Genomic DNA, 56,363 nt, shown 5'->3' with positions numbered 1-56,363 from the left:
GTAGCTTGTCCGCCTCTTCCTGCGTCAGGCCCCAGCCGGACAGGTCGGCCAGGCGGGCGGCGGGGGAGAGGTCCTGCGCGGGCGCGCCGAGCAGGCGGGGGGCGGGCACCGGGTGGGTGACGCCGCCGACCTGGACGAAGGAGCCGCGGGCGACGTTGTGCGGGTGCTCGGCGGCCTCGGCCATGGACAGCACCGGCGAGACGCAGGCGTCGGAGCCGTCGAAGAGCGCCTCCCACTCGGCGCGGGTCCTGGTCCTGAACTCCTGGGCCAGGCGGGCCTTCAGCGCGGGCCACTGCGCCCTGTCGTTCCTGTCGGGCAGGTCGGTCAGGCCCATGAGCGTCACCATGGCCTGCCAGAACTGCGGCTCCAGGGAGCCCACGGCGACGTACAGGCCGTCGGCGGTCTCGTACGTGTCGTACTGCGGCGCCCCGGTGTCCAGCAGGTTCGTGCCCCGAGGCCCCCAGTGGCCGCTCTGCGCCGCCTGGTAGAACATCGAGAACAGGATCGCCGCCCCGTCCACCATGGCCGCGTCGACCACCCGGCCCACGCCGGTGCGCTCCCGCTCGAACAGGGCCAGCAGCACCCCGTACGCGAGCATGAGCCCGCCTCCGGCGAAGTCGCCCAGGATGTTGATCGGCGGGGTCGGCTTGTCCCCTTCGCGTCCCAGCATCGACAGGATGCCCGAGACGGCGATGTAGTCGATGTCGTGCCCGGCCGTCGGGGCCAGTGGGCCGTCCTGGCCCCATCCGGTCATGCGGCCGTACACGAGCCGCTCGTTGACCGCGTGCAGATCCTCGGGCCCGATGCCGAGCCGCTCGGCCACCCCCGGCCGGAACACCTCGATCACCACGTCGGCGCGCCGCGCCAGCCCCTTGAACGCCGCCACGCCCTCGGGGCTCTTCAGATCCAGCCCGATCGTGTGCTTGCCGCGGTCCATGACGTCGGTGCGCGGACGGTCGGAAACCGCCTTCACCCGGTCCACTCGCAGGACTTCCGCGCCGTGATCGGCTAGCATCATCCCCGCGAACGGTCCTGGAGCGAGCCCGGCGAGCTCCAGCACGCGAACCCCGGACAGCGGACCTCGGCGAACGTCAGGCATCGACCTCTCCTTGCTGTGGACCCTGCCTCAGTAGAACAACATTCGGTGATCTGGTGCAAGCAGCCTTCGCGACCTTCCGGCGAACTTCTGGGAGGTATGGGAAACTTGCCCACTGTTCGGGTGGTCTACAGGGGTAGGACATGGTTTTGGATAGCAACCGGCTCATCGCAGGGCGCTACCAGTTAACGCGCGAACTGGGCCGCGGGGGCATGGGCGTGGTCTGGGAAGGCCGCGACACACTGCTGAACCGGCAGGTGGCCATCAAGGAGGTGCTGCTGCCGGACGGCTTGTCGCCGGGCGACCAGGAACGCCAGCTCCTGAGGACCGCCCGCGAGGCACGCACCGCGGCCAAGCTGAATCACCCCTCGGTCGTCGCCATCTACGACGTCGTCGAAGAGGGCGGCCGGCCCTGGATCGTGATGGAGCTGGTCAGCCATCCGTCGGTCGAGCAGGTCGTGCTCACCACGGGCGCGCTTCCCGTACGCGAGGCGGCGGATCTGGGCCGGCAGGTGCTGTCGGCGCTGCGCTCCGCCCACGAGGCGGGCATCCTGCACCGCGACGTCAAGCCCAGCAACATCCTGCTGGCCGACGACGGACGCGCCGTGCTGATGGACTTCGGCATCGCCACGGTCGAGGGTGACGCGTCGCTGACGAGCACCGGCATGGTCACGGGCTCGCCGAGCTTCCTGGCCCCCGAACGCGTCCGCGCCGACGACGCCGGGCCCGCCTCCGACCTGTGGTCACTGGGCGCCACCCTCTACGCGTGCATGGTCGGCCGCTCGCCCTTCGAGCGGGGCGACCCCATGGCCACGCTCAACGCGCTGCTCACCGAGGAGCCCGACTACCGCAGGATCCCGCCGGCCATGCATCCGGTCCTGCGCGGGCTGCTCCAGAAGGAGCCCGAGAACCGCGTGAGCGCCGAGGAGGCCGACCGGCTGCTGGCGGCCATCACCGCCTCCAGGCCGCAGAACGCCGACCTCGACGTGACCGAGCGGCGCAGCCGCAGGAAGAAGCGGGAAGGACCCGGCAGGGCCCTGCTCGCCGCCGCCGCGACGGTGGTGCTGGTGGTCACGGGCGGCACGGTCGCGTACTTCAGGACCGCCTCCCCGGCCGAGGGCGCGCCGCGCGCCAGCACCATGCCCGCCGCCGCGACCAACCCGCTCACGCCGACGGCCACCGCGACCCCGGAGCCGAGCCCGACGCCGACCGCCACGCCCAGCGTGACCAGGGCCGCGCTCGTCGTGCGGCCGTGGAAGTCGCCGGACGGCTGGTCGATCATGCGGCCCGTGGGCTGGCGGGGCGCGCGCGCCGAGGCGTACACGGAGTGGACGCGCCGCGACAAGAACGCCCACGTCGGCGTCGAGGCCGTCTACGCCAACCTCGACCCGGCCCAGATCATCCGCGACTCGGAGGAGGCGCTCCGGCTGAACGCCCAGAGCGTCGTCAACCGCGGCCGCAGGACGGTCACGCACCAGGGCGTCAAGGCCGTGCAGTGGGAGTTCTCCTGGACCGCGGGAGAGGCGGGCGACGCGCGCTGGGCCACGCCCGGCACGCGCTACCACGAGATCCGCCGGGCCCTGGCGATCGGCGACACCGCGTACCTGCTGTCGTGGACGGTCACCGAGGACCAGTGGCAGCGCAGCAGAGGTCTTATGCGGCAGGTGATCAACAGCTTTACTGTGGGGGCATGAGCCCCTGGAATCTGCTCGCGCTGCCCCCGCTCCCCGAAGAGCTCCTGCGCCGCCTGCTCGCCCCGCTGGGCGAGCAGGTGACCGTGGCCGTGCCCGCCACCCGCGACAGGGACGCGCTGCTGGCGGCGCTGCCCGAGGCGGAGATCGTGCTCGGTGACTGGACCGGCGCGCTGGCCCTCGACGCCGAGGCGGTCAAGGCGGCGCCCCTGCTGGCGTTCGTGCAGCAGCCGTCCGTGGGGGTGGACGGCCACGACCTCGCCGCCCTGGCCGCGGCCGGGGTGCCGCTGGCCAACACGCCCGGTGTCAGCGCGGTCGCGGTCTCGGAGTGGTGCCTGGCCGCCACGCTGTCGCTGTCGCGCAAGCTGGCCGCCGCCGACGCCGCCGTACGCGCGGGCGAATGGCCCCAGCAGGGCCTGCAGCCCCACGAGCTGCGCGGTCGCCGCGTCGGTGTGGTCGGCTACGGCCCCATCGGCGCGACCTGCGCGGAGATGTTCCGCGCGCTCGGCTGCCAGGTGTCCTACTGGACCCGCACCCCGCGCGAGGACCCCGCCTTCGAGGACCTGGAGACGCTCGTGTCCGCCAGTGACGTCGTGGTCGTCGTGATCGCGCTGTCGGACGAGACCCACGGCCTGATCGATCCCGGCCGCATGAAGCAGGGCGCCCTGCTCGTCAACGCGGCCAGGGGCGGGGTCGTCGACCAGCCCGCCCTCGTCGCCGCACTGCGCGCGGGCCACCTGGGCGGCGCGGCCCTCGACGTGTTCGACGTGGAGCCCCTGCCCGACGGCGATCCGCTGCGCGAGCTGCCGAACGTCCTGCTGTCCCCGCACGTCGCGGGGGTCACGCCGGAGTCCACCGGGCGCCTGCTCGCCGCCACGCTCGACAACCTCACCGCGGCCGTCGAAGGTCGCGAGGTCGGCGGCGTGGTGAACGGAGTAAATCCCTTGATCAGCAGGAAATTTACGCAATAGCCTGCCATGTGGTGGGTTCACCTGGGACGCTGAACAGTTTTCGTGTCTTTAACGACCCCGGTCTGTTCCGTCCCGCCCGTGAGAGATACCGTCTTACGGACGATCTCTACCAGCTCAAGGGGGTGCTTTCGTGACGACGACGATGTCGGCACACGAACGGGCAGTAGAGCAGATCCTGCGGTCGTACGCCGAGATCCCCGGCGGTGCCGCTCCCCGGCTGGCCAAGTCCACCTCCAACCTCTTCAGGTTCCGCGACGGCGCCAGGACGGCCAAGCTCTCGGCCCGTGACCTCGACGAGGTCATCAGCGTCGACCCCGAGAGCATGACGGCCGAGGTCCAGGGCATGACGACGTACGAGCACCTGGTGGACGCCACGCTGGCGCACGGGCTCATGCCGTACGTGGTGCCGCAGCTCAAGACCATCACGCTGGGCGGCGCCGTGACCGGGCTCGGCATCGAGTCCACCAGCTTCAGGGACGGGCTGCCGCACGAGTCGGTCGAGGAGCTCGAGATCCTCACCGGTGACGGGCGCGTCGTCGTGGCCCGCGAGGACAACGAGCACCGCGACCTCTTCCGCGCCTTCCCCAACTCCTACGGGACGCTGGGCTACGCGCTGCGGATCAGGATCAAGCTGCGCAAGGTCCAGCCGTACGTGCACCTCACGCACGTCAGGTTCACCGACGCGGGCAAGTGCATGCTGGCCATGCAGGAGATCTGCGACAGCATGGTCCACGACGGGGAGAGCGTCGACTTCGTCGACGGCGTCTTCTTCGGTCCCGGTGAGATGTACCTCACGCTGGGCCGCTTCTCCGACCGGGCGCCCTACATCTCCGACTACACGGGCATGCGGATCTACTACCAGTCGATCCAGCAGCGCAGCCGCGACTGGCTCACGGTCCGCGACTACCTGTGGCGCTGGGACACCGACTGGTTCTGGTGCTCGCGCGCCTTCGGCGTGCAGCAGCCCATGGTCCGCTCGCTCATGCCGCGCCGCTGGATGCGCTCCGACGTCTACCGCCGCCTGGTGGCGCTCGACCGCAAATACGGCCTGACCGCGCGCGTCGACAGGTGGCGCGACCAGCCCGTCCAGGAGTCGGTGATTCAGGACGTCGAGGTCCCGGTCGAGCGCGGGGCCGAATTCCTGGAGTTCTTCCACGACAAGGTGGGCATGACTCCGGTGTGGATGTGCCCGCTGCGCGCCTCTTCGCGCTGGCCGATCTACCCGCTGGAGCCGGGCAAGCTCTACGTCAACTTCGGGTTCTGGGGAATGGTGCCGCTGCCGCGGGGGCAGTTCGACGGTTACTACAACCGGCTCATCGAGCGATCGGTGCATGAGCTCGACGGCCACAAGTCGCTCTACTCGACCTCCTTCTATGCCCGTGAGCAGTTCTGGCGGCTGTACAACGGCGACGCCTATTGGCCGGTCAAGCGGGAATACGACCCGAACGGTCGCCTGCTGGACCTGTACGAAAAGTGTGTACGGGGAAGGTGAGCAGATGGCTCTGGCAACCATCTTTGAGAAGATCGTGGGCTCGGACGCGAACATCGCGTTCATGGCGTACGACGGAAGCAAGGCAGGGCCGGACGGGTCAGACCTCGCGCTAGAGGTCAAATCCCCGATCGCCGTGGCCTACCTCGCCCAGGCTCCGGGGGAGCTGGGCCTGGCCAGGGCGTACATATCCGGTCATATCGATGTCCACGGTGACTTGTACACCCTGCTCGACCGCATGTGGAACATCACCACCAACGACCTGACCACCTCCGAGAAGATCTCCGCGGTACGCTCCCTGGGCCTCAAGCCGCTGCTCATGCGCGTGCCGCCGCCTCCGCAGGAGATGCGCCAGAGCGCCCTGGCCAAGCTGGGCTCCCGCCACGCCAAACAGCGCGACGCCGAGGCCATCCACCACCACTACGACGTCTCCAACCGCTTCTACGAGTGGGTGCTGGGCCCGTCCATGGCCTACACCTGCGCCTGCTACCCGGAGGACGGCTCGACGCTCGAGGAGGCCCAGTTCGCCAAGTTCGACCTGGTCGCCCGCAAGCTCGACCTCAAGCCCGGCATGCGCCTGCTCGACGTGGGCTGCGGCTGGGGCGGCATGGTCATGCACGCCGCCAAGCACTACGGCGTCAAGGCCCTCGGGGTGACGCTGAGCCGGCAGCAGGCCGAATACGCGCAGAAGGCCATCGCCGACGCGGGCCTGCAGGACCTGGCCGAGGTCCGCTTCATGGACTACCGCGACGTCAAGGAGACGGACTTCGACGCGGTCAGCTCGATCGGCCTGACCGAGCACATCGGCAAGGCGAACGTGCCGGCCTACTTCACGTTCCTGTACGGCAAGCTCAAGCCCGGCGGCCGCATCCTCAACCACTGCATCACGAGGCCGACCGGCAAGGAGAAGACGTTCAACAAGGGCGGCTTCATCGACAGATACGTCTTCCCCGACGGCGAGCTCGAGTCGGTGGGCTGGCTGATCAGGCAGATGGAGGACCTGGGCTTCGAGATCCGCCACGAGGAGAACCTCAGGGAGCACTACGCGAAGACGCTGCGCCACTGGTGCGACAACCTCGACGCCAACTGGGACGACGCGGTCCAAGAGGTCGGGCTGGGCACGGCCCGGGTGTGGGCGCTCTACATGGCGGGCTGCATCGTCGGCTTCGAACGCAACAAGGTCCAGCTCCACCAGGTGCTGGGCGTCAAACTCGACCAGGCCGGCCACTCAGGAGTCCCCCTCCGCCCATCCCTCGACTGGCCCTGAAGAGGCCAGGTCCTCGCTGCGCTCGCGCGAGAGGGCTTCCCAGCCCTCTCGCGCTCTCCCGGCCGGGGCCTGGTGAGCCGCAGTGGCGGATGCGGTCGATGATGTGACCGGCTGATTCGAGGGACACCGGCCGCCGAGACGCCCGGCCATGCAAGGTCGGGCGTCAGCACCAGCGGCCTGTCGTTCCCACACCCGCACCCGAGCCCGAGAGAGCACCACACGCGGTGACCGCGAGGCTCACTGGAACGGCTGCATCTCGTCGAGCACCGTGGCGGCGATCTCCATGATCGCCTCCACCTTGGGCAGGTCGGCGCGAATGTCCTCGGCGCCGAATCGGGCCGAGCCCAGCCGTGGATATTCGGCCTCGTTCCGGCGTCGGCGCATGCGGTCGAAGGGGCGAAGGCTCCTGCCCAAGGGTGGGTCGAGTTGTGCGACGACCGCCTCGTACACCGCGATGTGCCCACCCCGGCTGCTCGCCCTGAGGCCCTGGTTCTCCAGGATGGCGCCCAGCGACTTGCGCGCCGCGTCGTACAGGAGCTGGTACGCGCCGATCGGATCGGAGTCCATCGCGAGGCGGGCCGTCGCGACGTGCCGCCCGGCCTGGTCGAGCATCGCCTCGGCTTGGGCGCGACTCGCCGCGACCCTCTCGAGTTCGCCCCGCCCCAGCATGCCTTCCACCGTGGCGCGACCCTGCTCCCACCTCATCGCCCATCACCTTCGCCGACCTCGAGCCGCACGAGCGGCCGTGCCTTCACCGTCTCCAGGAACGGGTCCCCGTCGGGGGACTCCCATTCCGCACGGCTCACGCGCCGGATGCTCACCTCTCTGCCGAGCACCCCTTCGGCGGCCCTGGCGGCTTCGTAAAGATCGTCGTCGTCCGCGGGGCCGACGACGATGACGTCCACGTCGTTCGGCACCCTGCCCGGTTCGCCGGAGTAGCGGGCGGCCCACGAGCCATAGACGAAAGCCTCTTCGACACCGGTGATGCCGGCGAGCCGCTCGCCGAGCACGGCCACCGGCCCGTAGGTCAGCGCCAGCAACTCCGTCAGAGGGCGGGCCACGACCACGTCGGTGTCCGCGCGGACCATGCGCATGTTGCCGTGTCTCCGTGTGGCGAGCAGCCCTGCGGCGGCGAGGCGGTCGACTTCGCGGGTCACCGCCGCCGGTGAGACCTCGAACCTCCGCGCCAGGTCGATCTGCGCGTACTCCTGTCCCGGATGCAGGAACAGCCAGGCCAGAAGCTCACCCTGGAAGGGGGAGCGCAGCAGCGGAAGCAAGACGGACGGCGGTTGTTTCATGAACTGAAACATAGCTTGCAGTTTACGCAAGTTCCAGGATAAGGGTGCTGGAGGGCCCCGACGGATGCTCAGGAGGCCGACAGGGACTCGGGCTGCTCGTTCGGTGCGGCCGTCGCGCAGCGCTGCCTGTCCTTGGCATGCCGGCCCCGGCTCGGCGGATGCTCCTCCGCGCCGGAAGCCTCCTGGGGCTCCTGTGCCCGCTCCCTGGTGCTGTGGGGCCTCGCGTGCCTGCCCACGTGCTCTCCTTCGCTTTTCCCAACTCCTTAACGTGACCGTATGGCTACGGACAGCGCGGAGGCAAGCGCGCGAAAAATCAAAGGTGAAGCCGTTTCCAAAGCGCAACCTTCGGGCGGCGGATGGTGCCGGCCCACTGGATCCCGGATGCCCAGTGGGCCGGTGAACTGGGGAAACTCGGCGTCAGGCCGAGGTGCAGGCGGTGCCGTTCAGGGAGAACGCGGGTGGTTTGGCGGTGTTGCCGCCGTGGTTGGCCTGGAAGCCGAACGAGGCCGACGCGCCCGGCGCGATGGAGCCGTTGTAGCCGGCGTTCCTGGCCGTGACCTGGCCGCTGGTCGGGGAGACCGTGGCGTTCCAGGCCGAGGTGATCGTCTGGCCGGCCGGCAGGGTGAAGGTCAGGTTCCAGGCCGAGATCTGCGCGGTGCTGGTGTTCGCGATGGTGACGGCGGCCGTCAGGCCGGTGTTCCAGGCGTTCACGTCGTACGTGATCCGGCAGGCCCCCGTCCCCGGTGTGGGCGTGACGGTCGGGGTGGTGGTGGGGTCGACGCCGGTGGCCAGGCCGAAGAAGTCGATGACCCTGGCCGCCATCCCGCCCTGCGGCAGGCTGTGGCCGACGCCCTGGAGACTGATCGCCTCGACCGGGGCCATGGTGCCCGTGCCTCCGTACCGGGTTCTGGTCCAGCCGGACTGGGGCTGGTCGGTGAGGCTGGGGGTCTGGCTGACGCCGTGGACGTTGGTCCACTGCTTGATCTGCTCCTGGAAGTTCGGATAGCGCAGCGTGGCGTCCTCCGTGCCGTGCCAGATCTGCATGCGCGGACGCGCGCCGCTGTAGCCGGGGTACGCCGCGCGTACCAGGTCACCCCACTGCGCCGGCGTCCTGACGATCTGGCCGTTGGCGCAGGCGCTGTTCCAGCTCGAGCCGTCGGTGGTGGCGAAGCAGGCGAACGGCACGCCCATGAACGACGCCCCGGCCTTGAACACGTCCGGGTACGCGCCGATCAGGACGTTGGTCATCATGCCGCCGGAGGAGGCGCCGGTCACGTACGTACGGGCGGGGTCGGCGTTGTGGCGCTGCTGGACGTACCTGACCATGGACACGATGCCCACCGGATCGCTGCCGCCGTCGTGCCGGAGCGCCTGCGGCGAGGAGACGTCGAAGCAGGAGCCGCTCCTGGTGGCGGAGGGATAGATGACGACGAACTTGTAGCGGTCGGCGAGCGAGGCGAATTCGGTGCCCGAGTAGAAGGCCGGGCCCGACCCGGTGCAGTAGTGCACGGCCACCAGGACCGCGGGGCGGGCGGCGACACCGTCGGGGACGTACAGGTGCATGCGCAGGTTGCTGGGGTTCGTGCCGAAACCGGTCACTTCCGTCAACTGCGCCGACGAGGCCGGGGGCGCGGTGATGAGGCCGGCGACGATGAGCGCCGCCGCGGCGGCCACGGCTCCTGCCATTCGAGCTCTCAGCTTCATCGAGTTCCTCTCGCTGCTGCTGCCGAAACATTGCGAGTCTCTACAGAAAATTTCGGCATGACAACTGGCGAGGCGTGAGAGGGTGCTGAGGACGCCGCTGAGCTGCCAAGAGGCGCTGTCCGGGCGGCCTCGGGCGTGAAAGTTTCGAAGCCGGGAGTAGCTGTCAGCTCAGCCCGGCGAGCGTCCCGGTGAGCGCTTCCCATGACTGCTCGGCGTCCGGCGTGCGCCCGTGCGGCGACCGGAACCACTCCACGAACTCCGCCACGTCGTTCAGGGCCCACCGCAGCCGATAGAGCGCCATCGCTCCAGGATCGGGGACGCGGCCGGTGGCCTCCGCATACCGCGCCAGATCCTCCTCGGACCCGGCCACCAGCCACAGGTCCCGCTCCGGTGCGGCCATCCCCACCGTGTCCCAGTCCACCAGCAGCCGCCGCTCCCCATCCCGCAGCAGGTTGCCGGGGTGCGGCTCCCCATGCGTCACCACCGGCTCCCCGGGCTGGCCGGCCAGCCGATCGAACTCCTCCAGCCGCCGCCGCAGCATCGTGCCGTGCACGCCCAGCAGCTCCCGCGCGGGCTCGGAGTACGGGCCCCCGAGCCAGGGCTCACGTGAGGGTCGGAGGGCCTGTTCGAGGCCCGCCCGTCCCGCAAGCGCCGGCGGACGGTCGGGGGTGGAGAGCGGGGGCGGGGTGGTGTGCAGCTCGGCGAGCAGGTCGATGATCAGCTCGCGTTCCGGCGCCGGCCGAGGGTCGCCGAAGTCGCCGCCGGTGCCGCCCTCGTACGGGAACACGCTCATCGCGTACCGGTGCCGGTCGAGGCGGCGCAGGGTGGTGCCGTCGGCCGCGCGCAGGGGAGCGACGACGAAGGGCAGGCCAGCCTCCTCGCGCAGCGCCGCGGCCGTGTCCATGGCCAGCCGGAGCCCCTCGTAGGTCTGCCGCCGCACGTCCGCCACCGTCACGAACCACCGCCGCCCGCCCCGCCCGCTCGCCACCCAGTGGAAGTCGCCGAACCCCACCGGCGCGTAGTCCAGCGTGGCGGCCTCGATCCCCCACGCGGTCAGCGCGGGGCGCAGCAGGTCTTCGTCGAAGTCGTCCGGCCGATCTCGCATGCCGATCACGGTATCGGGCCACGCGGGACCGCTTCATCCTGAATCAGGTCGATCGCGGCGACGACGTCGGTCACGACGTGGCCGGCCGCCGACGGGGTGACCCCGCGGTCGATCCAGATCGTCCGCAGCCCGGCGGCGCGCCACGCCGATGAGGGCGGCCGGAAGGCGCGGGCCGGGGCCCGCGCCTTGAAGGGGCGGAGCCGGCCGGTTACCGGAGTTCGCGCTTGAGGATCTTGCCCGTGGCCGTCATCGGCAGGGAGTCGCGGAACTCGACGATCCGGGGATACTTGTACGCCGCCATGTTCTCCTTGGTCCAGGCGATCAGCTCGTCCTCGGTGATCGTGGCCCCGGGGGTGCGGATGACGTACGCCTTGATCTCCTCGCCGTGCGACTCGTGCGTGACGCCGACGACGGCGGCCAGCGACACGGCCTCATGGGTCATCAGGACCTCTTCGAGCTCGCGGGGGTAGACGTTGAACCCGCCACGGATGATCATGTCCTTGGCCCGGTCGATGATGGAGTAGTAGCCGTCGGTGTCACGTGTCGCGATGTCACCCGTACGGAACCAGCCGTCGTTCATGACCTCGGCCGTCGCCTCCGCCCGGCCGTAGTAGCCCTTCATCACGTTGTGGCCGCGGATGGCGATCTCGCCGGGCCCCTCGCCCTCGACGGTCTTCCAGTCGCCGTCGACCAGCTTCATCTCCACGCCCCAGATCGGGGTGCCGATCGTGCCGGGCTTGGTGATCCGGCCGGGCTGGTTGAAGCTGGCCACCGGGGAGGTCTCCGACAGCCCGTAGCCTTCCAGGATGCCGATGCCGAAGGTCTGCTCGAAGTCCTTGAGCACCTCCACCGGCGACGACGCGCCGCCCGCCACGGCCACCCGCAGCGAGCGGGGCACCTCCGCGCCCTCGGCGTGGATCTTCGTCAGCATGCCCCAGTACATCGTCGGCACCCCGGCGAAGAACGTCACCTTCTCCTTGGCCACGACCGCGAGCGCGTCGCCGGGGTCGAAGCGCGGCATCAGCACGACCGTCGCGCCGCGCAGGAAGCCCGTGTTCATCACGACCGTCTGCCCGAAGGAGTGGAACAGCGGCAGCACCGCCAGGTAGGTGTCGCCCTCCTCCTCGCCCCGGGGGAACATCTTGTCGCTGACCATGGCGTTCATCAGCATGTTCTGGTGGCTGAGCTCGGCGCCCTTGGGCTGGCCGGTGGTGCCCGAGGTGTAGAGGATCACCGCCGTGTCGTCGGGCGCGGTCTGCACGGTGGCGAACTCGCCCGCCATCCCGCCGAGCGCGGCCCAGATCGACTCGCCGTGCACGGACTCGGTCGCCAGCGGCGTCGCGGGCAGGACGAAGAAGTGCTCACAGCCTTCGGCGGCCTCGAACCCCGCCTTGCCGCGCTCGCCCAGGGGCAGCTCCGGCGTGCCCTCGAAGCAGAACAGCGCCTTGGCGTCGCTGTCGTCGAGGTGGTAGGCGATCTCACGCGACTGCAGGAGCACATTGAGCGGCACCACCGTCGCGCCGGCCTTGAGGATGCCGAAGTAGACGAACGGGAAGTACGGCAGGTTCGGGCAGGCCAGCGCGACCTTGTCCCCCTTCTCGATCCCACGCGCCACCAGCAGGTTCGCGACCTGGTTCGCGACAGTGTCGATCATGGAGTAGGGCAGCCGCATGTCGCCGAAGACGATCGCGGTGCCGTCGGGGGTGTTCCTGGCGCTGTCCTCCAGGACGATCGACAGATTCAGCATGACGCCTTCCTCCCTCTAGAACGGCTTCGGCGACATCTTCGCAGCACGGGCATACCGACCGGTAGGGGTAATGAATTGCCACCTGCAGAGGGCTCGGCCGGATATGGACGCGACCGCCCACGTCGAGTAAGCAAGTAGGAAGTTACTTACCCCTGGAGGGGTCATGGAGTACGACTACGTGATCGTCGGGGCGGGCTCAGCCGGCTGCGTCCTGGCCAACAGGCTGTCCGCGGATCCCGGCGTGTCGGTGGCGCTCGTCGAAGCGGGCGGAAAGGACGACAAACTCGAGATCCGCATGCCCGCGGGTTTCGCCAAGCTGTTCAAGACCGATTACGACTGGAACTACACCACGGCCAAACAGGGCGAGATGTCCGGCCGTGAGCTCTACTGGCCGAGAGGCCGCGTGCTGGGCGGCTCGTCGTCGCTCAACGCCCAGATGTGGGTACGCGGCTGCCAGGAGGACTACGACCAGTGGGGCGTCCCCGGCTGGGCGTACGACGACGTCCTGCCGTACTTCACCAAGGCCGAGCGCCGCGTCGGCAGCAACCAGGGCGGCGTCTACGGCACCACCGGCCCCCTCTACGTCTCCGAGCTGCGCAGCCCCAACGTCACCACCGCCGCCTTCCTCAAGGCGTGCGAGGAGCTCGGCCTGACGCGCCTCGGCGAGCTGAACGGCCGCTCCAACGAGGGCTACTGCCCCACCCCCGTCACCCAGAACCGGGGCCGTCGCTGGAGCTCCGCCGACGCCTACCTGCGCCCGGCCGCGTCACGGCCCAACCTGCACGTGATCACCGGGGCGACGGTGGACCGGGTGACGTTCGACGGCAAACGCGCGACCGGCATCGAGCACAGCGGCGGCACCCTGATCAAGGCGCGCCGCGACGTCATCCTCGCGGCGGGCGCGATCGGGTCCCCCTACCTGCTCATGCGCTCCGGCGTGGGCGCGCCCGACGAGCTGCGCGACGCCGGGGTCCCGGTCGTGCACGAGCTGCCCGAGGTCGGCAAGAACCTGCAGGACCACCTGTCGACCGGCGTGTACGTCGAGTGCAAGCAGCCGGTGACCCTGACCAAGGCCGAGTCGATCGTCAACCTGCTGCGCTACATCGTCCTGCGCTCCGGCATGCTGACCACGAACGTCGGCGAGGCCGTCGCGTTCGTCAGGACCTCGGCCGAGGAGCCGGCGCCCGACGTCGAGCTGATCTTCGCGCCCGGGCCGTTCATCGACCACGGGCTCACCCCGCCGACCGGCCACGGGCTCACCGTCGGGGTCGTGCTGCTGCAGCCGGAGAGCCGCGGCAGGGTCGGGCTCAGCGGCCGGGAGGCGATGATCGACCCCGGCTACCTCAGCGCCGAGGCCGACGTCAAGCGCCTGGTCGCGGGGCTGAAGACGGCCAAGCAGGTGTTCGCCACCGCCGCGATGAAGCCGTGGGCGGGCGGGCCGCTGGCGCCGTACTGGGCGCCGGAGAGCGACGAGGAGCTGGCCCAGTGGGTACGCGAGCGCGGCGAGACGCTCTACCACCCGGTCGGCACCTGCCGGATGGGCACCGACGACGCCTCCGTCGTGGACCCGGAGCTGCGCGTGCGCGGCCTCCAGGGGCTCAGGGTCGCCGACGTGTCCATCATGCCGACGCTCAACCGCGGCCACACCCACGCTCCCGCCATCATGATCGGTGAGAAGGGGGCCGACCTCGTCCGAGGACGCAAGGCTTGACGTAAGTGCCCACTTGCACAAGGCTTGTCGGGTATGACGCTGCCCGTCGAACTGGACCTCTCACAGCTCCCGTTCTGGGGATCGCCGCAGGCCGAGCGCATGGCGGCCTTCCGCCGGCTGCGTGCGCTGGAGCACCCCGTCTTCGTGCCGGAGCAGACCGTGCCGTTCATCGGTGGCGGCCCCGGCTACCACGCCCTCGTCCGCCACGCCGACGTGACCGAGGCCAGCAGGAACGCGGCCGTGTTCAGCAGCGAGCCGTGCTCCAACAGCATCCCCGACATGCCGCGCTGGCTGAGCGTGTACTTCGGCTCGATGATCAACATGGACGACCCGAGGCACGCCCGGCTGCGGCGGATCGTGTCCAGGGCGTTCACGCCGCGCATCCTGTCGAAGATGGAGGAGGACCTGGCCAAGGCCGCCGCGGAGATCGTCGACGAGGCGATCGAGCGGGGGCCGGGCGACTTCGTCACCCAGGTGGCCGCCAGACTGCCCGTACGGGTCATCTGCGACATGATGGGGATCCCTGCGAAATTTCATGACATGGTGTTGCGGCGGACCAACGTCGTCCTCGGCAACGCCGACCCCGAGTACACCGGCATCGACCCCGGCTTCAGCCGCGTCAACGTCGCCCGGGGCCTGGTCAAGCTGCTGCACGCGGGCTTCTCGCTCAACCGGCTGGCCGCCCGCCTGGGCGACGAGCGGCGCAGGCGGCCCACGGGCGACCTGGTGAGCCTGCTCGTCAACGGCGAGGAGCGGCTGAGCTCGCAGGAGCTGGGCTCGTTCTTCATCCTGCTGGTGGTGGCGGGCAGCGAGACCACCCGCAACGCGATCGCGTACGGGCTCAAGCTCTTCACCGACCACCCCGACCAGCGGGAGTTGCTGCTCGCCGACTTCGACGGCCGCATCGCCGGGGCCTGCGACGAGATCGTCCGTTACGCGACGCCCGTCATCCAGTTCCGCCGGACGCTGACCCGTGACCACGAGATGAACGGCACCGCGTACAAGAAGGGCGACAAGGTGCTGCTCTTCTACAACTCGGCCAACCGCGACGAGACGGTGTTCAAGGACCCGGACGCGTTCGACATCACCCGCGACCCCAACCCCCACGTCGGCTTCGGCGGGCCAGGGCCGCACTACTGCCTGGGCGCCCACCTGGCGCGCCGGGAGATGACCGTGATGTTCCGCGAGCTGTTCACCCGCCTGCCCGCCATCAGGGCGACCGGCGAACCCGACTTCCTGCTGTCCAACTTCATCAACGGCGTCAAACACCTGCCCTACGCCTTCTGACGCGCCCGCCCGATCGCCGCCACCCGCCGGCGCGCGATCCCCTCGCCGGGTAGTGGTGCTCCAGAGGCGGGCCGAATGCTAGGTTTCGCAGTCATGGAGATCAGGACTATCCACGCCAATGGGGTGGAGTTCGCGTATCTGACGGTGGGGGAAGGGCCGCTGGCGCTGTGCCTGCACGGTTTCCCCGACACCGCGCACACCTGGCGGCACCTGATGCCCGCGCTGGCCGAGCGCGGCTACCGCGCGGTCGCGCCGTTCACCCGCGGCTACGCGCCCACCGAGGTCCCGGCCGACGGGGCGTACGAGGACGCCGCGCTGGTCGCCGACGTCCGCGCCCTGCACGAGGAGCTCGGCGGCGGTGACGACGCCGTCATCATCGGCCACGACTGGGGCGCCTTCCCCGTCTACGCCACGGCGGGCCGCTTCCGCCGGGCCGTGACGCTGGCGGTGCCGCCGCCGGGCTCGCTGGGCGGCGTCTTCTTCGACTACGAGCAGCTCAAGCGCTCCTTCTACATCTTCCTCTTCCAGACGGGGCTGGCCGAGCACGCCGCCGCCGCTCCGGGCTTCATCGAGGGCCTCTGGCGCGACTGGTCGCCCGGGTACGACGCCCGCGAGGACCTCGAGTTCGTCCGCCGCAGCATCGGCGCGCCCGCCAACCTCGGCGCCGCCATCGGCTACTACCGGGCCATGCTGGGCACCACCCCGCCCTCCGGCCGCTACCCGGCGGTCGAGCGCGAGGCCGGGGCCGGGGCTCCCATCCTCTACCTGCACGGCACCCAGGACGGCGCCCTGGGTGTCGAGCTGACCAAGGGCGCGCTGGAGCACCTGCCCGAGGGGTCGAGGGCCGAGCAGGTGCCGGGCGTGGGCCACTTCCTGCACCTGGAGCGGCCCGCCGAGATCAACCGTCTCATCCTGGACTGGCTCGGCCCCGCCTGAGGACCGCGATCAGGGGGTGCTGACCCGACAGGCTCACCTGGACCACCTCCTCCACCACGAACCCGGGCGGGACCCCGTCGTGCACGAGTGCCACGGCCAGCCCGCCAGGGGCCAGCACCCGGCGCACCTCCCGCCACAGCGGGCCGAGGCCCCGGGCGAGCAGGCCCCTGGGCGGCACCTGGCGTCCCCAGGGCGGGTTGACCAGCACCCGGTCCACACCGCCCGAGGCCACCGGGACGCGCCCGGCGTCCGCGACGGCGAACACCGGACAGGCCGTGCCGGCCACGCCCACCGGGAGCGCCATGACGGACGCGTCCGCCCGGAGCGCCGTGCCGGTCACGCCCGCCGAGTGCGTCGTGCCGCGTGCGTTCGCCGTCGCGGCCGCGACGGCGGACGGGTCGTGGTCGAAGCCCAGCAGGCGCGTGCCGGGGCCGCAGGCCGCCGCCGCCTCGATCAGCGTGGTGCCCGCTCCGCAGCACGGGTCCAGCACCGTCCCGGCGCCGCCCAGCCGGGCCAGCTCCGCCATGGCGGCGGCCACCGGCGGATGCAGCGTGCCCCGGATCGAGGCCGTCTTGTACGCGCGGCGGTGCAGCGGCCGGTCCGCCACCCGTACCGCGATGACGGCCTGGTCGCCCTCGATCGTGACCCGCCACGCCGTCGCGTCCGGCGGCGGGCGCCGCCCGTCCCTCCTGGAGTGGTACGCCACCCGCAACGGCCGCGCCAACTCGGCCCCGACCGCGTCCTCGATCTCGAACCTGGTGTAGTTGCGCCGCCCCACGAACGACGCCGACACCTCCAGCCCGTTGCCAGGCCGCGCCAGCCGCCCGGCGTCGACCTTCCGCGCCGCCGCGGCCAGCCGCCGCAGCGCGGAGCGGCCGTGGCCGATCCCGTCGACCACGGCGGCGGCGAGCAGGACGTCGTCCGCCGTACGCAGGCGCAGCGGGTCGGCCTCCGGCGAGGCCTCGAACCACACCTCGCGGTGGCGCATCGCGCGTACGACGCCGATGCGTGAACGCCGGATCTCGGTGGCCACCAGGGGCTCCATGCCACGCACGGCCCTGGCCACACCAAAGGTTGGCACCTGTCTTCTCCCACGTCGCGACCCGGGGCGCCGGTCGCTCGGCCGCCCCGCATCGCCGGCGGTGGGTGTCCGCGACCCGCCGGCGGATCGCTAGCGCAGGTAGAAGAACGTCATGGCGCACACCCTAGGGCGCTTCGGGCACCAGGAGCCACAGATTTTCTCGGCTCCGTACGTACGGTGTACGTCCTACCCATTGACGTAAGTGGCCGCTTTTCGAATGATTGGCTCATGAGCGTCCTGGACTTCGACCTGTCGGAGCGCGACTTCTGGGCCAAGCCCATGAACGAGCGCGAAGAAGCCTTCGAGCGGCTGCGTGCGCGTGAGACCCCCGCCTTCTTCGAAGAGATGGAGATGTCGTACGCGCCCAAGGGCCCCGGCTACTACGCGCTGGTCAAGCACGCCGACATCCTGGAGGCCAGCCGCAACCCGGAGGTCTTCTGCTCCGGCGACGGCGGTGCGACGAACATCCCCGACATGCCCGCCGAGTTCGCCGAGTACTTCGGCTCCATGATCAACATGGACGACCCCCGGCACGCGCGGTTGCGGCGGATCGTCTCCCGCGCGTTCACGCCCAAGATGATCAAGCAGTTCGAGGCCGACGTGGAGGCCGCGGCGGTCGGCATCGTGGACGACCTGCTGGCCAAGGGCCCCGGCTGCGACTTCGTGACCGAGGTCGCCGCCCGCCTGCCTCTGAAGATCATCTGCGACATGATGGGCATCCCCGAGCGCGACTACCAGTTCGTCTTCGACCGCTCCAACATCATCCTCGGCGGCTTCGACCCCGAATACACCGGCGGAGACCTCGACCAGCTCGCCGAGCGCCTGCTCAACGCCGGCATGGAGTTGCAGCAACTGGTGCAGGACCTGGCCGCCCACCGCACCGAGAACCCCACGAACGACCTGACCTCGTCACTGGTCAGCGCCAACATCGACGGCGAGCGGCTGACCATGCAGGAGCTGGGCTCGTTCTTCATCCTGCTCGTCGTGGCCGGCAACGAGACCACGAGGAACGCCATCTCCTACGGCCTTCGCCTGCTCACCAAGAACCCCGGCCAGCGCGCGCTCTGGCTCGACGACATCGACGGCCGCGCGCCCGGCGCGGTCGAGGAGATCGTCCGGCTGGCCTCCCCGGTGAACTTCATGCGCCGCAAGCTCACCAGGGACTTCGAGATGAACGGCACCCTCTACCGCAAGGGCCAGAAGGCGGTGCTGTTCTACTGGGCGGCGAACAGGGACGAGGCCGTGTTCGCCGACCCGCTGCGCTTCGACGTCACCCGCCACCCCAACCCGCACGTCGGCTACGGCGGCCCGGGCCCGCACTTCTGCCTCGGCGCCCACCTGGCCAGGCGGGAGATCACGGTGATGTTCCGCGAGCTGCTGCGCCGCGTGCCCACCATCGAGGGCGGCAAGCCGGACCGGCTGCACTCCAGCTTCATCAACGGCATCAAGCACATGGAGTGCCGCTTCTAGCCCCCCGCCGGCTCCCCGCCGTGCGGTCAGGACAGCTTGATCTGGTTCATGACCGTGCGGATGTCGGGGAGAAGCTGCTTGCCCTCCGAGGGGATCGAGATGTAGACGATGGCCGGGACATTCGCGCCGGTGTTGATGGCCATCGTCACGATCGTGGCCTTCTCGGTGCCCGACGTCAGCGAGTACGCGATCAGCCGTCCCGACTGGTCGCCCACCTTGATCGCCTGCTGGGCGATCTTGCGGACCTTGTTGTCGTTCGGGAAGAAGCTCCGGCGGGCCGACAGCACGACCTGCTTGATGACCGGCTCCAGGTCGTCCTGCTCGTAGTACGGCGCCAGCCGCTGCGACAGCGGGCCCGACATGACCTGGGCGTAGCGCTCGGGCGCGAGCTGGACGTACTGGCGGGTGTCGAAGCCGTACGTGCCCTTGACCGTGGTGCGCTGGTCGAGTTGCCAGGAGCCGCCCAGGCGCGGCATCGAGATCCTGGCCGGGACGTCGGAGACGCGGCCGATCACGGGGGAGGCCTTGCCGGAGTAGCGGGGCAGCGGGCCGATCGTGGTCGAGGTCTTGGTGGTGGTCGCCTTCGGCGCCGTCGTGGCCTTGTCGGCGTTGGCGAGGTTCGCGCCTGCCGACGGTTCCCCGGAGGCCAGCGGCCCCCACAGGAAGGCGTACAGCAGCGCGATGACCAGCGCGACCGCCACGGAGCCGCCGAGGGCGTAGATCCAGATGGGCTTGCCGGGCTCGTCGTCCAGCGCGTCCTGGTCGCCCATGGACTGGTAGTTGTCGCCGAAGACGGTGTTCCAGAGCTCCTGCTGGCGCTCCGGCGGCGGGGTGCGGGAGCCGCTGATCTGACCGGCCGTCACGAACGGGCGGTCGGGGTCGGAGGGGTCGCGGCTGAGGTTCGAGCCCGGGCGGGGACCGGCGACGTGCTGGTCCCCGGGGGGCGGCGCGCCGATGCGGGCGGACTCCACGGGGGCGGAGGGCCCGGGGGCGGCCTGCCCGGGACCGGCGGGCCCAGGGTTGGCGGGCCCGAGGTTCGAGTGCCCAGGGTTCGAGTGCCCGGGGTTCGAGTGCCCGGGGTTCGCGGGCATTCCGCGGTCGTTGAGCAGGTTCTCGGTGTGCTGGGCGTAGGTGACCGTACGCTCGTCGGCCGGGTGGGTCTGGGGTGGCGGAGGCGGCCCAGGGGAGTCCTGGAACAGCGCGTCCTGGTCGGGTGATGGCTTGCCGTCGTACATCATGGTGCGCTCGGCCGCGTTGCCCGCGTCACGCTCGCCCTGCGGCCAGGGGGCGGGCGTGGACAGATTGGCCCAGGCCCCGGGGGCGGGCGTCGGCGGCTGCGCCCACGCCGGCACCGGGTCGGGAACGGGAGGGTATTCCTGGCGGGAGGGGCCGGGCGCGCCCTTCGACGACACGTCCGGCCACGCGGAGGTGCCCCCGGTGCTCTGCGGCGGCGCGTCCGGCCAGGCCGTCGGCCCGGCGGCGCCCTTCGACGAGGTGTCGGGCCACGAGGTGGGCCCGTCCTGCGGGGTGGCGTCCGGCCATGACATCGGCACGTCCTGACGGGCGGACTCCGGGCGCGTCAGGTCCGGCCAGGAGACGTCCTGGCGGGGCGGATCGGGCCACGAGGGGCCGGTCTGGCCCGACGCGTCGTGGCGCGGGGGCTCGGTGCGGGACGACTCGGGCCAGGAGGGTTCCCTGCGCGGCGGCTCCGGCCAGGAGGGGTCGGTCTGGGCCGGCCGCGGGGTCTCGGGCCAGGACGTCGGGACCTCGGCGGAGGGGGCGTCGGGCCAGGAGGAGGCGGCGTCGCGCCGTGGCGCCTCCGGCCAGGAGGATGGCAGATGAGGTCCGGAATTATCCGTTGCCATTGCTGCCGGCCCTCCCGAGGTTGTGTCCGGATGTCCCGTTATATCCGGATTTGACGTCTCACGCATGATCTCATGGGATTTTCCAGGAGATGCGGGTGGTTCCGCAGCGAAACGAGGGAAGCCATGAGGATCGGTCGGCGGATCCTGCAACGGCAGGCTGCCTTCCGTTCGATCTGGCTCAGCTCGGTACACCACGGCGACAAGGCTATTCTTGTGGGACGAATGAGGTCACAACGGATACATCACCATCAGGTCTCACCGGACCTGAAGGATCCATTGTGCCCCTGGACCTCGATCGAGTATCTGCATTCAGCCGAAGACGTGCGCTAGGCTTGACACGTGCATTCCGCGACCCTGCTTCTTAGCGGGCCGCGACGGCCCTAGATGCGATCGCCGTCGCGGCTCCACCCCTCGTTCTCCGCACGAGGGGTTTTCTTATGGGTCCGAATCAAGCCAGAAGGACAGTAGCCGTGAGTGAGTACGACCCGCAGGCGCTGCAGGCCAAGTGGCAGCAGCGATGGGAGGAGCAGGACACCTACCGGGCGAGCGACGACCCCGCCGACCCGCGTGAACGGCGCTACATGCTCGACATGTTCCCCTACCCGTCCGGCGATCTGCACATGGGCCACGGCGAGGTGTTCGCCATCGGCGACGTCGTCGCGCGCTACTGGATGCAGAAGGGCTACAACGTCCTGCACCCGATCGGCTGGGACTCCTTCGGCCTGCCCGCGGAGAACGCCGCGATCAAGCGCAACGCCCACCCCGCCGAGTGGACCTACGCCAACATCGAGACGCAGGCCAACTCGTTCCGGCGCTACGGCATCTCCTTCGACTGGTCGCGCCGCCTGCACACCAGCGACCCCGACTACTACCGCTGGAACCAGTGGCTGTTCAACCGCTTCTTCGAGCGCGGCCTGGCCTACCGCAAGGGCGGCCTGGTCAACTGGTGCCCCAACGACCAGACCGTGCTGGCCAACGAGCAGGTCGTGGCCGGCAAGTGCGAGCGCTGCGGCGCCGACGTCATCCGCCGGGAGCTGACGCAGTGGTACTTCAAGATCACTGACTACGCGCAGCGCCTGCTGGACGACATGGCCGAGCTGACCGGCTGGCCCGAGCGCCTGCTGACCATGCAGCGCAACTGGATCGGCCGCTCCGAGGGCGCCGACGTGCTGTTCGAGATCGAGGGCCGCGAGGAGCCGGTCCACGTCTACACCACGCGCCCCGACACGCTGTTCGGCGCCACGTTCTTCGTGGTCGCCGCCGACGCGGCGCTGGCCGACGAGATCGTCACCGACGAGCAGCGCCCCGCCTACGAGGCCTACCGCGCCGAGGTCTCCCGGCTGAGCGACATCGAGCGGCTGGCCACCGACAAGGAGAAGACGGGCGTCTTCCTGGGCCGCCACGCGATCAACCCGGTCAACGGCGAGCGCATCCCGGTCTGGGCGGCCGACTACGTGCTGGCCGACTACGGTCACGGCGCCATCATGGCCGTGCCCGCCCACGACCAGCGCGACCTGGACTTCGCGCTGAGGTTCGAGCTGCCGGTGAAGGTCGTCGTGCACACCGGCCTGGCCGACCCGGGCGAGACCGGCGAGGCCACCCCCGGTGAGGGCACGCTGGTCAACTCCGGCCCGCTCGACGGCCTGACCAAGGTCGAGGCCATCTCCAAGATCATCGAGATCCTGGAGGTCGACGGCCGGGGCACGGGCGCGATCAACTTCCGGCTGCGCGACTGGCTGCTGTCCCGGCAGCGCTACTGGGGCACGCCGATCCCGATCATCCACTGCCCCGACTGCGGCGAGGTGCCCGTCCCCGACGAGCAACTGCCGGTCACGCTGCCCGACCTGCGGGGCGAGGCGCTGGCGCCCAAGGGGGTCTCCCCGCTGGCCAGCGCCACGGAGTGGGTCAACGTCGAGTGCCCCAAGTGCTCCGGCCCGGCCAAGCGCGACACCGACACGATGGACACGTTCGTCGACTCGTCGTGGTATTTCCTGCGTTACTGCTCGCCCGGCTACACCGACGGCCCGTTCGACCCCGAGCAGATCCGCCAGTGGGGCCCGATCGACCAGTACGTCGGCGGCATCGAGCACGCGGTCCTGCACCTGCTGTACTCACGCTTCTTCACCAAGGTCCTGCACGACATGGGCATGGTCGACTTCACCGAGCCGTTCGTGCGCATGCTGAACCAGGGGCAGGTGATCAACGGCGGCAAGGCCATGTCGAAGTCCCTGGGCAACGGCGTGGACCTGGGCAGGCAGATCGACGACTTCGGTGTCGACGCCGTCCGCCTGACCATGGTCTTCGCCGGGCCGCCCGAGGACGACATCGACTGGGCCGACGTCTCGCCGTCCGCGTCGCAGAAGTTCCTGGCCCGCGCGCTGCGCGTGATGTCCGAGGTCACCAGCGAGCCCGGCGTGCCGTTCGAGGGCGGCGACACCGAGCTGCGCAAGGTCACCCACCACACGATCGACGAGGCCACCAAGCTGGTCGACTCCTACCGCTTCAACGTGGCGGTGGCGCGCATGATGGAGCTGACCTCGGCCGCGCGCAAGGCCATCGACACAGGCCCCGGCCCCGCCGACCCGGCGGTGCGCGAGGCCGCCGAGACGCTGGCGATCCTGCTGTCGCTGGTGGCCCCCTACACCGCTGAGGAGGGCTGGGAGCGGCTGGGCCGCACCGGGTCCGTGACCTTCGGCGGGTGGCCGGTGGCCGATCCCGCGCTGCTGGTGCAGGAGTCGGTCACCTGCGTGGTGCAGGTGGCCGGCAAGGTGCGCGACCGCCTGGAGGTGCCGCCCGGCATCGCCGAGGACGACCTGCGGGCGCTGGCGCTGGCCTCCGAGAAGGTCGCCTCCTACCTGCAGGGCGTGCCCCGCAAGGTGATCGTCAGGGCGCCGAAGCTGGTCAACATCGTCCCTTAGAGGGCGCGTAGCGCCGGCAGCAGCTCCTTCTCCGCCCACGCGAAGAAGGGCTGCTGCTGGTCGTGCCCGATCTGGACGAGGGCCACGTGCGTGTAGCCCGCGTCGACGAACTTCTTGACGCCCTGCACGACGGCGTCCACGTCGTTGCCGCAGGGCACGCTCTGGGCCACGTCCTCGGGGCGTACCGTGCCGGCCGCCGCGGCGAAGTTGACCGGGCCGGGCAGCTCGGCCATGACCTTCCAGCCGCCGACGCTCGACCAGCGCCACAGCTTGTGCGCGCGCTGCTTGGCGGCCTCGGCGTCGGTGTCGTACGCGATCGGGAGCTGGCCGTAGACCGGCCTGCCCTCGCCGCCGAACGCCTTGAACTGCTGGACCACCTCCGGCATCGGCTCGTTGACGACCAGGATGTCGCCGAACTCGGCGGCCAGTTCCGCCGACCGGCCGCCCGAGGCGGCGATGCCGATCGGGACCGGCTCGTCCGGCAGGTCGTACAGCTTGGCGGAGTCGACGTCGTAGAACTCGCCCTGGCGGGTGATGTAGTCGCCGCTGAACAGCTCTTTGATGATCTGCACGGCCTCGGCGAACATCCGGTGCCGGGTGTCGACGGATGGCCAGCCCTCGCCGATGACGTGCTCGTTGAGGTTCTCGCCCGCGCCCAGGCCCAGGGTGAAGCGCCCCTGGCTCAGCACGCCCATCGTGGCGGCCTTCTGCGCCACCACGGCCGGGTGGTATCTCATGATGGGGCAGGTCACGTACGTCATGAGGGGCAGTCGCTCGGTCACCTGAGCCGCCGCGCCGAGCACCGACCAGCAGTAGGGCGAATGCCCCATCTCCTCGATCCACGGGAAATAGTGATCGGAGATGACCGCGTAGTCGAAGCCGACCCGCTCGGCCGCCGCGGCGTAGTCGACCAGCTCGCGGGCCGGGGTCTGTTCGGACATCAAGGTGTAGCCGATCTGTACCATGTGTCCGGGCTACCCGGGTTTCTTGGCCTTAGCGTCCGGGGTACGGAGATCAATCATGGTCGCGTTCGCACGGTTCCTCGACCACCAGCCATGCGGGCGATCGACCCTCCTCCCGGCGGCCCGGGTCTTGCGCTGGTGGGAGAATTTTGGGCTGGGCTTTGGCATCCCGCATTAGTGTCTAGCTGTGACAAATGGCGCATACCTGAGGTACCCGCATCTGCATGGTGACCTGGTCACCTTCGTCGCCGACGACGATGTCTGGCTGGCTCCGCTCGCCGGGGGGAGAGCCTGGCGGTTCACCGCCGACCGCGTGCCGGTGTCTTATCCGCGGTTCTCGCCCGACGGCGGCCGCATCGCGTGGAGCGGTGCCAAGGAGGGCGCCCCCGAGGTGTTCACGGCCGAGATCGACGGCGCCGACGCCGATCGGCTGACGCACTGGGGCAACGCGGCGACCACCGTGCGCGGGTGGACCGGCGACGGGGACGTGCTCGCGGTCAGCGCGACGCAGCAGGGCTCGGACTCCAGGCGCTGGGCGTACGCGGTGCCGCTCGACGGGGGCCCGGCCACGCGGCTGCCGTACGGATGGGTGAGCGAGGCGGCGGTGGACGGCGCGAAGGTCGCCACCGTGTCGTCGATGTGGCGTGAGCCGTCCCAGTGGAAGCGCTACCGGGGTGGCACCGCGGGCAAGATCTGGGTGGACGCCGACGGGGACGGGGAGTTCACCCGGCTGTTCGCCGACAGCGCGGCACAGTACTGGTCGGTGAGCTGGGTCGGGGACCGGATCGTGTTCCTGGCCGACATCGAGGGCGCGGGCAACCTCTACTCCGCCCTGCCCGACGGGTCCGACCTGCGCAAGCACACCTCGCACGAGGAGTTCTACGCCCGGCACGCCGTCAGTGACGGGGAGCGGGTGATCTACAGCCACGCCGGTGACCTGTGGCTGCTGGAGAGCTTGGACGCGGAGCCGTACCGGCTGGAGGTGCGGCTGGGCGGGCCGCGGCCGGGGCGGGCTCGACGGCCGGCGCCGCTGCGGGTGGGCGCGTACTCGCCGGACGCCACCGGGCGGGCCAGCGCGGTCGAGATCCGCGGCACCGCCCACTGGGTGACCCACCGCGACGGGCCCGCGGGCGCGCTGCGGGCCGAGCCGGGCGTACGCGTACGGCTGCCGCGCGTGCTCGACGCCGGCGGCAGGGCCGTGTGGGTGTCCGACGCCGGCGGGGAGGACGGGCTGGAGATCGGCACCCCGGGCGGCGAGGTCAGGACGCTGGCCGCCGGGCGGTTGGGACGGGTGCTGGAGCTGGCCGCCGCCCCCGACGGCAAGCACGTGGCCGTGGCCACCCACGACGGGCGGCTGCTGGTCATCGACCTGGAGTCCGAGAACGTCCGGGAGCTGGACAGGACCGGCCAAGGGGACGTGAGCGGGCTGGCGTTCTCGCCCGACTCCGGCTGGCTGGCCTGGGAGCACCCGCACGAGCAGCGGATGACGCAGATCAGGATGGGCCGGCTGGACGGCGGCTCGGTGATCGACGTGACCCCGCCGCGCTTCGTCGACTACGACCCGGTGTTCACCAAGGACGGCAAACACCTGGCGTTCCTGTCGGTGCGCACGTTCGACCCCGTGTACGACGAGCACGTCTTCGACATGTCGTTCCCCTACGGGTGCCGGCCGTACATCGTGCCCCTGCAGGCCGCGACGCCCTCGCCGTTCGACCCCTCGCTGCAGGGGCGCGGGTTCAACGGCGAGGATGACAAGCCCGGCAAGGACGACAAGAAGGACGACGCGCCGCCGCGTACCGAGGTCGACGCCGACGGACTGGCCTCGCGCGTGGTGCCGGTGCCGGTGCCCGCGGGGCGCTACACCAACCTGCGTACCGCCAAGGACGCGCTGCTCTGGCTGCGCTCGCCGCTCACCGGGGTGCTCGGCGACGGCACCGAGCAGGCGTCCGACGTCACGCTGGAACGCTACGACCTCAAGAAGCGCGCCAAGGCCGAGCTGTGCAAGGAAGTACGGTCCTTCGAGGTCAGCGCCGACGGCTCCCGCCTGGTCACCAACGGCAAGAACGGCCTGCAGACCCGCGCCGCGAGCGAGGGCGACGAGGCCGTCACCATCGAGCTCGACCGGATCGCCGTCGAGATCGACCCGGTCGCCGAGTGGCGGCAGGGCTTCCGCGAGGCGGGCCGTCTCATGCGCGACCACTTCTGGCGCGACGACATGAACGGCGTGGACTGGCAGGGCGTGCTCGACCGGTACGAGCCGCTGGTCTCGCGCATCGGCTCCCACTCCGAGCTGGTCGACCTGCTCTGGGAGACGAAGGGCGAGCTCGGCACCTCGCACGCCTACGCCGTCGCCGGCGGCCCCGGCGTCAACCCCCGCCGCCGCCAGGGCCTGCTCGGCGCCGACCTGGCCAGGGACGAGGACGGGGTGTGGCGGGTCACGCGCATCCTGCCCGGCGAGTCCTCCGACCACGCCGCCCGCTCACCGCTGCTCGCGCCCGGTGTCGCGGTCCGTCCCGGCGACGCGATCCTCGCGGTGGGCGGCCGCCCGGTCGACCCGGTACGCGGCCCGCTCGCCCTGCTGGCCGGCACCGCGAACCAGCCCATCGAGCTGACCGTGCGGCCCGCCTCCGGCGGTGACGTGCGCCGGGTCGTGGTCAGCCCGATCAGCGACGAGTCGCAACTGCGCTACCACGACTGGGTCGAGAGCCGCCGGGCCTTCGTCCGGGAGGCGTCGGGGGGCAGGCTCGGCTACCTGCACGTACCCGACATGGTGGCCTCCGGGTGGGCGCAGTTCCACCGGGACCTGCGTACCGAGATGGCCTACGACGGGCTGGTCGTGGACGTGCGCGAGAACGGCGGCGGCCACCTGTCGGAGCTGGTGCTGGAGAAGCTGTCGCGCCGGGTCACGGGGTGGGCGCTGGCGCGCGGGTACAAGCCGATGCGCTATCCCGAGGACTCGCCTCGCGGGCCGGTGGTGACGGTCACGGACGAGTTCGCGGGCTCCGACGGCGACATCGTGAGCGCGGGCATCAAGGCCCGCGGGATCGGGCCGCTGGTCGGCGTGCGGACGTGGGGCGGGGTGATCGGGATCGACTCGCGCTACTCGCTGGTGGACGGGACCCGCGTCACGCAGCCGCGGTACTCGTTCTGGCTCGACGGCCCCGGCTGGGGGGTGGAGAACCACGGCGTCGATCCCGACATCGAGGTCGTGATGACGCCCCAGGACCGCGTGGCGGGGCGGGATCCGCAGCTCGAGAAGGCGATCGAGCTGGCGCTGGCCGCCCTCGAGGAGCGGCCGCCCGCCACACCCCCCGAGCTGCCTCCGCTGTCCTGACCCCTCCTCCGGAAGCCGCCGCAGCCTCTCTCAGAGGCTGCGGCGGCTTCTCAGAGGCTTCTTGTCAGAGGACGGGTGTCAGGCGGTTGAGGACCTCGTCCAGGATGGCCTCGGTGGTGGCGAAGTTGAGCCGGACGTGGTGCTCGCCGCCGGGGCCGAAGGCCACGCCGTCGTTCAGGCGTACCCGGGCCTCGCGCTCGATCACCTCCGCCATCCCCGGGCGGCCCACGTCGAGCCAGGCCAGGTACGTCGCCTCCGGGATGCGGTAGCCGACCCCGGCGGGCAGGCGTTCGGCGATCGTGTGCCGGTTGCGGTCCAGGAGGGCCACGGTCTCCGCCAGCCAGGCGTCCCCGTGCCGCCAGGCCGCGACCGTGGCCTCGACGCCGAAGAGGTTCGCGGAGCCGTACACGAAGGGGGGGCTGGCTTCGCAGGGCCTCGTGGACGCCCGGGTGGCCGAAGTGGGCGACCGAGCAGCGGATGCCGCCCAGGTTGAACGCCTTCGTCGCCGACGTGAGCGTGACCGTGCGCTCGGGCAGGATCGTGGCGAACGGGATGTGCCGGTGCGGTTCGAAGATCAGGTCGGCGTGGATCTCGTCCGCGATCACCAGCAGGTCGTGGCGCTCGGCGTGCTCGGCCAGCTCGGTCAGCTCGGCGCGGGTGAGCACGCGGCCGGTCGGGTTGTGCGGGTTGACCAGCAGGAGCACCCGGCAGCCCGACAGGTCGGGCACCTCGAAGCGCCACGTGGCGCCGGCCGGCTCGAACCGGACGGGGCAGAGAGGACGCTCCATGACCCGCAGCGTGTCCAGGAACGGGTGGTAGGCGGGGGTGTGCACGGCGACGGCGTCCCCCGGCTTCGTCCAGATGTGGAGGAGCACCTGGAGGGCCTGGTTGAGGTCGTTGAACGAGCGCACCAGCGAGGGGTCCGCGTTCCAGCCGAAGCGGCCGGCCATGCGCTCGGCGAACGCCTCGGCCAGCGGCCCGGCGGTCGCGTCGAGGAGCCAGGGCGGGTAGCCGAGGTCGCCGCCGGCCCGACGCCGCAGGGCCTCGGTGACCGCGGGCGCGGTGGGCAGATCCATGTCGGCCACCCAGGCGGGGATCACGTCTTGGTCGACGGTTGCCCATTTAAGGCCGTCATGTGTGGACTTGAGGTCTAAGGGGGTATATGCCTCATTCACCCTGCCATTCTAGGATTGTTGATTGTGATGAGGCGGTGGCGTGGATTATGGCAGGCTGGGAGGCCATGACGCCCCACCCGAAGATCGATGCGATTGTCGAGACGTACCTCTCTCTGGCCGACGCTGAGGCTCCCGGGCTGGTGGAAGGTCTTTACCTGGAAGGCTCGGCGGCCCTGGGCGACTACCGGCCGGGGACGAGCGACGTGGACTTCGTCGCGGTCACGGCCGAGCCGCCGCGGGCCGAGGTGCTGGAGCGCATCCACACCAAGCTCGGCGCGCATCCGTTCGACGGCGTCTATCTGACGTGGGACGATCTCGGGCACAACCCCGCCGAGCTGGGCGAACGCCCTCAGGCGCACACCGGTCGGCTCAACCGGCGGGGCGGGGTCAACCCGGTCACCTGGCACACCCTGGCCCGCCACGGGCTGACCTGCCGGGGGCCGAAGCCGGGCGAGCTGGAAATCTGGAACGATCCCGGCGCTCTGGCCGCCTGGACGGACACCAACCTCGACCGCTACTGGCGCCGCCTGGTCGGCCGGGCCTCGCACCTGGCCTCCCCCTGGGGGCTGACCTGTCTCGGCGGGTATGGCGCCGTCTGGGTCGTCACGGGGGTCTCACGGCTGCACTACACGCTGGCGACCGGCGACATCACCTCCAAGACGGGGGCGGCGCGCCACGCGCTGGAGGTCTTCCCCGAGCACTGGCACCGCGTGGTGAACGAGGCCCTGCGGCTGCGCGAGGACGACACCGCGCTGCCGACCCTGGCGAGCGCGGTCTCGGGGCTGAGCGACCACTTCGGCACGCCGCGGCGCTCGCTCTACGGCTCGCCCTTCGAGCGCAGGCGCGACGTCCTGAACTTCGCCGACCAGGCCATCACGGCGGCCCACAAGCTCTACCGCTCTCGCGGGGATTGACGGCGATCGGCTGCCGGGGTACGAATACCCGCGAACGCCATCACCGCGCCGGTCGTGGGCGCTGTGAGATGTTAACGCTAACATCTGCTGCGGAGGGCCGCTGGATGTGCCGCACCCGTTCGAGCGTTCTGGCGCTGCTCCTCGCCGTCATCGCCGCCGCCGTGCTGGCGCCCTCCGCCCCCGCGTACGCCGCCGGGCCCGCGCCGCACTACCTGATGACGGCTTTCACCAACGCCAGCGAGTCGAACATGTACGTCTACGACTCCGCCAACGCCACCGGCTACAACCTGATCAGGGGCAACGCCTACACGCCGCCGTCGGGGCTGATCCGCGACCCGAGCGTGATGCGGCACACCGACGGCTACTACTACCTCGTCTACACCACGAACTGGACCGGCGCGGCCATCGGCTTCGCCCGCAGCGCCGACACCGTGACCTGGACGTTCCTGCGCAACGTCAGCGTCGGGCTGAACGGGGCCACCGGCAGCACGTGGGCGCCGGAGTGGTTCAAGGACTCCGACGGCAGCGTGCACGTCATCTACTCGGCGTCCACGACGGGCACGGCCGGGCAGTTCAGGCCGTACCGGATCACGGCCGCCAACAGCGCGCTGTCGTCCTGGAGCGCCCCGGTGGCGCTGGGCATCCCGGCGAACTACATCGACAGTTTCGTGGTCAAGGTGGGCTCGACCTACCACAACTTCCTGAAGAACGAGACGACCAAGTACATCGAGCACGCCACCGCCTCCTCGCTCACCGGGCCGTGGACGTTCGCGGGCACCGGCAACTGGGCCGGATGGGGGTCCGGGCTGGAGGGGCCGGCGCTGACGCGGCTGCCGGACGGCAGGTGGCGGATCTACTTCGACAACTACACCGGCGGGCGTTACTACTACGCCGACAGCTCGAACCTGTCGTCGTTCGGCGCCAAGGTGGAGCTGACCGGGCTGTCCGGGACCGCCCGGCACTTCACCGTGCTGCGCGAGGACGTGGGCGACACGACCGCGCTGCCCGCCGGCAACCGGTCGCTGCGCTCGGCCAACTTCCCCGACCGGTACGTACGCCACCGTGGCGGCCTGGCCTACATCGACCCGGTGTCCGCCGCCGGCCCGCTCGCCGACCGCCAGTCCGCGACGTTCACCGTCGTCGCCGGGCTGGCGCACTCCGGCTGCTACTCCTTGCAGTCCGTCAACCAGCCCGGGTACTACCTGCGGCACTACAACCTGCGGCTGGCCCTGCAGAGCGACGACGGCTCGGCGATCTTCAAGGGCGACGCGACGTACTGCGGGCGGGCGGGGCTGGCGGGCGGGGGGACGGTGTCGCTGGAGTCGTACAACCTGCCGGGACGCTATCTGCGCCACTACAACTACGAGCTGCGACTGGACCTCAAGGCGTCCGACTCGGTCTTCGCCTCCGACGCCTCGTTCACCCTCACCACAGCACTGGCCTGACCTCCATGCCCCCGTCCGCCCCACGGCGCTGCGGGCCTGACCAAGGACGAGCCCATGCACCCCCACCGACGCACAGTGGCCGTCATCCTGGTGGCTACCCTCCTCACCGTGACCGCCAACCTCCTGTCGCCGGGCGCCGCCCACGCCTCACCCGCCGTCCAGTACACCAACCCGCTGGCCGCCCAGCGCGCCGACCCGCACATCTTCCGCCACACCGACGGCTACTACTACTTCACCGCCACCGCCCCCGAGTACGACCGCATCGTGCTCCGCCGGGCCACCACCATCCAGGGCCTGGCCGGCGCCCCCGAGACGGTCATCTGGCGCAAACACGCCACCGGCGAGATGGGCGCGCACATCTGGGCCCCGGAGATCCACTTCATCAACGGCAAGTGGTACGTCTACTTCGCCGCCGGCCGGGCCGACGACGTGTGGCGCATCCGCATGTACGTCCTGGAGAGCTCCAGCGCCAACCCCCTGACCGGCGCCTGGACCGAGCGCGGCCGGATCACCACCCCCTGGGACACCTTCTCCCTGGACGCCACCACGTTCGCCGCCAACGGCGTCCGCTACCTGCTCTGGGCGCAGCAGGAGCCCGGCATCGCGACCAACTCGAACCTGTACATCGCCCGCATGGGCGCCAGCCCGTGGACGATCACCGGCGCGACGACCCGGCTGACGGTGCCCGCCCTGGCCTGGGAGATCCGGGGGTACAAGGTGGCCGAGGGGCCATCGGTGCTGCAACGCAACGGCCGGCTCTTCCTCACGTACTCGGCCAGCGCCACCGACGCCAACTACTGCCTGGGCCTGCTGACGGCCTTCGCCACGGCGAACCCGCTCCAGGCCGCCTCCTGGACGAAGAGCCCCATTCCCGTCTTCGCCAGCAACGCGGCGACCAGCCAGTACGGTCCCGGGCACAACTCGTTCACGGTCTCGGAGGACGGGCAGAGCGACGTCCTCGTCTACCACGACCGCAGTTACCGGGACATCTCAGGCGACCCCCTGAACGACCCGAACCGGCGTACCCGCGTACAGAAGGTGTACTACCGCGCCGACGGCACCCCGGACTTCGGCATCCCGGTCCCTGACGGGCTCACGCCTGTACGGCTGATGTCGTACGACACGCCCGGGGCCGCGGTGCGTCATTGGGAGTACCGGGCCCGCCTGGAGACCAACGTCACCCCGCTGGCCGACTCACAGTTCCGGATCGTGGCCGGGTTGTCGGGATCGGGCACGGTGTCCCTGGAATCGACGAACTTCCCGGGGTACTACCTGCGGCACCGGAACTTCGAGGCGTGGGTGCAGCAACGGGACGGAACCAGCCAGTTCAACGCCGACGCCACCTTCACCCGCCGTACGGGGCTGGCCGGGTCGGGCACGGTCTCCCTGGAGTCGGCCAACTTCCCGGGGTACTTCCTACGACACCGGGCCGGGCAGGTCTGGGTGGAGCAGAACGACAACTCCGGCACATTCCGAGCCAGCGCCAGCTTCACCCTGGAGTGATACTCCGCTCCGCAACCGGGACCGATGGCGCGTCCGAACACCAGCCACAGCACAACAGGCCATCCCCCGACACACCCACGCGGCTGTGGGCCGACGGCCTTCCTGTGAGCCGAAGTCGCCCTTCCCGGACGCCGCCCGGCGAGCAGACTCACGCACACATGGCCCAACGCGGCGAATCCCTGACAGGAACCATGGCGCACGGGCACGGCGACCGGCTGCGGGGGTCGCCCCTCATCGCGGACGAGGGCGCGTGGGTGCGAAGGCAGGCCATCGCCTCACCGAGGACGATGCCGCGTTCACAGAGGCCGATCGCAGGCGGTGGCCCCTCACCGAAGACAACAGCGCCTGTACAGAGATCGGTAACCCGTGACGCCCCTTCCCGGTGGCGACGACACGCAGGCTAGTCACCGGTGATGCCCTCAACAGGAACGACGGCGGCGCACGGCACAGAGACCGGCTGCCGAAGGTTCCCTGACCAGGGGCGGTGGCGCGCGGTGCGGCGCGTACTCTGCCGCGCAACGCCCGCTCCTCCCCACCTACAACCCCTCGACCTACGGCTTCAGAAGGCTGGCCCGCGGTTTCAGTCCGTGCCCGGCCGCAGCCTTTCGGACAGCTCTGCCAAGTCGGCCTTCCGCGCAAACCACCTACGACGCCCCCCCATCATCCAGCGTCGCACCACCACAACCACGACAATGCCCGTCACCCAGACAGGCCCCACAAGCATGACAAAAGCCGTCACCAGCCGAGCGGGCCGGTGGCGGTGACATATCCCCGCAAGTGTGAATTTTGGCGCGCGCCATCACGCGGCGCGGCGGTTGGACGCGCGCCCAAGACGTCGCCCCTGCTAGAGGCGGCGCAGGACCGCTACGACCTTGCCCAGGACACTGGCCTCATCGCCCGGGATGGGTTCGTAGTTGGAGTTGTGGGGGACAAGCCAGACGTGGCCGTCCTTGCGCTTGAACGTCTTGACGGTGGCTTCGCCTTCGATCATGGCGGCCACGATGTCGCCGCTCTCGGCCACCGGCTGCTGGCGCACGACCACCCAGTCGCCGTCGGCGATGGCGGCCTCGATCATCGAGTCGCCGCTGACCTGCAGCAGGAACAGGGTTCCTTCACCGACGAGCTGCTTGGGCAGAGCGAAGACGTCTTCGACGCTCTCCTCGGCCAGGATCGGCCCACCGGCGGCGATGCGGCCCACGAGCGGGACGTAGGCGGCCGTCGGGCGGTTGACCGCGGGCTCGTCGTCGGTGGCGTCGGGGTCGACCCACAGCACCGGCTCGCCCGGAAGGCGGACCTCGAGGGCACGCGGACGGTGCGGGTCGCGGCGCAGGTAGCCCTTGCGCTGCAGCGCCGTGAGCTGGTGCGACACGCTGGACGTGCTGGTGAGCTGCACCGCCTCGCCGATTTCGCGCATGGAGGGCGGATATCCGCGCTGTTGTACCGAGTCGCGGATCACTTCGAGGATCTTGCGCTGCCTGGGAGTCAGACCCAGGGAGTCTCGTCGGCGCACCGCGAGGTCGCTGACCCCGTTTGCGTCATCCCGCTCGGTCATGCTCTTCCTCCTCGCCTGGCGGCCCGCCTCACCGGCGCACCTCCCGGTCCGTGGTCTTGATGTCGCACACAGCGACCGTATCGCTGATGAAGATCATCTTCAAACAATTGTTCGAGTCTTCCTCGAAATTGTCGCCAGCGTGGTGTACAACATCGTACGGGAGTTCGATCGACACCGTGTTCGATTTGCTGATCTTTATTTGGCCTTTTCCTCGGGCCACACGGGAGGAGGTCATCCATGCGAACACCCACAAATACGGACACGACCAGCGAAGACACCAAACGACTCACGCTCATCGCCGACGCCACGCAGAGCAGGGATCGACGGGGAGACGATACGCGGACGGAGCCCGGCTCCCGGGGAAATTCCGGGAAGAGGCTGGAGTCCCGTTCGAATCGTGGGGGAAGGCCGCATTTGCGCCTCGTCCCGCCGCCGCGCACGGGCGATGACACGGATGACACGGATGACACGGTGCCGCCGAGCAAGGGAAAAGCGGCCCGCGGGGGCGGGGAAACGCCGGACGGCGACGACACGGTAGCCGGCAGACGCACACCGTTCGGCTCCGACGGCACACCAAGGGCGCGACCGATCGGCTCGGATGGCGGCCCGGGGGCGAGGCTCTCCGGTTCGGGCGACGACCGAGGGCCGAGGGTCTCCCGACCGGAAGGCGATCGAGGGGCGAAGCGGTCTGGTTCGGGCGGTCGGCGGCCGTCTGGGTCGGGCGGTGATCAAGGGGAGAGCCGGTCTGGGCCGGGCGGTGAGAGGCCGTCTGGGGCGGACGGTGATCGAGAGACGAGGTCGTTCGGGTCCAAAGGCGGGCGGGGGGCGAGATCGTCCGGGGCCAAGCGTGGGCGGGGGACGCGGACGCCCGCTTCGGCGAGTGGCCGGCGGGCAAGGTGGTTCGGTTTGGGCGGTAAGGGCGCGGCGAGGTCAGCCGCCGACTCAAGTGGGGCCGTCGGCGACAGCGAAGGTGCACAGGCGACGGACGCGGGACGAGGTGCGCGGGGGCGGTCCGCTGCCGCGGAGACGTGGAAGCGGGCGACTTCAGGCTCGGGAGCCGGTTCGGGAGGTTTGGGGAAGCTCCGGGGCAGGCGTACGGCGAGTGACGGCCGGGATGGTGGCGAGTACGAGGGCCGCTCTAGGGGCGGTGTGACGAACGGAGGTCGTCTAACGGGCGGTGGTGTAGCGAACGGAGGTCGTCTGAAGGGCGGCGGTGCGACTGGCGGAGGCCGTTTGAGAGGCGGCAGTGCGTCAGACGGGAGCCGTCCTGGGGCGACCGGGCTTCGGCCTGGCGTAGGTGGGATGTCCCGGCGTCGTGCCGATGTTGGCAGGGGAGCCGGGACCGGTCTCGGTGTGGTCGGGAGCGGCACCGAGAGCGGCCAGGTGGTTCCGGTTGGAACCGCGGTCGGTAGAGGGCTTGGGAGTGGGTCTGGGGTCGGCGAAGTGATCGAGGGCGGAAGCGGGGAGCGGCGGCGTAACGAAGGGGAGCGGGGTTCTCGCCGGCGCGGCCGGTGGCGGGGCGGAGTCAGGCGTGCGGCAGAAGGCATCCGGCTGTGGGGTCGGCGGGCCGCGTGGCGGCGCGGTCTGAAGGGCTTGGAGGCTGGGCAGGACCTGGAGGCTGGGCGGGACCGAGGAGTTGAGCAGGACAAGGCAGTTGGGCAAGCCCGAGAGGTGAAGCGGGGCCGGGAGGTTGGGCAAGTTCGAGGGGTTGGGCGAGGTCAGGAGGTTGGGCAGGGCCAGGTTGTTGAGCTGGACTGCGGAGCGGGGCAGGGCCGGAGAGCTGGGCAGGCCCGCGGAACGGGGCAGGCGTCGAGGGCCGGACGGGCTCGTGGAGCTGGGCGAGACCAGGGAGTGGGGCAAAGCTGGAGGGCTGGGCAGGCTCGCGGGCAGGGGCAAGAGTGGAGGGCTGGGCGGGTTCGCGGGGTTGGGCGAGGCCAGGAAGTTGGGCGGAGTCAGGGAGTTGGGCAAGGCTGGACGGTTGAGCAGGGTCGCGGAGCTGGGCAGGACCAGGAGACTGTTCTGGTTCGGGCGGCGCGGCGAGGTCGCAGGGGTCGGCAGGATCGGGGGAGTCGGCAGGGTGTCGTGCGGTTCGGTCGGGGGCGGAAGTCCGCTCCTCCGGTGCGGCTGACCCGGCGGGGGCGGATCGTGCTGGTCGTCGCGGTGGCGTTGCTGTCGCTGGGCGGTTTCTGGCTGGGTACGCGTGCGGCCGGGCATGCCGAGGTGCGGGTCGTGGTGCCGAGCCATGCGGGGTTGCCGTGGGTGGAGGTCCACAAGGGGGACACGTTGTGGCAGATCGCCGACGCGCTCTCCGAGGGCAACGACCCGGGTGCGGTGATCGAGGAGATCAAGCGGCTGAACGGCCTGCCCAACTCCCTCATCCGCCCTGGCACCCGCCTCTACGTCCCAGGCAACACCGCCGCCTTACGTTGACCGCCCCGACGAGACCCACCACCCCCATGGTCTGTGTGGCGCTTGAATCTGTGCGGCGCTCCGTGTGGTCCCACCGCCTCCATGGACTGTGTGGCGCTTCGGCGAGACACGCCGCCTCCATTGGTCTGTGCGGGGTCTGCGGCTTGTTTCTGTCGCATGAGCCGTTCGCCTTGCAGCCTGCTTGTGCCTTCGTCTCTCCGCCTTTTCGCCTCTCGTGTGGGCGGGTGTGGGGAGGTCTTGGAGGGGTGTGGGTGGAGGGGGAGAGGCGGGGGTTGGGGGATCCGGTACGTTTGTGAGGCTTGTTCACGAGCGAGGCCGTACGCAACTCATGTGACGTCCCCACCTGCACAAAGATCGTCTGTTGAAGGCGACACGCCCGGGGCGGCTGAGGATGGTGGGCTGATCAGCGACTTCAGTCGGATGAGGTTGCTCAACTTGCGTTCATGGTCACACGCTTCTACGGTTGGACCACAACATCTAGTAGTTACACCGATGTAGTTCACCACACCTTGTGTTTCCGTGACCGCTCCATGGTCAGTCGTGGAGCGTGCGCGAAGCGTCCCGTCACGACGGTTGTGCGCGTGTGGTGGCCGCAGGTCTTGGAGGCGAAAGCGTGCACTGTCCGTTCTGTCGCCACCCTGACACCAGGGTCATCGACAGCCGCTCCACAGACGACGGCGCGGCCATCAGGCGTCGCCGTACCTGTCCCGAATGCGGGCGCAGGTTCACCACGCAGGAGACCGTACTGCTGATGGTGAGCAAGCGCAGCGGAGTGACGGAACCGTTCTCGCGGGACAAGGTGGTCGCGGGCGTGCGGCGGGCCTGTCAGGGCAGGCCGGTCAGTGAGGATTCGCTGGCGCAGCTCGGGCAGCGGGTGGAGGAGGCCATCAGGGCCAAAGGCGCGGCCGAGCTGCCCTCCAACGAGGTGGGCCTGGCCATCCTCGGCCCGTTGCGGGAGCTCGACGAGGTGGCCTACCTGCGATTCGCATCGGTATATCGCGGTTTCGAGAGCCTGGCGGACTTCGAGGCCGAGATCTCACAGTTGAAGGCGGAGAAGGGGGAGTCATGACGGAGACGGCGAGCGGTTCAGTGGCGCGCGGGGGCAAGCGTCCGCGTAAGGGACTGAAGATGAAGCGGATCTTCACTAAGCCCGGTGTGCACCCATATGACGAGATTCAGTGGGAGCGCCGCGACGTCGTCATGACGAACTGGCGCGACGGATCGATCAACTTTGAGCAGCGGGGCGTCGAGTTCCCCGAGTTCTGGTCGGTCAACGCGGCCAACATCGTGACGACCAAATACTTCCGCGGCGCGGTCGGCACCCCGCAGCGCGAGTGGAGCCTGAAGCAGTTGATCGACCGGGTCGTCGGCGTCTACACCCGGACCGGGATCGACAACGGCTACTTCGCCAGCGACGAGGACGCCGAGATCTTCGACCACGAGCTGAAGCACGCCCTGGCGCACCAGGTGTTCGCGTTCAACTCGCCGGTGTGGTTCAACGTGGGCACGCAGTCGCCGCAGCAGGTCAGCGCCTGTTTCATCCTCTCCGTGGACGATCAGATGGAGTCGATCCTGGAGTGGTACAAGGAAGAGGGCGTGATCTTCAAGGGCGGTTCCGGGTCGGGTGTCAACCTGTCGCGGATCCGTTCCTCGAAGGAGTTGCTCAGCAGCGGCGGCACGGCCAGCGGGCCGGTGTCGTTCATGCGGGGCGCCGACGCGTCCGCGGGCACCATCAAGTCGGGCGGCGCGACCCGCCGGGCGGCCAAGATGGTCGTCCTCGACGTCGATCACCCCGACATCGAGGAGTTCATCGAGACGAAGGCGCGCGAAGAGGACAAGGTCCGCGCGCTGCGTGACGCCGGGTTCGACATGGACCTGGGCGGCAAGGACATCGTCAGCGTCCAGTACCAGAACGCCAACAACTCCGTGCGCGTCTCCGACGAGTTCATGCGCGCGGTGGAGAAGGGCGACGACTTCGGCCTGCGCGCCCGCCTGACCGGCGAGATCATCGAGAAGGTCGACGCCAAGGACCTGTTCCGCAAGATGGCCAAGGCCGCCTGGGAGTGCGCCGACCCCGGCGTCCAGTACGACGACACGATCAACGACTGGCACACCACCCCCGAGACGGGGCGGATCACGGCCAGCAACCCGTGCTCCGAGTACGTCCACCTCGACAACTCCTCCTGCAACCTGGCCAGCATCAACCTGCTGAAGTTCCTGAAGGACGACAACTCCTTCAACGTCGCCGACTTCGTCAAGCTGACCGAGCTGATCATCACCGCGATGGACATCTCGATCACGTTCGCCGACTTCCCGACCGAGAAGATCGGCGAGACCACGCGGGCCTACCGTCAGCTCGGCATCGGCTACGCCAACCTGGGCGCGCTGCTCATGGCGACCGGCCACGCCTACGACTCCGACGGTGGCCGGGCGGTGGCCGGGGCGATCACCTCGCTGATGACCGGTGTGTCCTACCGCCGCAGCGCGGAGCTGGCCGGGGTCGTGGGCCCGTACGACGGATATGCCCGCAACGCCGAGCCGCACAAGCGCGTGATGCGCAAGCACGCCGCAGCCAACGACGACCTGCGTACGGTCGGCTCCATGGACGCGAAGATCCACACCGAGGCGTCGCGCCAGTGGTCGGAGTGCCTCAAGCTCGGCGAGAAGAACGGCTACCGCAACGCCCAGGCCAGCCTGCTCGCGCCGACCGGCACGATCGGCCTGATGATGGACTGCGACACGACCGGCATCGAGCCGGACCTGGCGCTGGTCAAGTTCAAGAAGCTCGTCGGCGGCGGTTCCATGCAGATCGTCAACCAGACGATCCCGCGCGCGCTCAAGCAGCTCGGCTACCAGCAGGAGCAGATCGAGGCCATCGTCGAGTACATCGGCGAGCACGGCCACGTCGTCGACGCCCCGGGCCTGCGCCTGGAGCACTACGAGGTGTTCGACTGCGCGATGGGCGAGCGGGCGATCGCGCCGATGGGCCACGTGCGGATGATGGCCGCCACGCAGTCGTTCCTGTCGGGCGCCATCTCCAAGACGGTCAACCTGCCCGAGTCGGCCACGATCGACGACATCGAGCAGGTCTACCTCGAGGGCTGGAAGCTCGGCCTCAAGGCCCTGGCCGTCTACCGCGACAACTGCAAGGTCGGCCAGCCGCTCTCGGTCGGCAACGGCTCCAAGAAGGAGGAGCCGAAGGAGGCGGAGCCCGAGGTCAAGGTCATCGAGGTCAACCGGCCGACCCGGCGGCGCATGCCGAACCAGCGGCCGAGCATGACCACCCGCTTCACGGTGGGCGGCGCCAAGGGCTACATGACCGCTTCGTCCTACCCGGACGACGGGCTCGGCGAGGTCTTCCTCAAGATGTCCAAGCAGGGCTCCACGCTCGCGGGCGTCATGGACGCGTTCTCGGTGGCGATCTCCATCGGGCTCCAGTACGGCGTGCCGCTGGAGACGTACATGAGCAAGTTCGTCAACATGCGCTTCGAGCCGGCGGGGATGACGGACGACCCCGACATCCGCATGGCCACGTCGGTGATGGACTACATCTTCCGCCGCGTGGCCCTAGACCACCTGCCCTACGAGGAGCGGGCGGCGCTGGGCATCTTCTCGGCGGCCGAGCGGGCCGCGCAGCAGCGTGGCGAGGACCCGGCGGCCCTGCAGGAGACGGTCGACCGCGAGGCGCTGGCCCAGTCGGCGCCCATCGAGACCGCCCAGCCGAAGGAGACACCGGAGCAGCAGGGTAAGGAGCTGGAGCTCACACTGGAGAGCCACCAGCGCTTCACCGCGGACGCGCCGCTCTGTATGACCTGCGGCACCAAGATGCGCCCGGCCGGTAGCTGCTACGTCTGCGAGGGCTGCGGCTCGACCAGCGGCTGCAGCTGATCCGGGTGGTCATCGGGTAGAAAACCTGGTCAGGGCGGGGCTTCGATCGGCGGAACAAGCCCCGCCCTTTCCACGGCACGGCAGGCGTTGTGTCTAAGGCGGCGCATACCGCCTACATGCCACCGGAGGCCGGGATCACCGTCCCGGCGATGTTCCCGTTGGCGGGTGAAGTGAGATACGCGACGGTGTTGGCGACGTCCGCCGGGGTGGAGAAGCGGCCGGTCGGGGAGCTGGGCGGCCTGCTCTCCGGGTATGGTGCCGCCCGGGGCCGCGACGTTGCTGGAGCGCCTGCTCTCCGCCGCCAGGTTGCGGCCGAATTCCTTCAGCGACGCCTTGTCGGCGGCGAACTTCTCGCGTCCCAGCGTGCCGACCCGGATTCCATCCGAGGATACGAAGACGATCTGGCCCGAGCCGCGTGCTTTCATCAGCCGGAGCACCTGGCGCCCTGGATGTTGACGCGGAGCGCCGAAACCCACTCCTGGACCGGGATGTCCTCGAAGGGGTGTCCGGGGATCGGGCGCCGTATCAGTTCTGCGTTGGCCACCAGGACGTCGACGCCTCCCCGCCGCTCCACGACCGCCGCCACCGCCGACTGGATCAAGAGCGGATCGCCGAGGGCGTAGCGGACGGTGAGGCTTGGCCGCCGGTTCTCTAGATTCCGTCTGGACGACGAGTAGCGCACTTTTCGGGCCCGCCTGTATGTGCTGCGTCGCGGTTCGTTCCGAATCCGAGGGGTCGGCGAGCATGCCGACCTGGACGGCGCTGATCGTCGTCTTCGTCCGGGATGCGCCTGTCCAGGTGCGGACAGGCGCATGGATCGGGGTGGCGGTGTCGGTCATGCTCCGAAGCATGAGGCGGGTGGCGGCGTACGCCGTGGGGTTCGGGGTCCTGCTGTACCTGTGGCACCGGCTGGGGCAGGTGGCGGTCGCCCGGTTGATCGGCAATCAGGACATGATCGTCGGGTTCGACTGCTGCCTGGACTATCACCGGAACGTCCCCGATCCCTGGGGCAATGTCCTGGTGGCCGTCTCTGGGGTGCTGGTGACGCAGGTGGTCGCGTGGGTGGCCATCGGGCTGCTGGCCGCTCGCCGGGGGCCCGCCGGTGTGTTGATGATCCTGGCCGTGACGGCGTTCGTGGTGAGTCCGGTGTTGCAGCTCATCGTGTACGTCGTGTGGCATCGGGCGGAGCGGGACTACGTGGCGGTGATCGACTACGGGGTGGACGCGAGCGGGGTGCCGGAGCAGCCGATGGTGGCGCTGCTCTTGGTCGTGTTCGCCGGGTATGCCCTGCTGTTCGCGGCTGTGCTTCGGTGGGCGTGGGAGCGGGGTCGTACGAAGGCGGCGCAGCTCTAGTGCCCTGCACATGCGACGGCAGGCCGGTGCTCGGTGCCGAGGGGCGGTGCCGGGCGGTCGCCTCTATGGGCTTCAGCGGTGGCGTGTGCGAGCGGATGTGCCGGCCAGGGTGGCCGCCGGGCTGTCCAGCCGGGGATCGCCGAGCGCCTGTACCTGGGAGTTGTGACGGTCTGCCGGCCTTGTGCGGAAGACGGTGTACGACTGTCCGCATTCGGCCGGTGGTGTTCGCCGTGCGCCCGTCAGGCGTGGAGCAGGTCGCTCAGTATGTCTGGTTTGTTGGTGATGATGCCGTCCACCCCGTAGCCGAGCAGGCGGCGCATGGTGTCGGGGCTGTCGACGGTCCAGGTGAGGACCTCCATGCCGAGGGCGTGCACGCGCCGTACGTACGCGGACGTGAGCGTGCCGTACGGCGGGTTGATCTGGTCGGCGAACTTCGCCAGCGCGGGCAACTCGGCGGTGGACGGCGTGCCCAGCAGCCCGATCGGTACGTCGGGCAGCAGCCGATGGAACTCCCGCATCGATCCCCAGTCGAACGACTGCACCACCAGCCGCCCCGGCGTGAGCCAGAACGAGTGGCGGCGCAGCTCGGCGGCGATGCGGCCCTCGATACCCGGGTACAGATTCGGAGCCTTGACCTCCAGCAGCAGGCCCATGCCCGACCCGCTCATCTCGCGCAGCGTCTCGCCGAGGGTTGGTACGCCCTCGCCCTCGTACGTGCCGGACGACCACGAACCGGCGTCCAGCCTGCGGATCTGGGCGAGCGTGAGATCGCCGACGTTCCATGGAGACAGGCCGGGGAAGACCTGCTCGACGTCGGTGGTGCGGGACAGCGTCGTGTCGTGCATCAGGACCAGCTCGTGGTCCTTGGTCTCCTGGACGTCGATCTCGAACACGTCGGCCCCCAGCGAGCCGGCCAGGTCGAAGGCGGCGATCGTGTTCTCGGGGGCGTACGCGGAGGCGCCTCGATGTGCGACGTTGACCGCGTTGGAGGGGGCGGTCGTGGTGAGGGCGGTTGTTGCGTCGGCTGGGGTGGAGAGGAGAGCGGTGAGGGAGGTGGCGATGATGACGGCGAGTCGTCTGAACATGGGTCTCCTCAAACGGGGAGAGGCCTACGACTCGACGGTGACAAGATCTCATGACTTCTAGTTGAGAGAAGAGTAGCCCGCCGGTGCCCCAGGGATGAGCATTCGACACGCGGGGGGTGGCGGGGCAGCAGGCGATGGAGCCGGCGCATGACGCCCTGACGGGATCGACCGCTGGTCAAGTGCCACATCTGTGAGGAACGACGGCAACCCGATGGCGACGCCGACGGTCGGCGCAAGGGCGCAGGGGCGCAAGGGCGCAAGGGCGCAAGGGCGCGCGAGGCGCTGGGTGCGGTCATGGGGCGTGGGTGGAGAGGTGCTGGGAGCCGAAGGGCTGAGGCTGAGGGGTCGGCACCGAGGCGGCAAGGGTGTTCAAGGCACCGGGTAGCGCCGGGCGAGGGCGCGCCGCGAGAGGCTGAAGGAACTGGATGCGAAGAGTCGGGGCCATGAGCGCGCCGGTGCTGGGGTGTGCGGGGCGCGGGTGCAGGGGCGCTGGGCGCCGAAGAAGCTGAGGAGGCGCCGGTTCAAAGAGCGCGAAGGTGCTGGCGTGTACGGAGCGCGGGTGCAGGGGCGTTGGTGGCGAAGGAGCTGGGGACGAGGGCTCGGGGCTGAGGGCGCGTCTGGGTGCGTCAGGCGTTGGGGTGCACGGGGCAACGGTACTGGGGCGGGCGGTGAAGGAACTGGGCGGTGAAGGAACTGGGCGGTGAAGGAACTGGGCGGTGAAGGAACTGGGGGCCGAGGGGTCGGGGCCGAGGGGTCGGGGCCGAGGGTGACAAACGGTGCATCAGGCGTTGGGGTGCGGGGAGTGGGGGTGCAGGGTGCGTGGTTGCCAAGGGCGTCAAAGGGTGCGGGTGCCCTGGCGGTTCTCGCTGGGGATCGGGAGTTGTGGGTGCGCGGTGAGTGGATGGTGCTGGAGGTGCGTGGGTTGGTCGAGGACTATTCGCTGTGCAACGGGGCGGTGTTCATCATGCGGAAGATCAGCGCGGTGCCGAGAGGGGTGGGGTCAGGTGATGGGGCCGCCTCGCCATGTGGGGAATGGGTGGTGGTCGAGTGCCGTGTCGAAGGCGGCTGTCGAGAGCAGGCGGGTCGAGTCGAGGGTGGGGAGGGGTGAGTCGGCCGGGGTGATCAGGAGCGGGATCTCCGTGCACACCAGGGCGACCGCGTCGCAGCCCCGGGACGCCAGCCGCTCGATCACCCCCACATAGGCGCGCCGTGAGTCGTCGGTGAAGACCCCGGTGACCAGCTCGTCGAAGATGATCTCGTTGATCAGCTTGCGGTCGCCGGCGTCCGGAACCTCCGCGGCGATGTCGCGGGCCGCGAGGGCTCGCGGGTAGACGGGGCCGTCCATGGTGTAGGAGGTGCCGAGAATGCCGACCCGTCTGCGGCCGTCGCGGGCGGCCTGGTCGGCGACGACCTCGGCGATGTGCAGGCCGGGAAGCGCGAGGGCGGGGCCGGGGCGTTCGAGCGCCAGATGGGCGGTGTTGTCGGGGCAGATGAAGAAGTCGGCTCCCGCACGGGCGAGCCGCTCCACGCTCACCGACAGCGTCGCGCGGACGGCGTCGTGATCTCCGGCGTCCCACGCCGCCATGCTGCGGCCGAAGGGGATGTAGTCGAGCGTGATGTCGGGATGGTCGTGCCGGCCGAGCCGCTGGAAGCCCTCCTGGCAGAAGGACAGGAAGCTCAGGGCCGCGCCTTCGGTGCTGTGGGCGAGGATGCCGAGGTGTCGCATGCCGACCCCGTTCGTTAGATCGGAACGTCTGGCTTTTATGATGAACAGCGATAGGCTGTTCGTCAAATCGAACGGAACGACGTGTGGAGCGAACAGTGACGGCGGATGAGAAGCCACCTTTCGAACGCATCGCGGCGGCCATCCGCCGCGAGCGCGACCGGGCCGGGATGTCACTGACCGAGCTGGCCAGGCGGTCGGGCCTGGCCAAGTCCACGCTGTCGCAGTTGGAGTCCGGGAGCGGCAATCCGAGCCTGGAGACGCTGTGGGCGCTGGGTGTCGCGCTCGGGGTGCCGTTCAGCAGGCTCGTGGACCCGCCGCGACCGGCGGTGCGGCTGATCCGGGCGGGCGAAGGGCCGGTGGCCCGCTCAGGAGAGGCTGACTACGCGGCGACGCTGCTGGCGTCGTGCCCGCCGGGAGCCCGCAGAGACCTCTACCGCGTCGACGCACAGCCAGGGCAGGACCGGGTCTCCGAGCCGCACCTGCCCGGCACGACCGAGCACCTGGTGATCGGCGCCGGGCGGGCGCTGGCCGGCCCGGTGGAGGAGCCGGTCGAGGTGGGGCCGGGCGACTACCTGGCCTATCCGGGAGACGTGCCGCACGTCTTCAGGGCGCTGGCGGCGGGCACCGCGGGTGTGATCGTGATGGAGCACAGGTGAGAGGTTCGCGGCGGCCCAGCTCATGGATCTCTACGTTGCCGCCGGTGACGACGATCAGTTCGTCGTCCACATGAGCCACCGCCGCCTGGGCCGTGTCGGGACCGCCGGACGAGGGCGAGTCCATGGAGGTCTCCCCCCGCCAGGTCCCACATGTCGGCTTCCCCCCGGAAGTCGTCGAGCACCGGGGCCGGCCGTCTCGTCGGCCGCCATCGCCAGTCCGACCAGCGGCGGGTAAGCGTTCTCGCCGAACATGTCCAGCCGTCCCGTAGTCACGTTCCACACCTGTACGGCCGAGTCGCTGGAGAGCGCGGAATGGCAGGCGGGCCCACCCCACCCGGCGCGGGCGAACCTCGATGATCTACCTACCGGCGGACCCCTCCGACGTACGCCGGGCGCGGCCATCTAGCCTGAATGTCGTGAAATACGGCGGAACGCTGGCCATTCTCCTGTCGGCATGGTTCATGGCCCAGTTCGACTTCTTCGTGGTCAACGTGGCCGCCCCCTCCATCGAGCGCGACCTGCACACCGGCCCCGCCGCCCTGGAGCTGATCGTCGCCGGCTACGCCTTCACCTACGCGGCCGGCATGATCACCGGAGGCCGCCTGGGCGACCGCTTCGGCTACAAGCGCATGTTCGTCTGGGGTGTGGCCGCCTTCACGCTCGCCTCACTGCTGTGCGGCATCGCCGCGAACCCGGCCCAGCTCGTGGCCGCCCGCCTGCTCCAGGGCCTGGCGGGCGCGGTGATGGTGCCGCAGGTGCTGGCCACGATCTCCGCCGCCTTCCCGCCGGACGAGCGCGCCCGCGCCGTCGGCTGGTACGGCGCCGTCGGCGGCCTGGGCTCCATCGCCGGACAGGTGCTGGGCGGACTGCTGTTGACCGCCGACGTGCTCGGCCTCGGCTGGCGGGTCATCTTCCTCATCAACCTGCCCATCGGCCTGGTCCTCGTGCCGCTGGCCGCGTGGCTGCTGCCCCACGTCGAGACCGCCCGCCGGGCCAGGCTCGACCTGCTCGGCGCGGCCGGGCTGGCCACCGGGCTCGCGCTGGTGCTGGTGCCGCTCGGTTTGGGCAACAGCCTGGGCTGGCCGGTCTGGTCCTGGATCAGCATGGCGGCGAGCGTCCCGGTGTTCGCGCTGACCTGGCGCTGGCAGCAGGTGCTCGGCCGGCAGGGCAAACAGCCGATACTCAACCTGGCCCTGCTCAAGGTGCACTCCTACCTGGCGGGCGTCGGGGCGATCGTGGCGTTCATGGCGTACTTCGCCTCGTTCATGTTCACGCTGACGCTGCTGCTGCAGGGCGGGCTGGGGCTCACCGCGTTCCAGGCGGGGCTGGCCTTCGCGCCGATGGGCGTGCTGTTCACGGTGACGTCGCTGCTGGGTACGCGGCTGGTCAGAAGGTACGGCCTGGTCGTCGTCATGGTCGGCGGCACGATCACGGCGCTCGGGCTCGGGCTGATGGTGATCGCGGCGGGGCAGGGGCTGCCGTACATCCTGGCCGCGCTCGTCCTGGTCGGCACCGGCAACGGCCTGGTCCTGCCGCAGCTCATCGGCGCGGCGCTGGTCGAGGTCGAGCCGCACCAGGCCGGCACCGGATCCGGCATCCTGAGCACGGCGCAGCAGTTCGCGGGCGCGGGCGGCGTGGCCGTGATCGGGGCGGTGTTCTTCGCGGCGGCCGAGGGCGGGCACCACGTCCAGGGCATGCGCTGGGCGGCGGCCATCGACCTGGCGCTCGCCCTCGTCGTGATCGCGACCGTGGCCTACAACAGGCGCCGCGCTAGGCGGAGGGCATGGGCAGAGCGGTCCCGTACAGTCGCGTCACCCGGATCCTGATCACCAGCCGCCGGTCCGCCACCATCTGCCGCAGGAACGCCTGCGCGTCGGCGGGCTCGGCGAACGACGGCTGCATGCCCAGCAGCTCCAGGCCCACCTCGTCGCCGGGCTCGGTGCTCACCGGCGACAGCTCCGCCTCGCCCTCGGCCACGGCGAACGACCGGAAGTCGTCACTGGCCGCGTAGAGCGCGCAGCGCGGGTCTTTGTGCAGTTGCCGCACCTTCAGCCGGTCGTCGATGGTCGAGATCCGCACCACGCGCTGGTCGGGCTCCCACCTGTAGACGACGGTGGACAGGTGCGGGTGGCCGTCGCTCTTGTTGGTCGCGAGCGCCCCGAACCGCTGTGCCGCCAGCAGCTCCGACAACTGCTCGTCCCCCAGCGACTCGGGGGCTGGGCCCGCGTCGGGCCCGTAGCTCTCCGACATGCACCATCCCTTGCCGATTTACGGAAATGTCAGCCTATCCCGAGCTGTCGGCTGAACGTCTGGGCATCCGAGATCACCCAGTACTCCGCGAACCTGCCGTCACGAACGCGCAGAATGTCATGCCCGCCGAAGGCGACCCGGGTCCCCGCCTCCGCGCTCGCCCCCGGAAGCCCGCCCCGGTAGGAGCCGCTGAACGTCCAGCGGGCCGCCACCAGGTCGCCGTCCACGATCGGCCCCACGTCCAGCGTCACCTTGACGTCGTCGAACGGCTCGTGCCCCTGGCGGACCGCCTCGATCAGCCCGTCGGGGCCGGACACGTCCATGCCGGGCCAGTGACCGGTGAAGTCGGGGGTGACCAGCTCGTACGCCGACTCGAACGCGCCGTTCCACAGTTCGAGCAGCCATCGCCGGTAAAGATCTGAAGTCATCACGGCCCTCTACCCGCCCACCGGTAAGTTACCAGCCATGAATCTTGCCATTACCAGCGGATATGTCGTGCCCGTCGACGGCGACCCCATCGACGGGGGCACCGTGCTCATCCAGGACGGAAAGATCACCGCGGTCGGCCGCGACGTCGCCGTGCCCGACGGGACCCCCGTCGTGGACGCCGCCGGCGGCTGGGTGCTGCCGGGCTTCGTCGAGGCCCACGGCCACCTCGGCGTGTACGAGGAGGCTGAGGGCTGGGCCGGTCAGGACACCAACGAGATGACCGACCCGAACGGCGCCCGCCTGCGCGCCCTCGACGCCATCAACCCGGCCGACCTGGCCTTCGGCGACGCGTTGTCCGGCGGTGTGACCACCGCGGTGATCAAGCCGGGCTCCGGCAACCCGATCGGCGGCCAGACGGTCGCGGTCAAGTGCTGGGGCAGGTCGGTCGACGAGATGCTGCTCAAGGAGCCGGTGAGCGTCAAGAGCGCGCTCGGCGAGAACCCCAAACGCGTGTACGGCGACCAGAAGAAGCTGCCCTCCACCCGGCAGGGCGTGGCCGCGGTGATCCGGGACGCGTTCATGAAGGCCCAGGACTACAAGGCCAAGAGGGAGCAGGCCGCCGACGAGGGCAAGCCGTTCGACCGCGACGGCACGCTGGAGATCCTGGTCCGCGTGCTGGACGGCGAGTTGCCGTGGTGCCAGCACACGCACCGCGCCGACGACATCGCCACCGCGCTCAGGCTGGCCGGCGAGTTCGGCTACCGGCTGGTGGTCAACCACGGCACCGAGGGGCACCTGCTGGCCGACACGCTGGCCGAGCGGAACGTTCCCGTCATCATCGGCCCGCTGTTCACCAGCCGCTCGAAGGTCGAGCTGCGGCAGCGTTCGCTGCGCAACCCGGGCATCCTGGCACGCGCGGGCGTCGAGCTGGCGATCACCACCGATCATCCCGTCGTGCCCATCCACTTCCTCGTCCACCAGGCCACGCTGGCGGTCAAGGAGGGCCTGGACCCGGCCGAGGCGCTGCGCTCGATCACCCTGAACCCCGCCCGCATCATGGGCCTCGACGACCGGGTCGGCACGCTGCGGCCGGGGCTCGACGGTGACGTGGTCATCTGGTCGGGCGATCCGCTGGACGTCATGAGCCGGGCGCTACGGGTGTTCATTTCGGGGCGGGAGGTGTATTCGTACACGAACGGTGAGTCCGTGGTGGCGGATCCGTATTACCGCGAATCAAGTGACCATTAAGCGCGTGTAGATGCGGGGCGCGCATAGTGGGCGGACCAAACGGGAAGAGAGGCACCACAATGACAGCTCCGTCGCTCGCCCAGCGCCCCAGCAAGGCCCTGCTGATCGGACTTGTTGTCTCTGGCGCCCTCGCCCTCGTCGTCCTGGGCGTCATGCTGATCTCCGGCGGCCCCATCGGGTTCGGGCTGTCCGCGCTGCTGGCCGTGGCGCCGCTGCCGGTGCTGCTCGCGGCGGTCCTCTCGCTCGACAGGCTCGAACCCGAGCCGAAGCTGCACCTCGCGTTCGCCTTCGCGTGGGGCGCGGGGGTGGCGATCGTGCTGGGCGTCGCGCTGACGTTCGTCGGCCAGGAGCTGTTCCTGCGCGCCGGCTACGGCTCCGCGGTCGCCGAGGACGTCGGCTCGGTCATCCTGGCGCCGGTGGTCGAGGAGGCGCTCAAGGGCTCGGCCCTGCTGCTGCTCCTGCGCCGGCGGATGGAGATCGACGGCCTGACCGACGGCATCGTGTACGCCTCCATGGCCGGCCTCGGCTTCGCCGCCGTCGAGAACGTCGGCTACTACCTGCTGGCGTTCGGCGAGGACGGCGCGAGCGCGGCGGTCCAGCTCTTCGTGGTCCGCGGCCTGATCGACCCGCTCGGCCACCCCATCTACACCTCCATGATCGGCCTCGGCGTCGCGTACGCGCTCACCCGCCGCACCCCCGGCCGCTACGCCGCCGTCCCGCTCGGCTATCTGGGCGCGGTCGTCCTGCACGCCCTCTGGAACGGCGCCGCCACCACCGGCTCCCTGACCTGGCTGGGCATCGCCTACCTGGTGATCATGGCCGCGCTCGTCGTCCTCATCGTCGTCAGCATCGCCGAGCGCCGCCATCTCGTCGCCAAGATGCGCGTCTACCTGCCGGGCTACCAGCAGACCGGCCTGGTCACCGAGGCCGACGTCAACATGCTCAGCACGCTGCCCGCCCGCAAGCGGGCCAGGAAGTGGGCCAGGCAGGCGGGCCTCGGCCGGGCCATGAGCGACTACCAGCAGGCGGCGACCGAGCTGACCATGCTCCACGTGCGGGCCGAGCGGCAGGGCGTGGAGCCGCGCCGGTTCGAGCTGGAGCGCGACGCCTACCTGCGCGCGATGGCGTACGCTCGCCGCTGGTGAACCAGGACAGGACCAGACGGGGCCCACTCTGCGCACGATCTCAATCCCTGACAAAATAGGGGAAACCCCCGAAGGGAGATCACATGAGCTGGGCGGAGATCGGATCTGAGGCGGAGTTGCGCGAGCTGCTCGGCGAGGTCATGCCGAGGGCCGTGACCAAGGAACGGCCGCGGCTGCACGAGCGCGACCTGGAGTGGCTGGCGGCCTCGCCGTTCTGCCTGATCGCCACCTCCGACGATGCCGGCAACTGTGACGTCTCGCCCAAGGGCGACCCGGCCGGATTCGTCCACGTCATCGACGACGCCACGATCGCCATCCCGGACCGCCCGGGCAACCGCAGAGCGGACGGATTCCTCAATATCTTGAAAAATCCGCATGTGGGGTTGATCTTTCTGATCCCGGGGCGGAACGAGACCCTGCGCATCAACGGCCGCGCCCGGCTCGTCCGCGAGGCCCCGTTCTTCGACCAGTTGATCGTCAAGGGCCACCGCCCGCACCTCGCGCTCGTGGTCGAGATCGAGACGATCTATTTCCACTGCGCCAAGGCGTTCCTGCGCTCGTCCCTGTGGAAGCCGGAGAGCTGGGGCCCCGACGCCCTGCCCTCGCACGCGAGGCTGGTCAAGGACGTGCAGAAGGTGGAGGAGAGCATCGAGCAGTTGGAGAGCTACTACGGCGAGGCCTACGCCAAGCGCCTGTACGGCTGAGCGTCGCGCTCAGGCGGCGGGGGTGGGGCCCCCGGGGAAACGGATGACATTCCGGCCGGAGTAGGCGCGAAGGTCGATCACCTTGGGGTCGGCGGGCGGCTTGTGGCGGTCGGCCGCGCGGATGTCGCGAACCTTGTGCCTGGCAACGTGTGGCGGCACCACCACAAGCCTCGTCATTGTAAGCCCCCCGTGATGTTCCTGTTATCTATGTTATCTACAGAAACCCCCGTAAGTTCGGTGTAAGGAGGAAGTCAGTAGGGAAGTTTGCGGCCTGCCGGTGATCGCAGGTCCAGCTCCATGGCCGGCCGCGTACGCCGCTTGGCCGCCTTCGTGACCCTGACGCGTTTCATGGTCTCCCCCTTCCGAAGCGCGTCTCTCCTTCGCCAACCGTGCGCCCCGCCGGCTTGCCGGCGGCATGACGGAAAGTTTCCGTCATGCGCGCCAACCTAACCGCGCGGGCCCCGCCGGCTCAATGCATTTCTACGGAGTGGTCAGGTCCCGGGCGTGAGACGCGCGGTCACGCCGATCCGGTTCCAGGCGTTGATCATGGCGATGGCCACGATGAGCAGCGAAAGCTGCTCCTCGCTGTAGTGCTCGGCCGCCTCCTGCCACACCGCGTCCGGCACGGCCTCGCGGTCGGCCAGCCTGGTCGCCTCCTCGGTGAGGGCCAGCGCGGCCCGCTCGGCCGGGGTGAAGACCGTGGCCTCGCGCCAGACCGCCACCGACCACAGGCGCTCGTCGCTCTCCCCGGCCTTCTTCATGTCACGGCTGTGCATGTCCACGCAGTAGGCGCAGCCGTTGACCTGGCTGGCGCGCAGCTTGACCAGCTCGCGGGTGGCGTCGGGCAGCTCGCTCTCGTGCAGCAGCTTCTCCACCGACAGGAACGCGTGGTACGCCTGCGGCACGTGCTTGGCGACGTTGATCCGCTGAGTCATGGAAACCTCCATAGGTTTTCGTCGTTCAACAGCCAGGACGGGACAGCCTGCCCCGTTGTGACAGGTCCGGCGAAAAAGCTGGGAGGTTTTGGGTCAGCCCTTGCAGTTGCCCCAGTTCTTGCGCCCGCCCCAGGCCTCGACACGGCCGCGCGGGTCCTTGGTCCAGCCGGCGTACCGCACGCACTTCCAGCTTCCGTCGAGGTGGCCGGTCTCGGCGTAGTAGCGGTACTTCTGCACGTCCTCCGTCCTGCCGCCGCCCCTGACCTCGAGGTAGGCGCCGGTGACCGTGCGGGCCCCCTTGTACGCGGTCTTGATCGCGGCGACGCAGTTCTTGCCGCTGCGCTTGCTGTACATCAGATATACGTGCCCGAAAACAGCGCCTTCGCGCGTCGTCATGGCCCGGTGGCCGTCCTTGACCCGGTGGAAGCCGGAGCCGCAGACGCGCTCGGGGGTATAGGCGGCAGAGCCGGCGTACGCGGCGGAGGGGGTGGCGGCGATCCCGGCGGCGACCAGCGAGGCCGCGATGACCGTACGGGTGAGCACGGAGTTCCTTTCGGCAGGGGGTAATAAGGACATCGACGATCTTTACTGCGACTTGACCGAAATATCAAGGGGTGCTGGTAAATGCCGCTCATCGCGGTCTGCGCGGCGTGGGCCGTGTTCTGGGGATCGTGGTCTGCCCTGCTGCCCGCCATCAAGGTCGAGCTGGGGATCTCGGCGGGCGATCTGGGGCTGGCGCTGAGCGCCGTACCGGTGGGGGCGCTGCCCGCGATGGCGCTGGCCGGGCGGGTGGCCCGGGGGCGGGAGCGGTCCGCGCTGATGGTGACCATGGTCCTGTTCGCGCTCAGCGTCGCCGCCATCGGCCTGGCCGGCGACGCCTGGGAGCTCGCGCTCGCCCTGCTGGCGGTGGGGGCCTCCAGCGGCGCGCTCGACATCGCACTCAACCTGGCCACGGGGCGCGCCGAGCGCGAGAGCGGCCGCCGGCTCTTCCAGGCGGTGCACGCCGCCTTCCCCGTCACGGTCATCGCGGCCGCCCCCGCGACCGGGCTGGCCCGCTCACTCGGCCTCGACGTCGGCGCCGTGCTCCTGGTGATCGCGCTGATCGTGCTGGCCACGTCGCTGACCGTGCTCACCCTGTCGCTCGGCCGCGGCCTGCCCGCCCCCGCGAAGACCGCGGGGCGGCGGCTCTGGGGCCCGGCGATCGTGCTCGGGTCGCTGGCGGCCTGCGCTCTGGTCATCGAGAACTCCGTGGAGCAGTGGTCGGTGCTGCTGCTGGAGGAGCACCGCGGCGCCACGCCCCTGGTGGCCAGCGCCGCGCCCGCGGTCTACATGGCGGCGCTGACGGCCGGGCGGCTGGCCGCGCAGGCGCTGCCCCGGCTCCCGCTCAGGACGCTCTACCTGGTGGCGGGGGCAGGCGGGGGCGCGGGCATCGCCCTGGCCGGGCTGGGCGGCGGCGTGCTGATCTCCATGGCCGGGTTCGCGGTGACCGGGCTGGCGCTCGGGCCGCTGGTGCCCGCCGTGCTCAGCCGGGCCGCGGCCGACGACGCGAGCGGGACGCTGGTGTGGGGGGTGTCCACGATCTCGTACACGGGGTTCGTGCTCAGCCCGCTGCTCGTGGCCGGGCTGAGCGGCCCGCTCGGGTTGCCCGCCGCCCTGGCCGCGCTCGGGCTGCTGGGCCTGCCCCTGGTGGCCCGCTTCGCCGTACGCGACCCGTGATGGACACCGGCGGGCTGAATATGGTGCTCTCTTGGGGAGAAGAGACCACGGAACCGGGTATCCCCCCGGCGCATCGACTGCAAAGGGGATCACCATGGCTGTCTGCGAGACCTGTGGCAACGATTACGACATGGCGTTCGAGGTGCACGCGCAGGGAGCGGTGCACACGTTCGACTGCTTCCAGTGCGCGATCGAGGCCATGGCGCCCATCTGCGAGCACTGCGGCACCAAGGTCATCGGGCACGGGGTGCAGTCGGGCGAGCACTGGTACTGCTGCGCCCACTGCGCCCGCGAGGAGGGCAACAAGGGCATCGTGGACCGCGTCATGGCGGGCACCACGGTCTCCTAGCCGGGCAGCAGGGCCCTGACGCGGGCGACGGCCTCGTCGAGCGGCCCCCGCGGCACGGCGGCGGCGAGGTCGAGCGTGATCTCGCCGCCCTTGGCCTCCCACACCCCCGCGACCCGGCCCTCATGGACGACCACGGGGGAGATCCAGCCTGCCTGCCGGCTGACCTTGGGCTTCAGCTCCGGCGGGATGAGCGGGGCGAGCGTGCGGGGCGCGGCCAGCACGTATTGGTCGAAGCCGGGCAGCAGGTGCACCTCGGCGGAGGACTCGGTGGCGGCGAGGTCGTCGAGGTGCTCGGTCAGCGCGAGCAGCGTCGTGCCGTCGTCGGTCTCCACCTGCGTCAGCTCGGGCGCCAGGTCCCTGAACCAGCCTTTCAGCACGGCCTTCCTGGCCACGCCGCCGAACAGCCAGGCGTCGAACATCTCCGGGGTGGCCGGCCCGTGCGCCCCCAGGAACTCCCGCGCCAGCCGCACCCCCGCCTCCTCGTGGGCGGGCGACTCGCCCGGCCAGCCCGGCACCCAGGCGCGCGGCGCGGTGAACGTCACCTTGCCCTCGCGGGGCGGCCCGTAGCACAGCTCGCCCAGGCGGCTCAGCGGCTTGAGCAGCGCGCCCCAGCCCGACGTGAGCGCCTGCCGCAGATGGGCGTCGCCCGTCACCGCCACCACGGCGTCGACCAGCTCTTCCCTGGTCAGCGGCCCTTCGGCGAGCGCCTCGGGCACGGCCTCGATGATCGCCGCGATCTCCTCGGCCGTGACGCCGTGACCGCGCTGCCAGGAGCCCTTCTCCCAGAAGCGCAACGTGCCCAGGGCGGCGCAGTGGTCGGCCAGCCGGTCGGCGGGGACGAGGTGCAGCGTGCCCCGCATGATCCACGTCTTGACCAGCGCCCGATCGGCCCACAGGGCCCGCTCGATCGCGCCCGGCTCGTGGCGCTCGCTCCTGAGCGCCACCGCCAGTTGGGCCGACGAGGCGACCTGCGCCTGCACCCCGCACAGCCTGCGGACGACCGCCACGGCGCCGGAGCCGCGGGCCCCGCTCACGAACTGCCTGCGCAGCCGCCAGGCGAGGATCTGGGACCAGGTCAGCTTCGTTGCCACGCGTCCACTACTACACCCCGCCACCGACAGAGCGATCAGCCGGTGAAGCCGATGTCCTCGTACCGGAGGTCGTAGAAGCCGCGCGCGCCCACGTTCGCCAGCGTCTGCCGCGCCGCCACGTTCTGCGGCCTCTGGTAGAGGGGCAGCACGTTCACCTCTTCCCAGAGCAGCCGGTCCGCCGCGTTCGTCTCCGTACGGGCCCGCGCCGGCTCCAGGCTCTGGGCCGCCCGGCTCATGGCCTGGTCGATGGCCTGCGACCCGGTACGCCCGAAGTTCGCGTTCCAGTTCCCGCCGGGCGCCACGTTGGCGTAGACCCCGTAGCTGCTGGAGATGGGGAACGGCGTCCCGATGTAGGCGAAGGGGGTGATGTCGAAGTTCCCCGGGATCACGTACTTGGTGAAGAAGTCGTCACTCGGCACGGCCTTGATGCTGAGCTTCACCCCGATCCGGGCGAGCATGCTCTGCGCCAGCTCCCCTTCCGACTTGCTCACCTGCACCCCGGACGGCACCACGAACCGCAGGTCGAGGGGCTTGCCGTCCTTCTGCCTCACCTGCCCGGAGATCTTCCATCCGGCGGCGTCCAGCAGCCGCTTGGCCTTGTCGGGGTTGTAGGTCCCCAGCTCTCCGGCGTTGTCCTGGTAGCCCTCCTGGGTGTTCATGAAGAAGTGGTTGTTCAGCAGCGTGATCGGCCAGTCGAGCCCCTGCAGGTCGGACTGCGCGATGGCCTGGCGGTTGATGCCGAGCTGGATGGCCTGCCGGACGTTGCGGTCCTTGAGGAGCTCGCTGGAGCCGTTGAAGGTGAAGTGCCGGAAGTCGGGCCCGGCGGCCTGCCGCATC

General features: G+C 70.1%; 48 protein-coding genes and 1 pseudogene (2 of these 49 only partly in view). 25 read left to right on the top strand and 24 right to left on the bottom strand.

The annotated features are described in order from the left end of the window. On the bottom strand, nt 1–1,099 hold the 5' portion of the coding sequence (locus tag AB0I15_RS29240) for a CaiB/BaiF CoA-transferase family protein (protein ID WP_358102096.1). It extends 23 nt beyond the left edge of the window; the window shows 1,099 of its 1,122 coding nt (coding positions 1–1,099); the start codon lies at nt 1,097–1,099; its stop codon lies beyond the left edge, outside the window. A 140-nt stretch (nt 1,100–1,239) separates the two neighbouring features. Between AB0I15_RS29240 and AB0I15_RS29235 the strand changes: the two genes are divergently transcribed. The 4 genes from AB0I15_RS29235 to AB0I15_RS29220 all read left to right on the top strand — a co-directional run bounded on the left by AB0I15_RS29235 (nt 1,240) and on the right by AB0I15_RS29220 (nt 6,514). Continuing rightward, complete coding sequence (locus AB0I15_RS29235; RefSeq protein ID WP_358102094.1) at nt 1,240–2,790, top strand: serine/threonine-protein kinase; 1,551 nt, start codon at nt 1,240–1,242, stop codon at nt 2,788–2,790. Continuing rightward, a complete protein-coding gene (locus AB0I15_RS29230) occupies nt 2,787–3,758 on the top strand; it encodes an NAD(P)-dependent oxidoreductase (protein ID WP_358102092.1) in 972 nt (323 codons plus the stop codon). The genes AB0I15_RS29235 and AB0I15_RS29230 overlap by 4 nt, the downstream gene beginning before the upstream one ends. Nucleotides 3,759–3,900: 142 nt before the next feature. Further along, nucleotides 3,901–5,250: an FAD-binding oxidoreductase gene (locus tag AB0I15_RS29225; RefSeq protein ID WP_358102128.1), complete on the top strand. Its 1,350-nt coding sequence runs from the start codon at nt 3,901–3,903 to the stop codon at nt 5,248–5,250. 4 nt (nt 5,251–5,254) lie between these two features. Beyond that, nucleotides 5,255–6,514, top strand: coding sequence for a cyclopropane-fatty-acyl-phospholipid synthase family protein (locus tag AB0I15_RS29220; protein ID WP_358102090.1), 1,260 nt, complete (start codon nt 5,255–5,257; stop codon nt 6,512–6,514). 237 nt (nt 6,515–6,751) lie between these two features. Here the strand turns inward: AB0I15_RS29220 and AB0I15_RS29215 are convergent, their stop codons facing one another. The 6 genes from AB0I15_RS29215 to AB0I15_RS29190 form a co-directional block, all read right to left on the bottom strand. Then, complete coding sequence (locus AB0I15_RS29215) at nt 6,752–7,219, bottom strand: hypothetical protein (RefSeq protein WP_358102088.1); 468 nt, start codon at nt 7,217–7,219, stop codon at nt 6,752–6,754. Beyond that, entirely contained in the window at nt 7,216–7,812 is a 597-nt protein-coding gene (locus AB0I15_RS29210) for a MarR family transcriptional regulator (protein ID WP_358102086.1), read from the bottom strand. The genes AB0I15_RS29215 and AB0I15_RS29210 overlap by 4 nt, the downstream gene beginning before the upstream one ends. A gap of 68 nt (nt 7,813–7,880) precedes the next feature. Continuing rightward, the gene (locus AB0I15_RS29205; RefSeq protein ID WP_358102084.1) at nt 7,881–8,048 is read right to left on the bottom strand and encodes a hypothetical protein; all 168 of its coding nucleotides are present in this window, start codon (nt 8,046–8,048) and stop codon (nt 7,881–7,883) included. A 181-nt stretch (nt 8,049–8,229) separates the two neighbouring features. Then, a complete protein-coding gene (locus AB0I15_RS29200; RefSeq protein WP_358102082.1) occupies nt 8,230–9,498 on the bottom strand; it encodes a PHB depolymerase family esterase in 1,269 nt (422 codons plus the stop codon). Between the two features lie 181 nt (nt 9,499–9,679). Next, entirely contained in the window at nt 9,680–10,621 is a 942-nt protein-coding gene (locus tag AB0I15_RS29195; protein ID WP_358102080.1) for an aminoglycoside phosphotransferase family protein, read from the bottom strand. Between the two features lie 208 nt (nt 10,622–10,829). Then, complete coding sequence (locus AB0I15_RS29190; RefSeq protein WP_358102078.1) at nt 10,830–12,368, bottom strand: long-chain fatty acid--CoA ligase; 1,539 nt, start codon at nt 12,366–12,368, stop codon at nt 10,830–10,832. A 163-nt stretch (nt 12,369–12,531) separates the two neighbouring features. Between AB0I15_RS29190 and AB0I15_RS29185 the strand changes: the two genes are divergently transcribed. The 3 genes from AB0I15_RS29185 (at nt 12,532) to AB0I15_RS29175 (ending at nt 16,302) form a co-directional block, all read left to right on the top strand. Next, nucleotides 12,532–14,079, top strand: a complete 1,548-nt coding sequence (locus tag AB0I15_RS29185) for a GMC family oxidoreductase N-terminal domain-containing protein (protein ID WP_358102076.1) — start codon at nt 12,532–12,534, stop codon at nt 14,077–14,079. Between the two features lie 33 nt (nt 14,080–14,112). Then, on the top strand, nt 14,113–15,366 hold the full coding sequence (locus AB0I15_RS29180; protein ID WP_358102075.1) for a cytochrome P450: 1,254 nt from the start codon (nt 14,113–14,115) through the stop codon (nt 15,364–15,366). A 93-nt stretch (nt 15,367–15,459) separates the two neighbouring features. Then, nucleotides 15,460–16,302 (top strand): alpha/beta hydrolase, encoded by an 843-nt coding sequence (locus AB0I15_RS29175; RefSeq protein ID WP_358102073.1) that lies wholly within the window; start codon nt 15,460–15,462, stop codon nt 16,300–16,302. On the opposite strand, the gene AB0I15_RS29170 is transcribed toward AB0I15_RS29175, so the two are convergent. Next, on the bottom strand, nt 16,274–17,383 hold the full coding sequence (locus AB0I15_RS29170; RefSeq protein WP_358102071.1) for an RNA methyltransferase: 1,110 nt from the start codon (nt 17,381–17,383) through the stop codon (nt 16,274–16,276). The genes AB0I15_RS29175 and AB0I15_RS29170 overlap by 29 nt on opposite strands. Nucleotides 17,384–17,611: 228 nt before the next feature. Here AB0I15_RS29170 and AB0I15_RS29165 point away from each other — a divergent pair, with 228 nt between their 5' ends. Beyond that, complete coding sequence (locus AB0I15_RS29165) at nt 17,612–18,853, top strand: cytochrome P450 (protein ID WP_358102069.1); 1,242 nt, start codon at nt 17,612–17,614, stop codon at nt 18,851–18,853. Nucleotides 18,854–18,879: 26 nt separating this feature from the next. Here the strand turns inward: AB0I15_RS29165 and AB0I15_RS29160 are convergent, their stop codons facing one another. Beyond that, nucleotides 18,880–20,718 (bottom strand): hypothetical protein, encoded by a 1,839-nt coding sequence (locus AB0I15_RS29160; protein ID WP_358102067.1) that lies wholly within the window; start codon nt 20,716–20,718, stop codon nt 18,880–18,882. Between the two features lie 437 nt (nt 20,719–21,155). Here AB0I15_RS29160 and leuS point away from each other — a divergent pair, with 437 nt between their 5' ends. Beyond that, the gene (leuS, locus tag AB0I15_RS29155; RefSeq protein ID WP_358102065.1) at nt 21,156–23,636 is read left to right on the top strand and encodes a leucine--tRNA ligase; all 2,481 of its coding nucleotides are present in this window, start codon (nt 21,156–21,158) and stop codon (nt 23,634–23,636) included. On the opposite strand, the gene AB0I15_RS29150 is transcribed toward leuS, so the two are convergent. Beyond that, entirely contained in the window at nt 23,633–24,601 is a 969-nt protein-coding gene (locus AB0I15_RS29150; RefSeq protein WP_358102063.1) for a TIGR03557 family F420-dependent LLM class oxidoreductase, read from the bottom strand. The genes leuS and AB0I15_RS29150 overlap by 4 nt on opposite strands. A gap of 184 nt (nt 24,602–24,785) precedes the next feature. On the opposite strand from AB0I15_RS29150, the gene AB0I15_RS29145 reads away from it, so the two are divergent. Beyond that, the gene (locus tag AB0I15_RS29145; protein WP_358102061.1) at nt 24,786–27,932 is read left to right on the top strand and encodes a PDZ domain-containing protein; all 3,147 of its coding nucleotides are present in this window, start codon (nt 24,786–24,788) and stop codon (nt 27,930–27,932) included. Between the two features lie 64 nt (nt 27,933–27,996). Here the strand turns inward: AB0I15_RS29145 and AB0I15_RS29140 are convergent, their stop codons facing one another. Both AB0I15_RS29140 and AB0I15_RS29135 read right to left on the bottom strand, forming a co-directional pair. After that, nucleotides 27,997–28,341, bottom strand: a complete 345-nt coding sequence (locus tag AB0I15_RS29140) for a hypothetical protein (RefSeq protein WP_358102130.1) — start codon at nt 28,339–28,341, stop codon at nt 27,997–27,999. 112 nt (nt 28,342–28,453) lie between these two features. Continuing rightward, nucleotides 28,454–29,008: pseudogene (locus tag AB0I15_RS29135) on the bottom strand (aminotransferase class I/II-fold pyridoxal phosphate-dependent enzyme); the annotation flags it as partial. A 164-nt stretch (nt 29,009–29,172) separates the two neighbouring features. On the opposite strand from AB0I15_RS29135, the gene AB0I15_RS29130 reads away from it, so the two are divergent. The 3 genes from AB0I15_RS29130 to AB0I15_RS29120 all read left to right on the top strand — a co-directional run bounded on the left by AB0I15_RS29130 (nt 29,173) and on the right by AB0I15_RS29120 (nt 32,969). After that, a complete protein-coding gene (locus AB0I15_RS29130; protein WP_358102059.1) occupies nt 29,173–30,021 on the top strand; it encodes an aminoglycoside adenylyltransferase domain-containing protein in 849 nt (282 codons plus the stop codon). Nucleotides 30,022–30,125: 104 nt separating this feature from the next. Next, a complete protein-coding gene (locus tag AB0I15_RS29125) occupies nt 30,126–31,466 on the top strand; it encodes a glycoside hydrolase family 43 protein (RefSeq protein ID WP_358102057.1) in 1,341 nt (446 codons plus the stop codon). A 108-nt stretch (nt 31,467–31,574) separates the two neighbouring features. After that, nucleotides 31,575–32,969, top strand: coding sequence for a family 43 glycosylhydrolase (locus tag AB0I15_RS29120; protein WP_358102055.1), 1,395 nt, complete (start codon nt 31,575–31,577; stop codon nt 32,967–32,969). 844 nt (nt 32,970–33,813) lie between these two features. Here the strand turns inward: AB0I15_RS29120 and lexA are convergent. Continuing rightward, a complete protein-coding gene (lexA, locus tag AB0I15_RS29115) occupies nt 33,814–34,521 on the bottom strand; it encodes a transcriptional repressor LexA (protein ID WP_358102053.1) in 708 nt (235 codons plus the stop codon). 1,744 nt (nt 34,522–36,265) lie between these two features. Between lexA and AB0I15_RS29110 the strand changes: the two genes are divergently transcribed. The 4 genes from AB0I15_RS29110 to AB0I15_RS29095 all read left to right on the top strand — a co-directional run bounded on the left by AB0I15_RS29110 (nt 36,266) and on the right by AB0I15_RS29095 (nt 40,839). Beyond that, nucleotides 36,266–36,649, top strand: coding sequence for a hypothetical protein (locus AB0I15_RS29110; protein ID WP_358102051.1), 384 nt, complete (start codon nt 36,266–36,268; stop codon nt 36,647–36,649). Next, nucleotides 36,640–36,951: a LysM peptidoglycan-binding domain-containing protein gene (locus tag AB0I15_RS29105; RefSeq protein ID WP_358102049.1), complete on the top strand. Its 312-nt coding sequence runs from the start codon at nt 36,640–36,642 to the stop codon at nt 36,949–36,951. The genes AB0I15_RS29110 and AB0I15_RS29105 overlap by 10 nt, the downstream gene beginning before the upstream one ends. 613 nt (nt 36,952–37,564) lie before the next feature. Next, nucleotides 37,565–38,020, top strand: coding sequence for a transcriptional regulator NrdR (gene nrdR / locus AB0I15_RS29100; protein WP_103955744.1), 456 nt, complete (start codon nt 37,565–37,567; stop codon nt 38,018–38,020). Continuing rightward, complete coding sequence (locus AB0I15_RS29095; protein WP_358102047.1) at nt 38,017–40,839, top strand: vitamin B12-dependent ribonucleotide reductase; 2,823 nt, start codon at nt 38,017–38,019, stop codon at nt 40,837–40,839. The genes nrdR and AB0I15_RS29095 overlap by 4 nt, the downstream gene beginning before the upstream one ends. Nucleotides 40,840–40,868: 29 nt before the next feature. On the opposite strand, the gene AB0I15_RS29090 is transcribed toward AB0I15_RS29095, so the two are convergent. Then, entirely contained in the window at nt 40,869–41,264 is a 396-nt protein-coding gene (locus AB0I15_RS29090; RefSeq protein ID WP_358102045.1) for a hypothetical protein, read from the bottom strand. Beyond that, entirely contained in the window at nt 41,264–41,440 is a 177-nt protein-coding gene (locus AB0I15_RS29085; RefSeq protein WP_358102043.1) for a hypothetical protein, read from the bottom strand. The genes AB0I15_RS29090 and AB0I15_RS29085 overlap by 1 nt, the downstream gene beginning before the upstream one ends. 143 nt (nt 41,441–41,583) lie before the next feature. Between AB0I15_RS29085 and AB0I15_RS29080 the strand changes: the two genes are divergently transcribed. Next, nucleotides 41,584–42,192, top strand: a complete 609-nt coding sequence (locus tag AB0I15_RS29080) for a hypothetical protein (protein ID WP_358102041.1) — start codon at nt 41,584–41,586, stop codon at nt 42,190–42,192. 239 nt (nt 42,193–42,431) lie between these two features. On the opposite strand, the gene AB0I15_RS29075 is transcribed toward AB0I15_RS29080, so the two are convergent. Beyond that, nucleotides 42,432–43,277 (bottom strand): glycerophosphodiester phosphodiesterase family protein, encoded by an 846-nt coding sequence (locus AB0I15_RS29075; protein ID WP_358102039.1) that lies wholly within the window; start codon nt 43,275–43,277, stop codon nt 42,432–42,434. A gap of 1,000 nt (nt 43,278–44,277) precedes the next feature. Further along, nucleotides 44,278–45,003, bottom strand: a complete 726-nt coding sequence (locus tag AB0I15_RS29070; protein ID WP_358102037.1) for an amino acid racemase — start codon at nt 45,001–45,003, stop codon at nt 44,278–44,280. 95 nt (nt 45,004–45,098) lie between these two features. Here AB0I15_RS29070 and AB0I15_RS29065 point away from each other — a divergent pair, with 95 nt between their 5' ends. Further along, the gene (locus AB0I15_RS29065; RefSeq protein ID WP_358102035.1) at nt 45,099–45,659 is read left to right on the top strand and encodes an XRE family transcriptional regulator; all 561 of its coding nucleotides are present in this window, start codon (nt 45,099–45,101) and stop codon (nt 45,657–45,659) included. A gap of 416 nt (nt 45,660–46,075) precedes the next feature. Next, on the top strand, nt 46,076–47,485 hold the full coding sequence (locus AB0I15_RS29060) for an MFS transporter (RefSeq protein ID WP_358102033.1): 1,410 nt from the start codon (nt 46,076–46,078) through the stop codon (nt 47,483–47,485). Here AB0I15_RS29060 and AB0I15_RS29055 read toward each other — a convergent pair. Together AB0I15_RS29055 and AB0I15_RS29050 are read right to left on the bottom strand one after the other, a co-directional pair. Then, nucleotides 47,430–47,909, bottom strand: coding sequence for a TIGR03618 family F420-dependent PPOX class oxidoreductase (locus tag AB0I15_RS29055; protein ID WP_358102031.1), 480 nt, complete (start codon nt 47,907–47,909; stop codon nt 47,430–47,432). The genes AB0I15_RS29060 and AB0I15_RS29055 overlap by 56 nt on opposite strands. Nucleotides 47,910–47,938: 29 nt before the next feature. Then, a complete protein-coding gene (locus tag AB0I15_RS29050; RefSeq protein WP_358102029.1) occupies nt 47,939–48,337 on the bottom strand; it encodes an ester cyclase in 399 nt (132 codons plus the stop codon). 37 nt (nt 48,338–48,374) lie between these two features. Between AB0I15_RS29050 and AB0I15_RS29045 the strand changes: the two genes are divergently transcribed. The 3 genes from AB0I15_RS29045 to AB0I15_RS29035 all read left to right on the top strand — a co-directional run bounded on the left by AB0I15_RS29045 (nt 48,375) and on the right by AB0I15_RS29035 (nt 51,435). Continuing rightward, on the top strand, nt 48,375–49,586 hold the full coding sequence (locus AB0I15_RS29045) for an amidohydrolase (protein ID WP_358102027.1): 1,212 nt from the start codon (nt 48,375–48,377) through the stop codon (nt 49,584–49,586). 59 nt (nt 49,587–49,645) lie between these two features. Beyond that, complete coding sequence (locus AB0I15_RS29040; protein WP_358102025.1) at nt 49,646–50,731, top strand: PrsW family intramembrane metalloprotease; 1,086 nt, start codon at nt 49,646–49,648, stop codon at nt 50,729–50,731. Nucleotides 50,732–50,814: 83 nt separating this feature from the next. Next, complete coding sequence (locus AB0I15_RS29035; protein WP_358102023.1) at nt 50,815–51,435, top strand: pyridoxamine 5'-phosphate oxidase family protein; 621 nt, start codon at nt 50,815–50,817, stop codon at nt 51,433–51,435. Between the two features lie 9 nt (nt 51,436–51,444). Here the strand turns inward: AB0I15_RS29035 and AB0I15_RS29030 are convergent, their stop codons facing one another. The 3 genes from AB0I15_RS29030 to AB0I15_RS29020 all read right to left on the bottom strand — a co-directional run bounded on the left by AB0I15_RS29030 (nt 51,445) and on the right by AB0I15_RS29020 (nt 52,913). Next, nucleotides 51,445–51,612, bottom strand: a complete 168-nt coding sequence (locus tag AB0I15_RS29030) for a hypothetical protein (RefSeq protein WP_358102021.1) — start codon at nt 51,610–51,612, stop codon at nt 51,445–51,447. 314 nt (nt 51,613–51,926) lie between these two features. Further along, nucleotides 51,927–52,370 (bottom strand): carboxymuconolactone decarboxylase family protein, encoded by a 444-nt coding sequence (locus tag AB0I15_RS29025; protein ID WP_358102019.1) that lies wholly within the window; start codon nt 52,368–52,370, stop codon nt 51,927–51,929. A gap of 93 nt (nt 52,371–52,463) precedes the next feature. Then, nucleotides 52,464–52,913, bottom strand: a complete 450-nt coding sequence (locus AB0I15_RS29020) for a hypothetical protein (RefSeq protein WP_358102017.1) — start codon at nt 52,911–52,913, stop codon at nt 52,464–52,466. A gap of 81 nt (nt 52,914–52,994) precedes the next feature. On the opposite strand from AB0I15_RS29020, the gene AB0I15_RS29015 reads away from it, so the two are divergent. Further along, complete coding sequence (locus AB0I15_RS29015) at nt 52,995–54,086, top strand: MFS transporter (protein WP_358102015.1); 1,092 nt, start codon at nt 52,995–52,997, stop codon at nt 54,084–54,086. A gap of 94 nt (nt 54,087–54,180) precedes the next feature. Next, nucleotides 54,181–54,435 (top strand): hypothetical protein, encoded by a 255-nt coding sequence (locus AB0I15_RS29010; RefSeq protein ID WP_358102013.1) that lies wholly within the window; start codon nt 54,181–54,183, stop codon nt 54,433–54,435. Here AB0I15_RS29010 and AB0I15_RS29005 read toward each other — a convergent pair. Continuing rightward, entirely contained in the window at nt 54,432–55,526 is a 1,095-nt protein-coding gene (locus tag AB0I15_RS29005) for a winged helix DNA-binding domain-containing protein (RefSeq protein WP_358102011.1), read from the bottom strand. The two genes, AB0I15_RS29010 and AB0I15_RS29005, sit on opposite strands and share 4 nt — an antisense overlap. Nucleotides 55,527–55,561: 35 nt before the next feature. Then, nucleotides 55,562–56,363: the end of an ABC transporter family substrate-binding protein gene (locus AB0I15_RS29000; protein ID WP_358102009.1), read on the bottom strand. It continues 893 nt past the right edge of the window; the window shows 802 of its 1,695 coding nt (coding positions 894–1,695); the start codon falls outside the window, past its right edge; the stop codon is at nt 55,562–55,564.

The organism is Nonomuraea sp. NPDC050643 (assembly GCF_040654715.1).
GTDB lineage: Bacteria > Actinomycetota > Actinomycetes > Streptosporangiales > Streptosporangiaceae > Nonomuraea.
Note: the sequence above shows the minus strand (reverse complement) of the source record. Positions and strands in the feature narration are given on the sequence as shown.

What these genes read in the sequence shown, in the direction of transcription:
- AB0I15_RS29055 (WP_358102031.1), bottom strand. Translation starts at nt 47,909, where the DNA reads ATGTCGGAGAGCTACGGGCCCGACGCGGGCCCAGCCCCCGAGTCGCTG.
- AB0I15_RS29070 (WP_358102037.1), bottom strand. Translation starts at nt 45,003, where the DNA reads ATGCGACACCTCGGCATCCTCGCCCACAGCACCGAAGGCGCGGCCCTG.
- AB0I15_RS29045 (WP_358102027.1), top strand. Translation starts at nt 48,375, where the DNA reads ATGAATCTTGCCATTACCAGCGGATATGTCGTGCCCGTCGACGGCGAC.
- AB0I15_RS29030 (WP_358102021.1), bottom strand. Translation starts at nt 51,612, where the DNA reads ATGACGAGGCTTGTGGTGGTGCCGCCACACGTTGCCAGGCACAAGGTT.
- AB0I15_RS29165 (WP_358102069.1), top strand. Translation starts at nt 17,612, where the DNA reads ATGAGCGTCCTGGACTTCGACCTGTCGGAGCGCGACTTCTGGGCCAAG.
- AB0I15_RS29190 (WP_358102078.1), bottom strand. Translation starts at nt 12,368, where the DNA reads ATGCTGAATCTGTCGATCGTCCTGGAGGACAGCGCCAGGAACACCCCC.
- AB0I15_RS29075 (WP_358102039.1), bottom strand. Translation starts at nt 43,277, where the DNA reads ATGTTCAGACGACTCGCCGTCATCATCGCCACCTCCCTCACCGCTCTC.
- leuS (WP_358102065.1), top strand. Translation starts at nt 21,156, where the DNA reads ATGGGTCCGAATCAAGCCAGAAGGACAGTAGCCGTGAGTGAGTACGAC.
- AB0I15_RS29125 (WP_358102057.1), top strand. Translation starts at nt 30,126, where the DNA reads ATGTGCCGCACCCGTTCGAGCGTTCTGGCGCTGCTCCTCGCCGTCATC.
- AB0I15_RS29215 (WP_358102088.1), bottom strand. Translation starts at nt 7,219, where the DNA reads ATGAGGTGGGAGCAGGGTCGCGCCACGGTGGAAGGCATGCTGGGGCGG.
- lexA (WP_358102053.1), bottom strand. Translation starts at nt 34,521, where the DNA reads ATGACCGAGCGGGATGACGCAAACGGGGTCAGCGACCTCGCGGTGCGC.
- AB0I15_RS29175 (WP_358102073.1), top strand. Translation starts at nt 15,460, where the DNA reads ATGGAGATCAGGACTATCCACGCCAATGGGGTGGAGTTCGCGTATCTG.
- AB0I15_RS29090 (WP_358102045.1), bottom strand. Translation starts at nt 41,264, where the DNA reads ATGAAAGCACGCGGCTCGGGCCAGATCGTCTTCGTATCCTCGGATGGA.
- AB0I15_RS29230 (WP_358102092.1), top strand. Translation starts at nt 2,787, where the DNA reads ATGAGCCCCTGGAATCTGCTCGCGCTGCCCCCGCTCCCCGAAGAGCTC.
- AB0I15_RS29130 (WP_358102059.1), top strand. Translation starts at nt 29,173, where the DNA reads ATGACGCCCCACCCGAAGATCGATGCGATTGTCGAGACGTACCTCTCT.
- AB0I15_RS29210 (WP_358102086.1), bottom strand. Translation starts at nt 7,812, where the DNA reads ATGAAACAACCGCCGTCCGTCTTGCTTCCGCTGCTGCGCTCCCCCTTC.
- AB0I15_RS29185 (WP_358102076.1), top strand. Translation starts at nt 12,532, where the DNA reads ATGGAGTACGACTACGTGATCGTCGGGGCGGGCTCAGCCGGCTGCGTC.
- AB0I15_RS29040 (WP_358102025.1), top strand. Translation starts at nt 49,646, where the DNA reads ATGACAGCTCCGTCGCTCGCCCAGCGCCCCAGCAAGGCCCTGCTGATC.
- AB0I15_RS29220 (WP_358102090.1), top strand. Translation starts at nt 5,255, where the DNA reads ATGGCTCTGGCAACCATCTTTGAGAAGATCGTGGGCTCGGACGCGAAC.
- AB0I15_RS29150 (WP_358102063.1), bottom strand. Translation starts at nt 24,601, where the DNA reads ATGGTACAGATCGGCTACACCTTGATGTCCGAACAGACCCCGGCCCGC.
- AB0I15_RS29200 (WP_358102082.1), bottom strand. Translation starts at nt 9,498, where the DNA reads ATGGCAGGAGCCGTGGCCGCCGCGGCGGCGCTCATCGTCGCCGGCCTC.
- AB0I15_RS29095 (WP_358102047.1), top strand. Translation starts at nt 38,017, where the DNA reads ATGACGGAGACGGCGAGCGGTTCAGTGGCGCGCGGGGGCAAGCGTCCG.
- AB0I15_RS29050 (WP_358102029.1), bottom strand. Translation starts at nt 48,337, where the DNA reads ATGACTTCAGATCTTTACCGGCGATGGCTGCTCGAACTGTGGAACGGC.
- AB0I15_RS29160 (WP_358102067.1), bottom strand. Translation starts at nt 20,718, where the DNA reads ATGGCAACGGATAATTCCGGACCTCATCTGCCATCCTCCTGGCCGGAG.
- AB0I15_RS29025 (WP_358102019.1), bottom strand. Translation starts at nt 52,370, where the DNA reads ATGACTCAGCGGATCAACGTCGCCAAGCACGTGCCGCAGGCGTACCAC.
- AB0I15_RS29010 (WP_358102013.1), top strand. Translation starts at nt 54,181, where the DNA reads ATGGCTGTCTGCGAGACCTGTGGCAACGATTACGACATGGCGTTCGAG.
- AB0I15_RS29225 (WP_358102128.1), top strand. Translation starts at nt 3,901, where the DNA reads ATGTCGGCACACGAACGGGCAGTAGAGCAGATCCTGCGGTCGTACGCC.
- AB0I15_RS29180 (WP_358102075.1), top strand. Translation starts at nt 14,113, where the DNA reads ATGACGCTGCCCGTCGAACTGGACCTCTCACAGCTCCCGTTCTGGGGA.
- AB0I15_RS29080 (WP_358102041.1), top strand. Translation starts at nt 41,584, where the DNA reads ATGCCGACCTGGACGGCGCTGATCGTCGTCTTCGTCCGGGATGCGCCT.
- AB0I15_RS29235 (WP_358102094.1), top strand. Translation starts at nt 1,240, where the DNA reads ATGGTTTTGGATAGCAACCGGCTCATCGCAGGGCGCTACCAGTTAACG.
- AB0I15_RS29195 (WP_358102080.1), bottom strand. Translation starts at nt 10,621, where the DNA reads ATGCGAGATCGGCCGGACGACTTCGACGAAGACCTGCTGCGCCCCGCG.
- AB0I15_RS29035 (WP_358102023.1), top strand. Translation starts at nt 50,815, where the DNA reads ATGAGCTGGGCGGAGATCGGATCTGAGGCGGAGTTGCGCGAGCTGCTC.
- AB0I15_RS29015 (WP_358102015.1), top strand. Translation starts at nt 52,995, where the DNA reads ATGCCGCTCATCGCGGTCTGCGCGGCGTGGGCCGTGTTCTGGGGATCG.